The following is a 53,312-nucleotide window of genomic DNA, read 5'->3' as shown; positions in this document are numbered from 1 at the left end:
TTCTGCTCGGCATCACCAAGGCGAGTCTGCAGACCCGCTCGTTCTTCTCGGCGGCCTCGTTCCAGGAGACCACCCGCGTGCTCACCGAAGCTGCCGTCAACGGCAAGGTGGACCCGCTGGAAGGCCTCAAGGAGAACGTCATCGTCGGCCGGCTGATCCCGGCGGGCACCGGCGCCTCGATGGCCAAGATCCGCGAAGTCGCCGTCAAGCGCGACAAGCTGATCCTCGACGAACGCGAAAAGCAGGCCACGATCGTGCCGACGGCACCCGAGGCCGAGCCGCTGGCGCTGCCGCCCGCGGAATAAAGCTGCACGGATTCAGTGCATTAGGAAAAGGCCGGCTTCACGCCGGCCTTTTTTTGATTTTTTGACCCATCTCAAAGCCCGAACCCGGTTTGTTCATCTTTCCTTCAGGCTGAAAAGCGCTTTTGCTGGGATGACTTAAGGCTGGCCACCCGGGAACGAATGGGGTGGCGGAGGCGACGGAAACACATGCTGGATCTTGCAATCGTTGGCGGCGGCCCCGGCGGGCTGATGAGCGCCTGGTATCTGAAGAAGAAGCTCGGCGAACTCTGCCGCATCACGATCTACGAAGCTTCCGACCGCGTCGGCGGCAAGATCGTCACCCGCAAGTTCGATTCGGCGCCCGCGATGTATGAAGCCGGCGTCGCCGAGATCTACGATTATTCGATGACCGGACCCGATCCGCTGCGCGAGCTGATCCAGCATTTCGGTCTGCAGACCATTCCGATGGATGCCGAGCAGGTCCATCTCGACGGCGAGCTTCTGAACGACGTGCCGGGAATGCGCCGCAAATACGGCGCCAAGACTGCGGACGCGATCGAAGCGTTTCGCAAGCGCTGCACCGAGATGGTGTCGCCGGTCGAATATTACGAAGGCGTCGGCGCGCACGACAACGAGCACCCGTGGGCCTATCTTTCCTGCGAGGAGTTGCTCGACAAGGAAGTCGACGATCCCACGGCCAAGCGCTTCCTCAAGGTGATGGCGCGCTCCGATATCGCCACCGAGAGCCACAACACCAACGGGCTGAATGCGCTGAAGAACTTCGTGATGGATGTCGACGGCTACATCGGGCTGTATTCGATCCAGAACGGCAATGAGCAGCTGATCGAGTGTCTGCAGTCGGAAGTCAACGCGAAGATCCAGCTCAATCACCGGGTGCTCAAGGTCGGCAAGACCGAGGCGGGCCGCTACCGGCTCAACATGATGAACGGCAAGGGACCGGAGACCAAGGACTTCGATCTGGTGCTGATGTGCCTGCCGCACTCCTGGCTCGCCACCATGCGCTGGGACGGCGAGCAGCTGCGCAAGTCGATGGTCAAGCACGTCGCCTATTTCGACCGGCCCGCGCATTATCTGCGGATCTCGCTGCTGTTCGACGAGCCGTTCTGGGGCGAGAAGATCCCGGGCGCCTGGTTCATGTCGGAAGCATTCGGCGGCTGCTGCGTCTACAACGAAGGCGCGCGCCACGATGTCGGCAAGCACGGCGTGCTGAACTGGCTGATCGCCGGATCCGATGCGCTCGCGTTCGCCAATCTCGGCGATCAGGAACTGATTGATGCCGCGCTGAAGTCGCTGCCGGCTTCGCTCGGCGACGCGCGCGCGCATTTCCTGGAGGGCAAGACCCACCGCTGGCTGTCCTCGGTGAATGCGATTCCCGGCGGTCTGCCGGCGCGCGACGTCATGACAAATCACCGGCCCGAGCCGAAGCAGCATCCCGGCCTCGTCGTGGTCGGCGACTATCTGTTCGACTCGACACTGAACGGGCTGCTCGATTCCTCCGATGCTGCCACCGACATCATCGTCACCGAGATGATGCGGTTGCGCCGCGCCCGCGGCGAGGGCGGCAAGCCTTCGTCCGACAGGATCGACCGCGAATATTTCGAGAATTATCGCGGGCTCGGCCCCTATCACGAGGTCTGGAGCCAGTTCACTGATCCAGGCTACCTGACCGATCTCATCAAGATCGTGTGGGGCAGGGCCAAGGGCTACAAGCTCCTGGTCGCCGGCTCCGCCAGCGGAGAGCTGGTCGGAGCGCTGCGCGATCGCGGAATAGATGCATGGGGCATCGAGAACAACCGTACGATCCACGCCAGGACCCCGAAGGCGCTGAAGAAATTCAACAAGCTTGGATCGATCGTCGATATGCCGTTCAAGGACGGGGAATTCGACTTCGTGTTCGAAACCAGCCTGTGCCATGTCGGGGAAAAGCAGGTGCCCCGCGCGATTCGCGAATTGAACCGCGTGACGAAGACCGGCCTGGTGTTCGGTTCGGTGACGTCGGATATGGCGCCGGCGCTGATCGATCGCTACGACCTGCTGCGCGGGGTCAAGAAGCTCGGCACCTGGTGGGAGTGGTCGGAATTGTTCTTCTCCAACGGGTTCGACCTGTCGATGCACCGCCGCGACACTACGGACGCGCTCTGGGCGGCGACGCTGGCCGCCAACAAGGGACCCGGCCAGTGGTATGCGGATTCCGACAGCCTGCGCTACTCGTTCTTTGACAAGGTTGCCGCCGACGACGATTAGTTGACGGCGCGTATTCTGGTCGCAAGACCGGTGCTCACTTTTGCCAAAGGCGCGGTCGGCGCTCGCCGGTCCTCCAATTATTTTGCCGAACGCATTCCGATCGCATAGGATTGCGGGCGGTGGTTCTCCGGGGCCGCCGTCTTCGATTTTGCGGTCATGCCGGCCGTGCAGCATCGGTTGGTTTTATGGCGCCCAAGCCTCCTTCATCGGACGATCGGAACCCTGCTTCCGCTGACAACCCGGCCGCGCCGGAGCTCGACGAGAAGCTGGTGGCGGGCGCCGGGCTTGCGAATCGTCCCGTCGGCGACAAGGCGGCCAAGCCGCCGGAACCCGATGACGAGGATGACGAGATCGAGATCGACGATGACGACGATGAGGATCTCGTCGTCTTTACGGCGAAGGAAGCCGCCGGTGCGCTGGCGACGATCTATGCGTTCATCCAGCCGTTCCTGAAGAACTACAAGAAAATGCTGGCGATCGTCGGCTTCGGCGTCGTGGTCGAGACGCTGTTCAACGTCATCATGCCGCTGAGCCTGAAATTCCTGATCGACGACGCGCTCGGCGAGGAGGATTTCCATGCACTCTACATCATCCTCGGCGTGCTCGCGGCGGCCGGCATCGTCACCTCGATCGTCGCGGTATGGTATGAGCGCTGGGACGCCCGGCTCGCGTCCTCCGTCATATCGGACGTGCGCTCCCGCCTGTTCGAGCACGTGCAGGATTTGCCGGCGTCCTATTTCGCCCGCACCAGGCGCGGCGAGATTCTGTCGCGCTTTTCCATCGACCTTTCGGCCTTCGAGGGATCGATCAAGAGTTTTGCCAACAGCGCGGCGTTGCCGTTCCTGGAACTGATCGCCGGCATCATCCTGATGCTGTTTTTGAACTGGCAGCTCGCCGTGGTGTCGCTGCTGGTGTTTCCGATAACGCTGATCGGTCCGCGGATCCTGACGCCGAAAGCGGTGCAGGCGAATTACGAGCAGAAGCTTCACGAATCCTCGCTGCTCGGCATGGTGCAGGAAAACGTCGCCGCGCAGGCGGTGGTCAAGGCATTCAGTCTGCAGCGCCGGGCCTTCGGCTGGTTCACCATGCGGAACCACGACGTTCGCAACAAGACTGCGTCCGCGGTGTTCCTTTCGACCATGGTCGAGCGCTCGGTCACGATTGCGGTGCTGTTGCTGCACCTCGTGGTGCTCGCGATCGGCGCCTATCTCGCTACCAAGGGCCAGATCACCGTCGGAACCTTCGTCACCTTCGAGAGCGCGTTCTGGGAGGTGTCCTACAACATCGCCCATCTCATGCATTTCATTCCGGTGTCGATCCAGTCGGCGGCGGCGGTGCGTCACATTCAGGAACTGCTCGATGAGCCGATCCGCGGCGGTGCCGACCGCCCGGGCGCGCCCGAACTGCCGCGCATCACCAACGACATCACCTTCGACCGTGTGTCGTTCAAGTATGAAGGCACCGATACGCCGGTGCTCGACAATCTCAGTCTCAAGCTCAATGTCGGCAAGACCATCGCCATCGTCGGCCCGAGCGGCTCCGGCAAGAGCACGCTGCTGAACCTGATTCTTCGCCTCTACACTCCGGACGAAGGGCGCGTGACCATCGACGGCGTCGATATCCGAAGGGTGACCCGCGAGTCCCTGCGCAGGAGCATGGCGGTGGTGTTCCAGGAGAACATGCTGTTCAACATGTCGATCCGGGAAAACATCCGGCTCGGCAAGGAGGGCGCCACCGACGCGGAGGTCGAGGAGGCGGCGCGCAAGGCCGAAATCCACCGCTACATCATGAGCCTGCCGGACAAATACGATACCCAGGTCGGCGAGCGCGGCGATACCCTGTCGGGCGGCCAGCGCCAGCGCATCGCGATCGCCCGCGCCATCGTGCGCGATCCTTCGGTGCTGCTGCTCGACGAGGCGACCTCGGCGCTCGACCAGACCACGGAAGCCGCGATCAACAAGACGCTGTTGAAGCTCGCCAAGGGCCGCACCATGATCTTCTCGACCCATCGGCTCACCTCGGTGGTCGAGATGGACGAGATCATCGTGATATCCGGCGGCAAGGCGATCGAACGCGGCTCGCACGAAAAGCTGCTCGCCGCCAACGGCGTCTATCGAAGGCTGTGGGACGATCAGAGCCACAAGCCGCATCACGCGGCCGATCGGCCCGATGACGATGATGACGACGACGATGAAGATTGAACCGGCGAAAGCCGACAGATCGAACCGGCGCCTCGGCTAAAATCGATTGACGTCAGGCCGTCTTACGCGAGACTTCCGTGTTCCGGAGGCGCCGCCGGTTTGGCGGCCAGGCTTCGCGGCGTCGATCCGGCCGCAAACCGCTTGCGGATCGATCGCCACCTGCCCAGCGACAACCGTGCGATGAAGCGTGCCCAGCGCTTGGCCCGCCAGGACAGGCCGTTGTCGATCGACAGCGAACGCAGGTGGTAGGCCTTCGCCAGGCACCGCGCCTCGCACGCCGTCTTTTCCGGATCGCTGTAGAACTCCGCGATCTTGCCGGCGGCCATGCCGTCGGTCGCCAGCCATTGCGGGATGTAGACGTTGCACAGACGCCCAACGTCGGTGAAGACCTTGGTGGTGCCGGTGCCCGCCGCTGGGCAGGAGGTCGAGAATGCGTCGCCAACCAGCACGATTCCCGGCTGAAGGTAGCCATCGGTGACGAACAGATCGGCGGGCCGGATCTTGACCGGGCCGCTCACCTTGAAATCGCCCATCATGCGCTGCAGGCGCGGCATAAGTGCGCGCATGGTTTCTTCCGGCGCCTGCTTGAACCGCTGCAGCCACGGGTCGGTCATCTCGCGGTACACCATGAAATTGGCGCGCATCTTGCCGCCGATCGGAAACAGCGAGAGGTAGGCCATGCGCGCGCTCGAGCGCTTCGGCCAATAGGTCAATGCCGGGAAGCTGAACGCCGCGCGGCCGACCGGCTCGACATCGAAGCCGAGCGTGATCGAATGGCATTCGCTGATGACGCGGCGCCTGATGCCGAGGGTATGACGAAGGCCGACGTTGAGGCCGTTCGCGAGCACCACCAGCCGCGCCGAGATTTCCTCACCGTTGGACAACACGAGTTTCTGCCGCTCCGGGCCGTTGGCAATGCTGGAAGCCTTGGCGTGAATCGTCGCGACGCCTTGCGGAATCTGCCCGCGCACGGTGTTGACGAGGGTGTCGTACATGATGCCGTGCTGGTCGCTGGCCTTGCTGGCGACGACGTAGCCGAAGCGCGCTTCCCACACTTCGCCATCGAGCGTGGTGGCCCGCAAGGTCGCATCCGCAAGACCGGTCTTGCGCAGCAGGTCGAGCTGCTCGCCGCCGAGTTTTTCGCAGCGCAGTTCCGGCGGATAGACGGTGTGAGGGTCGATCAGGACCGCCGGGATACCCGCGCGTCCGAGCATCGCCGCGGCCGTGGAACCGGCGAGGCCGCCACCGACGATTGCAACATCCGTGTACCGCATGCATCTGCCCCGGATCCGAAGGCCTATCCATGCGCCGCAAAAGGCAAACAAAGCCTGAAAGAAAAGGCCCGAATAGGCGCGGTGCCGGTTCCCGACTTAACTCAAAAGCAATCAGGGGCGGACAAGATCGCGCCGCGCGCGGCCCCTCGAAGCATTGGTCCGATGATTTCGGTAACGATTGATTCACCTAACCCTGGCATCGGCCCGCAATGGGACGATCTCGTCCGGCGTGCGAACTCGAACGTCTTCATGAACCCCGCCGCGTTGACAGCGGCCGCCGAGCTGAACTTCGCCAGGATCCAGGTGTTGCTGGCCTGGGAGGAGGGCGGGGGCGCGCGCAAGCTGGTTGGCGTCTGGGCGCTGCAATTGCGCCGGCCCGTGCCATTCTGGCCCATGCTGCTCGAAGCGCTGCCCTACAACTACGCCTTCCTTTCCAGCCCCGTCGTCGATCCCGCCTGCGTCGACGAGGTGATCGCGGCGTTCTTCGCGGCGATCGAGAAAAGCCCGTCGCTGCCGAAGGTGCTCAGCCTGCCGTCGCTGGACGCGGAGTGTCCGAGCTATCCCGCGATATCGAGGGAACTGGCCAGGCGCGCCATCGAGCCCCTGATGCTTTCGGAAGATGCCCGGCCGTTCGTGACCCGGGAGTTCGGCGTCAAGCGATCCGGCTCCACGCGCAAGAAGCTGCGGCAGGAGTGGAAGAGATTGTCGGCGCTCGGCACCGTCGACGTCGTGAACGATCGAACGCTCGATGGCGCGCGGCAAGCCTTCGAAAGCTTTCTGGTGCTGGAAAAGGCCAGCTGGAAAGGCGACCGGGGCACCGCGCTGCTGTCCGATTCCAACGACGCCGCCTTCGTCCGGCGGATGTTTCAGGACCTGGCGGCGCAGGGCAACGCTTCGGTCGCGCTGCTGCGGGTCGATGGCGAGCCTATTTCCGCCCAGGTGCTGATGTATTGCGGCGCCACGGCCTATACATGGAAAACCGCGTTCGACGCGCATTACGGCAAGTATTCGCCGGGCGCGTTGCTGATCGACAAGATTACCGACGAGCTCTTTGCCGGGCCGGATATCACGGCGATCAATTCCTGCGCCATTGAAGCAAGCTTCATGGGACAATTGTGGGCCGGGCGGCGTGTGATGGTCGATATGCTCCTGGACATCGGGCCGGGCAAATCGCTCGGCTACCGAATGGAGGCCGGCCGGCAACTCGGATATCAGCATCTGCGGAGCCTGCGGGACCGGTTGCGGCACTGGCTTTCGCCGGGAACTCCGAAGAAACCGGCCATGGCCGCGCCCCATTGAGGGCGGGAACGCCTATATTACCCGGATAATATCTAGATTCGGCGGATTTCTCGCCGATTGCGGTCGGGCCGGGGAGCAGGGTGACCCGAAGACTGCGATAGATTCGCTGTGCCAGGGACCCCTGAAGAGCGATTCAGGCACGCGTTGAAATGCGCGCGCATGTCGATTATGCAGATGGCAGAGGGGTTTCTTTCGCTGTCGTTTCGCCTTGACTTGGCTATCCACCGCCGATAAAACCCGCGCACTTAACGACAGGCGGTGAGCGACGCCAGAGTCGGAACGGATCACCCACTCAATCCTTCGGGAACGGGACGGGCACCAACCTCGACGAATGCCGCTCAAACGCTGTCGATTATAGCTAGGCACTGCCAGGACGATCTTGGTTCTCTAGAGCAAGTCCTCTTGAGATTAATTTCGGATGCATGACCTCGGTAGCCGACTGAACAGCGCGAGCTGATCGGTTACGACCGCGGTCCTCTGTGGCGTCGAAGCGCTTTCCGCTCAGCAATGAGCAGTTGGCGCGATTTCGCTTTGCGCGGTTGTTTCCGCGTCGTGCGGCCGGACGGGACCGGATGTCCCGAATGAATTTGCGGAGCCAACCATGGTTCCGCGCGAACTAAAGGGTGAAGGCTGACATGCCGACGATCAACCAGCTGATCGCAAGTCCGCGGACGGTACAGAAGTCGCGCAAGAAGGTGCCCGCGCTGCAGCAGTCGCCGCAGAAGCGCGGCGTTTGCACGCGCGTCTACACCACGACCCCGAAGAAGCCGAACTCGGCGCTTCGTAAGGTCGCCAAGGTGCGCCTGACCAACGGCTTCGAGGTCATCGGCTACATCCCGGGTGAAGGCCATAACCTTCAGGAGCACTCGGTGGTCATGATCCGCGGCGGCCGCGTCAAGGATTTGCCCGGCGTGCGCTACCACATTCTCCGCGGCGTCCTCGATACCCAGGGCGTCAAGAACCGTAAGCAGCGTCGTTCGAAGTACGGCGCGAAGCGTCCGAAATAATCGGGAACAGACCAGATGTCTCGTCGCCATTCTGCTGAAAAGCGTGAAGTGAACCCGGATCCGAAGTTCGGGAACATCATCATCACGAAGTTCATGAATTCGATCATGTATGACGGCAAGAAGTCTGCCGCCGAGAGCATCGTCTATGGCGCGCTCGAAATGATCGAGACCAAGACCAAGCAGGGACCGCTGCCGGTTTTCGAGCAGGCTCTGGAAAACGTGATGCCGACCATCGAAGTGCGGTCGCGCCGCGTCGGCGGCGCCACCTATCAGGTGCCGGTGGAAGTGCGTTCGGTGCGCCGTCAGGCGCTCGGAATTCGCTGGATCATCACGGCGGCGCGCGAGCGCAACGAAAAGACGATGACGGAGCGGCTCTCGGCCGAGCTGCTCGACGCGTCGAATGGCAGGGGGAACGCCGTCAAGAAGCGTGAAGACGTGCACCGGATGGCGGAAGCCAACCGTGCCTTCTCGCACTATCGCTGGTAACGGCGAAACAACGGATTTTAAGGAACACCCCATGCCCCGCGTTCATGCCATAGAGAACTACCGCAACTTCGGTATCATGGCGCATATCGATGCCGGCAAGACCACGACCACCGAGCGCATTCTCTATTATACCGGCAAGAGCCACAAAATCGGCGAAGTGCACGAAGGTGCCGCGACGATGGACTGGATGGAGCAGGAGCAGGAGCGCGGCATCACCATTACGTCGGCCGCCACCACCGCGTTCTGGAACGGCAAGCGCCTCAACATCATCGACACCCCCGGCCATGTCGACTTCACCATTGAAGTCGAGCGCTCGCTGCGCGTGCTCGACGGCGCGGTATGCGTGCTCGATTCGAACCAGGGCGTTGAGCCGCAGACCGAGACCGTCTGGCGCCAGGGCGACAAGTACAAGGTTCCGCGCATCGTCTTCGCCAACAAGATGGATAAGACCGGCGCCGACTTCTACAAATGCCTCGACGATATCGTCGACCGTCTCGGCGCCAAGCCGATTGCGATCCAGCTGCCGATCGGCGCGGAGAACAACTTCAAGGGCCTGGTCGATCTGGTCCGCATGAAGGGCGTGATCTGGGAAGACGAGGCGCTCGGCGCCAACTTCAAGGACATCGATATTCCCGCCGACCTCGCCGACAAGGCGAAGGAATACCGCGAGAAGATGCTGGAAGCCGCCGTCGAGCTCGATGACGACGCGCTGGCCGCCTATCTCGACGGCAAGGAGCCCGACGAGGCGACGCTGAAGCGGCTGATCCGCAAGGCGGTGCTGACCGGCGCGTTCTTCCCGGTGCTGTGCGGCTCGGCCTTCAAGAACAAGGGCGTCCAGCCGCTGCTCGACGCGGTCGTGGATTATCTGCCGTCGCCGGTCGACGTGCCCGCCATCAAGGGCGTCGATGAAGACGGCAACGAAGTCGTTCGCCTGCCGAACGACGCGGAGCCGCTGGCGCTGCTCGCGTTCAAGATCATGGACGACCCCTTCGTCGGCACCATCACCTTCTGCCGCATCTATTCCGGCACGCTGCTTTCGGGCACCGGCGTCGTCAACTCGACGCGCGACCGCAAGGAGCGTATCGGCCGCATGCTCTTGATGCATGCCAACAACCGCGAAGACATCAAGGAGGCCTACGCCGGCGACATCGTCGCGCTGGCTGGCCTGAAGGAAGCCCGCACCGGCGACACGCTGTGCGATTCGAACAAGCCGGTGATTCTGGAAAAGATGGAATTCCCCGAGCCGGTCATCGAGATCGCGATCGAGCCGAAGTCGAAGGCCGACCAGGAAAAACTCGGCGTCGCGCTGGCGAAGCTCGCCGCCGAAGATCCGTCATTCCGGGTTTCGACCGACCTGGAATCCGGCCAGACCATCCTCAAGGGCATGGGCGAACTCCATCTCGACATCAAGGTCGACATCCTGCGCCGTACCTACAAGGTCGACGCCAACATCGGCGCGCCGCAGGTGGCGTTCCGTGAGCGCGTCACCAAGCGTGCGGAAGTGGATTACACCCACAAGAAGCAGACCGGCGGTACCGGCCAGTTCGCGCGGGTCAAGTTCATCGTCGAGCCCAACGAGCCGGGCAAGGGATTCGAATTCGAATCCAAGATCGTCGGCGGCGCGGTGCCGAAGGAATACATCCCCGGCGTCGAAAAGGGCCTCAACAGCGTGCTGACCTCGGGCGTGGTCGCCGGCTTCCCGGTGGTCGACGTCAAGGTCCAGCTGGTGGACGGCGCCTACCACGACGTCGACTCCTCGGCGCTGGCCTTCGAAATCGCGTCGCGCGCGGCGTTCCGCGACGCGCTGCAAAAGGGCAAGTCGGTCCTGCTCGAGCCGATCATGAAGGTCGAAGTCGTGACCCCGGAAGACTACACCGGCTCGGTTATCGGCGACCTCAACTCGCGGCGCGGCCAGATCCAGGGTCAAGACATGCGCGGCAACGCCAACGTCATCAATGCGATGGTGCCGCTCATGAACATGTTCGGTTACGTGAATAACCTGCGCTCGATGAGCCAGGGCCGCGCGACCTTTACGATGCAGTTCGATCACTACGCGGAAGCGCCGGCGAACGTGTCGGCGGAAGTCCAAAAGAAGTTTGCCTGATTGTCGTTGACGGCAGTTAACGACTGAACGGAGAGTCAAATGGCCAAAGCAAAGTTTGAACGTACTAAACCGCACTGCAACATCGGCACCATCGGTCACGTCGACCACGGCAAGACGTCGCTGACGGCGGCGATCACCAAGGTGCTGGCGGAAACCGGCGGTGCGACGTTCACCGCGTACGACCAGATCGACAAGGCGCCGGAAGAGAAGGCGCGCGGCATCACAATCTCGACCGCACACGTCGAATACGAGACCAAGAACCGGCATTACGCCCACGTCGACTGTCCGGGCCACGCCGACTACGTCAAGAACATGATCACCGGTGCGGCGCAGATGGACGGCGCGATCCTGGTGGTGTCCGCGGCCGACGGCCCGATGCCGCAGACCCGCGAGCACATCCTGCTGGCCAAGCAGGTCGGCGTTCCCGCGATGGTCGTGTTCCTCAACAAGTGCGACATGGTCGACGATCCGGAACTGCTCGAACTGGTTGAGCTGGAAGTCCGCGAACTGCTGTCGAAGTACGATTTTCCCGGCGACAAGATCCCGATCATCAAGGGATCGGCGCTGGCGGCGCTGGAAGACAAGGACAAGAAGCTCGGTCACGACGCCGTGCTGGAACTGATGGCGGCGGTCGACAGCTATATTCCGCAGCCGGAGCGTCCGGTCGACCAGCCATTCCTGATGCCGGTGGAAGACGTGTTCTCGATCTCGGGCCGCGGCACGGTGGTGACCGGTCGCGTCGAGCGCGGCATCATCAAGGTCGGCGAAGAAATCGAGATCGTCGGTCTGCGCGATACCCAGAAGACCATCGTCACCGGCGTGGAAATGTTCCGCAAGCTGCTCGACCAGGGCCAGGCCGGCGACAACATCGGCGCGCTGCTGCGCGGCACCAAGCGCGAGGAAGTCGAGCGCGGTCAGGTGCTGTGCAAGCCGGGTTCGGTGAAGCCGCACACCAAGTTCAAGGCTTCGGCCTACATCCTCACCAAGGAGGAGGGCGGCCGTCACACTCCGTTCTTCACCAACTACCGGCCTCAGTTCTACTTCCGCACCACCGACGTGACCGGTGTCGTGCATCTGCCGGAAGGCACCGAGATGGTGATGCCGGGCGACAACATTTCGATGGAAGTGCACCTGATCGTGCCGATCGCGATGGAACAGAACCTGCGCTTCGCGATCCGCGAAGGCGGCCGCACCGTCGGTGCCGGCGTCGTCGCAAGCATCATCGAGTAAGCGAATAAGGAATGGCGAATAGCGAATGGTTTAAGTCCACTCGCTATTCGCTACTCACCACTCGCTACGACAAAGAAAGACATCGGCAATGAACGGCCAGAATATCCGCATCCGTCTCAAGGCGTTCGACCATCGAATTCTCGATTCGTCGACGCGTGAGATCGTGAACACGGCGAAACGGACCGGTGCTCAGGTTCGCGGACCCATTCCGCTGCCCACCCGCATCGAGAAGTTCACCGTCAACCGTTCGCCGCACGTCGATAAGAAGAGCCGCGAGCAATTCGAGATGCGCACGCACAAGCGTCTTCTCGACATTGTCGATCCGACTCCGCAGACCGTCGATGCTTTGATGAAGCTCGATCTGGCCGCCGGCGTCGACGTCGAAATCAAGCTCTAAGGTTTTTGGATCCCGTCCGAAGTTAGCGGACAGAAAGAACAGGAAGCACGCCGATGCGCTCCGGAGTGATCGCACAAAAGGTCGGGATGACGCGGGTCTTTACGGAGACCGGCGAGCATATCCCTGTGACCGTGCTGAAGCTGGGCAATTGCCAGGTGTTGGGCCACCGCACGACCGATAAGAACGGTTATGTCGCGCTGCAGCTCGGCTCGGGCACCCGCAAGACGGTCTATCTGCCGAAGGCGGAGCGCGGCCAGTTCGCGGTCTCCAAGGTCGAGCCCAAGCGGAAGGTCGCCGAGTTCCGCGTGTCGCAGGACGCGCTGATCCCGGTCGGCGCCGAGATTCAGGCAGACCATTTCGTGGTCGGCCAGTTCGTCGACGTCACCGGCACTTCGGTCGGTAAGGGTTTTGCCGGCGGCATGAAGCGCTGGAATTTCGGCGGCTTGCGCGCCACCCACGGTGTCTCGGTTTCGCATCGTTCGATCGGTTCGACCGGCGGACGCCAGGATCCCGGCAAGACCTTCAAGAACAAGAAGATGCCCGGTCACATGGGTGTCGATCGTATCACTACGCTCAATCTGCGCGTCGTGCAGACCGACGTCGAGCGCGGCCTGATCCTCGTCGAGGGCGCCGTTCCCGGCTCCAAGGGCGGATGGATCGCGGTGCGCGATGCAGTGAAGAAGCCGCTGCCGAAGGATGCTCCGAAGCCCGGCAAGTTCAAGGTCGTGGGCGGCGAGCAGGCTGCGGAAGCGCCGGCCGAGCAGGAGGGCGTGTGAGATGGAATTGAAAGTCACGACGCTTGAAGGCAAGGCGGCCGGTTCGGTTCAGCTGTCGGACGAGATCTTCGGTCTCGAACCGCGCAAGGACATCATCCAGCGCTGTGTGCAGTGGCAGCTCAACAAGCGGCAGGCCGGCACCCACAAGGCCCAGGGCCGCGCCGATGTCTGGCGCACCGGCAAGAAGATGTACAAGCAGAAGGGCACCGGCGGTGCCCGTCACGGCTCGGCCCGCGTGCCGCAGTTCCGCGGCGGCGGCCGTGCCTTCGGTCCGGTGGTTCGTTCCCACGCCACCGACCTGCCGAAGAAGGTTCGCGCGCTCGCGCTCAAGCATGCGCTGTCGGCCAAGGCCAAAGACGGCGGCCTGATCGTGATCGAATCGGCGACGCTGGAGGCCGCCAAGACCAAGGCGCTGATCGGGCATTTCTCGGGTCTCGGCCTGACCAATGCGCTGATCATCGACGGCGCCCAGGTTCATGACGGCTTCGCCATCGCCGCCCGCAACATTCCGAACATCGACGTGCTGCCGGTCCAGGGCATCAACGTCTATGACATTCTGCGTCGTCAGAAGCTGGTGCTGACCAAAGCGGCGCTCGATGCGTTGGAGGCGCGCTTCAAATGAAGAATATCGATCCGCGCCACTACGACATCATCGTCTCGCCGGTCGTGACCGAAAAGGCGACCATGGCGTCCGAGCACAACAAGGTGGTGTTCAAGGTCGCGGCCAAGGCGACCAAGCCGCAAATCAAGGAAGCCGTCGAGAAGCTGTTCGACGTCAAGGTCAAGAGCGTGAACACGCTGGTGCGCAAGGGCAAGACCAAGGTCTTCCGCGGCACCTTCGGTTCGCAGTCGGACGTGAAGCGTGCGATCGTGACCCTCGAAGAGGGCCACCGCATCGACGTCACCACCGGGCTATAAGGCGATACGACGATGGCATTGAAAAAATTCAACCCCACGACGCCGGGCCAGCGCCAGCTGGTGATGGTCGATCGTTCGGCGCTCTACAAGGGCAAGCCGGTCAAGTCGCTGACCGAGGGCAAGCAGTCCTCGGGCGGCCGCAACAACACCGGCCGCATGGTCGTGCGTTTCCGCGGCGGCGGCCACAAGCAGTCCTATCGCATCGTCGACTTCAAGCGCACCAAGGTCGACATGCCGGCGACGGTCGAGCGGCTGGAATACGATCCGAACCGCACCGCCTTCATCGCGCTCTTGAAGTACACCGACGGCACCCAGTCCTACATCCTGGCCCCGCAGCGCCTGGCAGTCGGCGACACCGTGATCGCCGGCAGTTATGTCGACGTGAAGCCGGGCAACGTCATGCCGCTCGGCAACATGCCGATCGGCACCATCGTGCACAATGTCGAACTGAAGATCGGTAAGGGCGGCCAGATCGCGCGTTCGGCCGGCACCTATGCGCAGCTCGTCGGCCGCGACCATGATTACGTGATCGTCCGCCTCAATTCGGGCGAACAGCGCCTGGTTCACGGCCGCTGCACCGGCACCATCGGCGCAGTGTCGAATCCGGACCACATGAACATCTCGATCGGCAAGGCCGGTCGCAACCGCTGGCTCGGACGCAAGCCGCATAACCGCGGCGTCTCCATGAACCCGGTCGACCATCCGCACGGCGGCGGCGAAGGCCGCACCTCGGGCGGCCGTCACCCGGTGACCCCGTGGGGCAAGCCGACCAAGGGCAAGAAGACCCGCAGCAACAAGTCGACCAACAGATTCATTCTCATCAGCCGCCACAAGCGGAAGAAGTAAGGAACGCCGGACATGGTTCGTTCAGTCTGGAAAGGCCCGTTCGTCGAAGGCTCTCTGCTCAAGAAAGCAGATGCCGCTCGCGCGTCCGGCCGTCATGACGTGATCAAGATCTGGAGCCGCCGCTCGACCATCCTGCCGCAGTTCGTCGGCCTGGTGTTCGGCGTCTACAACGGCCAGAAGCATGTGCCGGTATCGGTCAACGAGGAAATGGTGGGCCACAAGTTCGGCGAGTTCTCGCCGACCCGGACCTTCCACGGCCATTCTGGCGACAAGAAAGCCAAGAAGGCTTGAGGATTGAGCGATGAGCAAACCTAAGCGCGAACGGAGCCTCCCGGACAACGAGGCCAAGGCGATCGCCCGAATGCTGCGGGTGAGCCCGCAGAAGCTTAACCTGGTCGCGCAGCTGATCCGCGGCCGGAAGGCTTCGGCTGCGCTCGCGGACCTGCAGTTCTCGCGCAAGCGGATCGCGGTCGACGTCAAGAAGTGCCTGGAATCGGCGATCGCCAACGCCGAGAACAACCACGATCTCGAAGTTGACGATCTGATCGTCGCCGAGGCGCATGTCGGCAACGGCATCGTGATGAAGCGTTTCGCACCGCGCGGCCGTGGCCGCTCGGGCCGTGTATTCAAACCGTTCTCGCAGCTGACGATCGTCGTTCGTCAGGTCGAGGCCGAGGCTAGCGCTTAAAGAGCGCAGGAGAGAACGATGGGTCAAAAAATCAATCCAATCGGACTTCGTCTCGGCATCAACCGGACGTGGGATTCCCGTTGGTTCGCCGGCAAGAACGAATACGGCAAGCTGCTGCACGAGGATGTCAAAATCCGCGAGATCCTGCACAAGGAGCTCAAGCAGGCGGCGGTCGCCAGGATCGTGATCGAGCGTCCGCACAAGAAGTGCCGCGTGACGATCCACTCGGCGCGTCCCGGCGTCGTGATCGGCAAGAAGGGCGCCGACATCGACAAGCTGCGCAAGCGGGTTGCCGACATCACCGCCTCCGACGTCGTCATCAACATCGTCGAAATCCGCAAGCCGGAGCTCGACGCTACGCTGGTCGCCGAATCGATCGCGCAGCAGCTCGAACGCCGCGTCGCGTTCCGCCGCGCCATGAAGCGCGCGGTGCAGTCGGCGATGCGTCTCGGCGCCGAAGGCATTCGTATCAACTGCTCGGGCCGTCTCGGCGGCGCCGAAATCGCGCGCATGGAATGGTATCGCGAAGGCCGCGTGCCGCTGCACACGCTGCGCGCCGACATCGATTACGGCGTGGCGACCGCGTTCACCACGTTCGGAACCTGCGGCGTCAAGGTCTGGATCTTCAAGGGTGAAATCCTCGAACACGACCCGATGGCCCAGGACAAGAAGATGGCCGAAGGCGACACTTCGCGGCCGCGTCGCGACGCTGCCTGAGCGAAACAGAGAAGGTTTGAGGGCGTAAGCCATGATGCAACCAAAGAAGACGAAGTTCCGGAAGGCGCATAAGGGCCGTATCCACGGCGTTGCGACTTCGGGCGCGACGTTGTCGTTCGGTCAGTTCGGCCTGAAGGCGATGGCGCCAGAGCGCCTCACCGCCCGCCAGATCGAAGCCGCGCGCCGCGCGCTCACCCGTCACATGAAGCGCGCCGGCCGCGTCTGGATCCGGATCTTCCCGGACCTGCCGGTGTCGAAGAAGCCTGCCGAAGTCCGCATGGGCTCCGGCAAGGGTACTCCGGAATTGTGGGTGGCGCGGGTCAAGCCCGGCCGCGTGATTTTCGAGATCGACGGCGTGAACGTGCAGACCGCCAAGGAAGCGCTGTCGCTCGCCGCCGCCAAGTTGCCGATCAAGACGCGCTTCGTCGCGCGCATTGCGGAGTAGGGACGCTGGCCATGGCCGAGATGAAGACTGCCGATATCCGCGCAATGAGCCCCGATCAGATGGACGACGCCGTCCTCAATCTGAAGAAGGAGCGCTTCAATCTGCGTTTCCAGCGCGCCACCGGGCAGCTGGAGAACACCTCGCGGCTGCGTGAAGCCCGCCGCGACATCGCCCGTATCAAGACCATCGCCGCGCAGAAGCGCGACGCGAAGAAGTAAGGGGCCGACATGCCGAAACGTACACTTCAGGGCGTGGTCGTCAGCGACAAGCAAGCCAAGACGGTTGTGGTGCGCGTCGATCGCCGCTTCACCCACCCGATCTACAAGAAGACGATCCGCCGCTCGAAAAACTATCACGCGCACGACGAGAACAACGAGTTCAAGCCGGGCGACATGGTGTGGATCGAGGAGAGCAAGCCGATCTCGAAGTTGAAGCGCTGGACTGTGGTCCGGGGCGAACAGAAGAAAACGGCCTGAGGTCAACGGCTTAGCCGCAAGACTTCAGGAAAATTTTAAGCGCTGATAAGCGCATCAGAAAGAGGACGAGGTGCATCAATGATTCAGATGCAGACCAACCTCGACGTGGCCGATAATTCAGGCGCACGCCGTGTCATGTGCATCAAGGTGCTTGGGGGCTCCAAGCGCCGCTATGCCACCGTGGGCGACGTTATTGTCGTGTCGATCAAGGAAGCGATTCCGCGCGGCAAGGTGAAGAAGGGCGACGTCATGAAGGCCGTCGTGGTGCGGGTCCGCAAGGACATCCGCCGCGCCGACGGCTCCGTCATCCGCTTCGACCGCAACGCCGCCGTGCTGATCAACAATCAGTCGGAGCCGGTCGGCACCCGTATCTTCGGGCCCGTGCCGCGCGAACTGCGCGCCAAGAACCACATGAAGATCATTTCGCTTGCGCCGGAGGTGCTGTGATGGCTGCCAAGATCCGGAAGGGTGACAAGGTCATCGTGCTGACCGGCCGCGACAAGGGTCGCACCGGCGAGGTGTTCGAGGTGCGTCCTGACGACAACAAGGCGCTGGTCCGCGGGATCAACCTCGTGAAGCGTCACCAGAAGCAGACCCAGGCGCAGGAGGGCGGCATCATCTCGAAGGAGGCGCCGATCCACCTGTCCAACATCGCGATCGTCGGCAAGGACGGCAAGCCGACCCGCGTGGGTTTCAAGATTCAGGCCGATGGCAAGAAGGTACGCGTTGCCAAGAGCTCGGGAGCAGAGATCGATGGCTGAGACCGCATACACCCCGCGCCTGCGCGCGGAATACGACAAGAGCATCCGCGGCAAGCTGACCGAGCAGTTCGGCTATGCCAACGTCATGCAGGTGCCGCGCCTGGACAAGGTCGTGCTCAACATGGGCGTCGGCGAGGCGGTCAACGACCGCAAGAAGGCCGAGCTCGCTGCGGCCGACCTCGCGCTGATCGCTGGCCAGAAGCCGGTCGTGACCTATTCGCGGGTCGCGATCGCGACCTTCAAGCTGCGCGAGAACCAGCCGATCGGCGCCAAGGTGACGCTGCGCAAGGCCAAGATGTACGAATTCATCGACCGCCTGATCAACGTGGCGCTGCCGCGCGTGCGCGACTTCCGCGGCCTCAACCCGAAGAGCTTCGACGGCCGCGGCAACTATTCGCTCGGCATCAAGGAACACATCATTTTCCCCGAAATCGACTTCGACAAGATGGGGGAAACATGGGGCATGGACGTCACGGTGTGCACCACCGCGCGCACCGACGACGAAGCGCGTGCCTTGTTGACCGCATTCAATTTCCCGTTCCGGCAGTGAGACGCTGACAAGCCTCTCAAACGCGGAAACCCAGGAGCCAAGCATGGCAAAGAAGAGTTCGATCGAGAAGAACAACCGCCGCAAGCGGATGACCAAGAACGCAGCGCCCCGGCGCGCGAAGCTCAAGGCCATCATCGCCGACAAGACCAAGCCGATGGAAGAGCGGTTCGCGGCGACGCTGAAACTCGCCGAGATGCCGCGCAACTCGTCGGCGACTCGCATCCGCAACCGCTGCGAAATCACCGGGCGCCCGCGCTCGAACTATCGTAAGAACAAGCTTTCCCGCATCGCGCTGCGTGAACTCGGCTCCAAGGGCCTGGTTCCCGGGCTCGTGAAGTCGAGCTGGTAAGGAGGATCGGACATGTCAACGCACGATCCCATCAGCGATCTCATCACCCGCATCCGCAACGCCCAGATGCGTGCCAAGCCCAAGGTCTCGACCCCGGGCTCGAAGATGCGCGCCAACGTGCTCGAGGTGCTGAAGACCGAGGGTTACATCCGCGGCTACGCCAGCGTCGAGCATGCCAGCGGCCGCAGCGAGCTCGAGATCGAGCTGAAGTATTTCGACGGCGAGCCGGTTATTCGCGAGATCGAGCGGGTATCGAAGCCGGGGCGGCGCGTTTACGCCTCGGTCAAGAACCTGCCGCGAGTGAACAACGGTCTCGGCATTTCCGTGTTATCGACACCGAAGGGAATCATGGCTGACCACGACGCGCGCGACGCGAATGTGGGCGGCGAAGTTCTCTTCACGGTGTTCTGAGGAAGGATCAGCCATGTCACGTGTTGGCAAGCGGCCTGTAACGATCCCGTCCGGTGTGACGGCGAACGTCGAAGGGCAGACCGTCAAGATGAAGGGGCCGAAAGGCCAGCTTCAGTTCGTCGTACACGACGACGTCGAAGTGAAGTTCGAGAACGGCGCGGTCAAGGTCGCGCCGAGGTTCAAGACCAACCGCGCGCAGGCCCTGTACGGCACCGCGCGCGCCCAGGTCGCGAACCTGGTCGAGGGCGTCACCAAGGGCTTCGAGAAGAAGCTCGAGATCACCGGCGTCGGTTATCGCGCCGCGCTGCAGGGCAAGAACCTGCAGCTGGCGCTCGGCTACAGCCACGACGTGGTCTATGCGATCCCGGAAGGCATCGCGATCACGGTGCCGAAGCCGACCGAGATCATCGTCGCCGGCAACGACTCCCAGCGCGTCGGCCAGGTCGCCGCCGAGATTCGCAGCTATCGCCCGCCGGAGCCCTACAAGGGCAAGGGCGTGAAATATTCCGACGAATTTATCTTCCGCAAGGAAGGCAAGAAGAAGTAACGGAGCCGGCCATGTCGAGACTCAAGATCACGAACGACCGGCGCAAGAAGCGCGTTCGGCTGTCGTTGCGCCGGACCGCCAACGGCCGCCCGCGGCTGTCGGTGTTCCGTTCATCGAAGCACATCTACGCCCAGGTCATCGACGACCTGAAGGGCGAGACGCTGGCCTCGGCGTCTTCGCTGGAGAAGGCGATGCGCGAAACCGGCAACACCGGCGCCAACATCGACGCGGCGAAGGCCGTCGGCAAGCTGCTGGCGGAACGCGCGGTGAAGAACGGCGTCACCGAAGTGGTGTTCGACCGCGGCGGTTACCTCTATCACGGCCGCGTCAAGGCGCTTGCGGATGCGGCACGCGAAAGCGGTTTGAGCTTCTAAGGTTTGGAATTGAACGGACGAACGGACAGGGGCGGGAGCCTCTCAAGGCAAGTCTTTTAAGGATCGGAAAAACACCATGGCAGGTGAACGCGAACGCGGTGGCGGCCACAGGGGCGGCCGGGAAGAACGCGACAGCGAGTTCGTCGACAAGCTCGTCCACATCAATCGTGTGGCGAAGGTCGTCAAGGGCGGCAAGCGCTTCGGCTTTGCGGCGCTGGTCGTGATCGGCGACCAGAAGGGCCGGGTCGGATTCGGCCACGGCAAGGCGCGCGAGGTTCCCGAGGCGATCCGCAAGGCGACGGAGTCGGCCAAGCGCAACCTGACGCGCGTCGCATTGCGCGAGGGCCGCACGCTGCATCACGACATCGCCGGCCGTCACGGTGCGGGCCGGGTCTACCTGCGCGCGGCGCCGGCCGGTACCGGCATCATCGCGGGCGGTCCGATGCGCGCGGTGTTCGAAACCCTCGGCATCCAGGACGTGGTGGCGAAGTCGATCGGCTCGTCGAATCCCTACAACATGGTTCGCGCCACCTTCGACGCGCTGAAGCATCAGGATTCGCCGCGTTCGGTTGCGGCCCGCCGCAACATCAAGGTGTCCACGCTGCAGTCCCGCCGTGTCGGTGGCGACGCTGAAGCGGTCGCCGAATAACAACACGCGCGCATCACGCGCCTTTCGGAGTTAAGACGATGGCCAAGGCCGCAAAGACGATCAAGGTCGAGCAGACCGGCAGCGCGATCCGCCGCCATCACTCGCAGCGTTCGACGCTGATCGGCCTCAAGCTCAACAAGATCGGCCGGGTTGCCGAGCTGCAGGATACCCCTGAAGTTCGCGGCATGATCACCAAGGTTCAACATCTCGTCCGCATCGTCGGCGAGAAGTAAGACAGGCAAGGAGACAGGGCGATGAAGCTCAGCGATATCGCCGACAACGCCGGCTCGCGCAAGAAGCGCATGCGCGTCGGCCGTGGCATCGGTTCAGGCAAGGGCAAGACCTCGGGCCGCGGCGGCAAGGGTCAGACCGCGCGTTCGGGCGTGCGCATCAAGGGCTTCGAAGGCGGCCAGATGCCGCTGCACCGGCGCCTGCCGAAGCGCGGCTTCAACAACATCTTCCGGCTCGATTTCGCCGAGATCAACCTCGACCGACTCCAGGAGGCGATCGACGCCAAGCTGATCGACGCCAAGGACACCATCAACGTCGAATCGCTGGTCAAGGCCAAGGTCGTGCGGCGCCCCAAGGACGGCGTGCGGCTGCTCGGCCGCGGTGAACTCAAGGCCAAGCTGAATATCGAGGTTCATGGCGCTTCGAAATCCGCCATCGCGGCGGTCGAGAAAGCGGGCGGCACGGTGAAAATCCTGGCGCCGGCAAAGAAGGACGAAGGCGAGGCGGCGTAACATCTGCGTCATCGCCCGCGGAAGCGGGCGGTCCGGCATGCCGAGACGGTAGATTTTTCGAGGGCCGAGCACCAAATTAATGTCCGGCGCCTGCGCAATGTTCCGCCTTCGGAGGGACCACGGCGCAAGGGGCGCGGGAGAAAGCCAAACATGGTCTCAGCAGCGGAACAACTTGCGGCAAACCTGAACTTCTCGGCGCTCGGCAAGGCCGAAGAACTGAAGAAGCGCATCTGGTTCACACTGGGTGCGCTGCTTGTTTATCGGCTCGGCACCTACCTTCCGCTGCCCGGCATCGATCCCAACATCTGGGACCAGGTGTTCAAGTCGCAGGCCGGCGGCATTCTCGGCATGTTCAACATGTTCGCCGGCGGCGGCATCAACCGCATGGCGATCTTCGCGCTGAACATCATGCCGTATATTTCGGCCTCGATCATCATTCAGCTGCTGACCACGGTATCGCCGCAGCTCGAGGCGCTGAAGAAGGAAGGCGAGGCCGGCCGCAAGACGCTGAACCAGTACACCCGCTATCTCACGGTGATTCTCGCCGCGTTCCAATCCTACGGCATCGCCATCGGGCTTCAGGGCGCCGGCAATGTCGTCGCCGAACCCGGCCTGTTCTTTCTGATCTCGACCTCGGTCACCCTGACCGGCGGCACCATGTTCCTGATGTGGCTCGGCGAGCAGATCACCTCGCGCGGCATCGGCAACGGGATCTCGCTGATCATTCTCGCCGGCATCGTCGCCGAGTTGCCCTCGGCGCTCGCCAGCATGCTGGAATTGGGACGTCAGGGCGCGCTGTCCACCGGCCTGATCCTGGTGGTCATCGTGATGGCGGTCGCCGTGATCGCCTTCATCGTGTTCATGGAGCGTGCGCAACGCCGGCTTCTGATCCAGTATCCGAAGCGCCAGGTCGGCAACAAGATGTTCGAGGGCCAGTCCTCGCATCTGCCGCTCAAGCTCAATACCTCGGGCGTGATTCCGCCGATCTTCGCTTCCTCGCTGTTGCTGCTGCCGACCACGGTTGCCAACTTCAATGCCGGCAAGGGGCCGGAATGGTTTCAGTGGCTGAACACGCAGTTGAGCCATGGTCGTCCGCTGTTCCTGTTCCTCTACCTGGCGATGATCGTGTTCTTCGCGTTCTTCTACACCGCGATCGTATTCAACCCGACCGAGACCGCCGACAATCTCAAGAAGCATGGCGGCTTCATTCCGGGCATCCGGCCCGGCGAGCGCACCGCCGAATACATCGACTATGTGCTGTCGCGCATCACGGTGCTCGGTGCCGCCTATCTCGCGATCGTCTGCTTGATTCCCGAAATTCTGATTTCCTACGCCTCGGTGCCGTTCTATTTCGGCGGCACGTCGCTGTTGATCGTGGTCAGCGTGACCATGGATACGGTGGCGCAGGTTCAGGGCTATCTGCTCGCCCACCAGTATGAGGGGCTGATCAGGAAGTCGAAGTTGCGGGGGCGCCGCCGCTGACACCCGGATTGATGCGCCGCAATGCCTAGCCGGCGCTCATTGGGGTAGCGATGGTCTTGATTTGTAGTGAGGTGCGCGGTCAACCGCTCACCATGCCGGGGGGCGAATAAGGATGAGACTGATTCTTCTCGGGCCGCCGGGATCTGGCAAGGGAACGCAGGCCCAGCGGCTGGTTGCCCGCTACGGCATCGTGCAACTTTCCACCGGCGAAATGCTGCGCGCCGCGGTGGCGGCGCAGACGCCGGTCGGCGTCAAGGCTCAGCACATCATGGCCGCCGGCGGCCTGGTGCCGGACGAGATCGTGGTCGGAATCATTTCCGACCGGCTGGATCAGCCGGATGCGGCGAAGGGCTTCATTCTCGACGGCTTTCCGCGCACGGTGCCGCAGGCCGAAGCGCTCGACGAACTCCTGAAGAAGAAGCGCATCAAGCTCGACGCCGTGATCGAGCTGCGCGTCAACGAAAGCGCGCTGCTGCAGCGGGTCGAAACCCGGGTCGCGGAGATGCGCGCGCGCGGCGAGGACGTCCGGGCCGACGATACCCCGGAAGTGCTGACCAATCGGCTGGCGAGCTACCGTTCGCAGACGGAACCGCTGATTCACTATTACTCTGAGCGGCGCAAGCTGCTGACGGTTGACGGCATGATGACCATCGAGGCCGTCACCGGCGAGATCGACCGAATCCTGTCCGCGATCGGGGCGGTAGAGGAGGCCAAGGCCGCGAAGGCAGCCAAGAAGGCGGGCGCCAAGCGGACCGCGAAGGTGGCCAAGAAGGCCGGCCCTCCCAAGGCGGCCGGGAAAGCGGCCAAGAAAGCCGCCAAGCCGGCCGCCAAAAAGGCCACCAGGGGGACCAAGACGGCCAAAAAGGCCGCCAAGGGCTCCCGCAAGGCCTCCAAGGGGGCCAAAAAGTCGGCCCGGAAGGCGCTTGCGGGTTCCCGAACCCGTGCCGCCGGCAAGACCAGGAAAACTGCTAAAAAGGTCACGAAAAAGCGAGCTAAAGCATAGAGACGGTTGACGAAACGAAGTTGAATCCTTTAATAAGCCCGTATCCAGTCGGATAGTTTTCAGACGATGCCGGGCCCCGAGATACCCGAGGGGAAGGGCGTCGTGTTCGCGTTTGCGGACACCTGCCCGAGATAGCGAAAAACACCAGCCGTATTCCCGCGAAGGGATCGGCGACAGGAGAGAAGTCCGTGGCCCGTATTGCCGGCGTGAATATCCCGACCAACAAGCGCGTCTTGATCGCGCTCCAGTACATCCATGGCATCGGCCAGAAGAATGCCGCCGACATCATGGAGAAGGTGAAGATCCCGAATGATCGCCGCGTCAATCAGCTGAGCGATCAGGAAGTGCTGCAGATCCGTGAAGTGATCGACCGCGACTATATGGTCGAGGGCGACCTGCGTCGCGAGACCGGCATGAACATCAAGCGGCTGATGGATCTCGGCTGCTATCGCGGCCTGCGCCATCGCCGCGGATTGCCGGTGCGCGGCCAGCGCACCCACACCAATGCGCGCACGCGCAAGGGTCCGGCCAAGTCGATCGCCGGCAAGAAGAAGTAAGCGAGCGAATAGGGAGTGGCGAATAGTTTCTATTCGCTACTCGCATTTTTTCTGGTGTAGCCGCTGGCATTACGGCGGCGTTGAGATCGTAGGAAAGGTTCTGGAATGGGCAAGGATGCCACCCGCGTACGTCGCCGTGAGCGCAAGAACATTGCATCTGGCGTTGCGCACGTGAACTCGTCGTTCAACAACACGACCATCACCATCACCGACGCGCAGGGCAACACCATTGCCTGGTCGTCGGCCGGCACGATGGGCTTCAAGGGTTCGCGCAAGTCGACCCCTTACGCCGCACAGGTCGCGGCGGAAGACGTCTCCAAGAAGGCGCAGGAACACGGTATGCGCACGCTGGAGGTCGAGGTTGCCGGTCCGGGTTCGGGCCGCGAATCGGCGCTTCGCGCGCTGCAGGCCGCGGGCTTCACCGTCACCTCGATCCGCGACGTGACCACGATCCCGCACAACGGCTGCCGTCCGCGCAAGCGCCGGCGCGTTTGATTTTTACGACCGCGGGCGGCACGGCCGCCTGCGATGAACTTGCGATGTACATGACGCGGACAGATCCGCGATCTCCAACGCCAGTACTTCAGATGGCATGGGTGACACAGTGACGATCCAGAAAAATTGGCAAGAACTTATCCGGCCGAACAAGCTCCATGTGACCCCGGGCACCGACTCGAACCGTTTCGCGACGCTGGTCGCCGAGCCGCTCGAGCGCGGCTTCGGTCAGACCCTCGGTAACGCGCTGCGCCGCATCCTGTTGTCCTCGTTGCAGGGCGCCGCCGTGCAGTCGGTGCACATCGACGGCGTGCTGCACGAATTCTCCTCGATAGCGGGCGTTCGCGAGGACGTCACCGACATCGTGCTCAACATCAAGGACATCTCGATCAAGATGCAGGGCGAAGGCCCCAAGCGCATGGTCGTGAAGAAGCAGGGTCCGGGCGTCGTCACCGCCGGCGACATCCAGACCGTCGGCGACGTCGTGGTGCTCAATCCCGACCTGCAGATCTGCACCTTGGACGAGGGTGCTGAAATCCGCATGGAATTCACCGTCGCCGCCGGCAAGGGCTACGTCGCCGCCGAGCGCAACCGTCCCGAGGACGCGCCGATCGGCCTGATCCCGGTCGACAGCCTGTTCTCTCCGGTGCGCAAGGTCTCCTACAAGGTCGAGAACACCCGCGAGGGACAGATCCTCGACTACGACAAGCTGACCATGACCATCGAGACCAACGGCGCGATCACGCCCGATGACGCGGTGGCCTATGCCGCGCGCATCCTGCAGGATCAGCTCAACGTGTTCGTGAACTTCGAAGAGCCGCGCAAGGAAGTGGCGCAGGAGATCATTCCCGATCTCGCCTTCAACCCGGCGTTCCTCAAGAAGGTCGACGAGCTCGAGCTGTCGGTTCGTTCGGCGAACTGCCTGAAGAACGACAACATCGTCTACATCGGCGACCTCGTGCAGAAGTCGGAGGCGGAGATGCTCCGCACCCCGAACTTCGGCCGCAAGTCGCTGAACGAGATCAAGGAAGTGCTGGCCCAGATGGGTCTGCATCTCGGCATGGAAGTGCCGGGCTGGCCGCCGGAAAATATCGACGAGCTGGCCAAGCGCTTCGAGGATCACTACTGATTGAACGGTAATCGTGGTGGCCGGGCGAAAGCGCGGCCATTGCGTTTTTGGGCGAACGCAGGCGGCCCACCTGAGCAAATTGTCCGACGAGCCGTCGCGACAGAGCAAGTATCGAGGAATTCAACATGCGTCACGGCAAGGTTCACCGGAAGCTCAACCGCACCGCCGAGCATCGGCGTGCGATGTTCGCCAACATGTGCGCGGCGCTGATCAAGCACGAGCAGATCGTCACCACGCTGCCGAAGGCGAAGGAACTGCGTCCGATCGTCGAGAAGCTGGTCACGCTCGGCAAGAAGGGCGGCCTCGCCATGCGCCGCCAGGCGATCTCGGAGATGCGCGACCAGGATCAGGTCAAGAAGTTGTTCGACGTGCTGGCCAGCCGCTACAAGGACCGCCAGGGCGGCTACACCCGCATTATCAAGGCCGGCTTCCGCTACGGCGACAACGCGCCGATGGCCGTGATCGAATTCGTCGACCGCGACGTCGATGCCAAGGGCCTCGATTCCGGCCCGGTGCAGGAGAAGTCCGCCGAAGCGGCGTAAGTTCTCCTGAAGCGAAATTGAGAAAGCGATGCCATCCGGCATCGCTTTTTTGTTGCCTCAGTCGAAATCCTTAAAGCCCGGCTTGCCGGGCGGCCGGCGCTGCAGCCAGGCGATGTCGGGAACGGGGCGGGCGGTTTCGGGATTGGCGGCGAGCAGCGCCTCGATCTCGCGCGCGACTGCAAGCGTGGCGAGATCGCCGCCGCGGGGGCCGATGACCTGGATGCCGAACGGCAGTCCGGCGCCGTCGCGCCCCGCGGGGATTGCGACCACGGGATGCCCCACGTTGGTGACGGCATAGGCCAGCGCTAGCCAGTGGAAATAGCTTTTCGTCTTCACGCCGTCGATCTCGGCCGGATAAAGCTCCGACCACGGCCGCGGGCTGATCGTGACCGCCGGTGCCAGCACGAAATCGTGCGCGCCGAAGAAGGCTTGCCAGCGGCGATACATGTCGGTCTGCATCGACAGCGCGCGCGCCACGTCGGCTGCGGAGTAGCCGAGCCCCTCGGCGACGTTGTCGCGGATATTGGGGCCGATTTTGTCCGGGAATTTTTCCGCGAGCTCCCGGTGCCGTCCGAGGAAGGCGACGGCGCGCAGGATGCGGAATACTTCATCGGCGTTGCTGCAATCCGGGTGCGTCCATTCGACCGCGCGGAACGCCGAACCGAAGCTCGCAAGCTTCCTCCTGAACGTCTCGGCAATCGCACGCTCGGTCGGCGCGAACCCAAAATCAGTGGTCGCAGCGATGCGCAAGGCGGCCAGATCGATCCGCGGCGGATCGCGATAGGTCGCAGCGTCGGGCGAGCCGCCGGCATGCAGGATCGCCGACAAGGGATCGCGCCCGTCACGGTCCAGCATGCAGGACAGCATCAGACACGCATCGGACACGGTTCGCGCCATCGGCCCAAGCTGCGAGATCTGCAGCCAGGCCATGTTGCGGCTGTTGCTCGCGATCAGGCCGGGGGAGGGCCGAAAACCGACCACGCCGCAGAACGCGGCCGGGTTTCGCACCGATCCGCCGGTGTCCGAACCGGTCGCAAGTGGCACCATGCCGGTCGCGAGCGCCACCGCCGATCCGCCGGAGGAGCCGGCGGCAGAGCGGTCGGGGTCGAACGGATTGCCGGTCGCGCCATGCAGCGCGTTGCGGGTGTTGCCGCCAGCGCCCCATTCGGGGACGTTGGTCTTGCCGAGCACGATCGCGCCGGCGCGCTTCAGCATCGCCACGATCGCCTCGTCCTCCTTGGCGATGGTGTCGGCGAACAGCACGCTGCCGAAGCTCGTCGGCAGTTCCCTCGCGTCGATCAGGTCCTTCACGGCGAGCGGCAATCCGTGCAGGGCGCCGAGCTCGTCGCCGCGCATGACTGTGGCCTCGCTCTGCTGCGCTGTCTCGCGCGCGGTCTCGAACGAGCGCGCGATGATGGCGTTGACGGCGTGATCGATCGCCTCGATACGGGCGATGCAACTGTCCATCAGTTCGACCGGCGAAAGCTTGCGCTCGCCGATCAAGACCCGCGCGGTCGTTGCGGGCAGATCGCACGGCTCGGTCATGGCCGGCTATTCTTCCTTGATGCCGGCGGCCTGGGCCAGTGCCTTCATTTCGGCGATCTCCTTGGCGATGAAGCCCGGCCAGTCCGTATAGCGTTTGAAAGCCGGCTCGAACCCGACCTTCTTGAAGCGCTCGGCGACCGCCGGGTCGGCGATGGCCTCTTCGAGCGCAGCGGCCAGTCTGTCGCGGAAGGCGGCGGGCGTTCCCTTCGGCACGACGACGGTGCCCCAGGAGACGAGGTCGACCTTGGGATAACCGAGCTCGGCCAGCGTCGGAACGTCGGGCAGGAATGCCGAGCGTTTGGCGGAGAACACGGCGAGCGGGCGAACCGCGCCGGCTTCGGCCTGAGGCTTGACCGCGATCACCGTATCCACATGATACTCGATATGCTTGCCGATCAGGTCGTTCATCGCCGGCGCGCTGCCCTTGTAGGGTAGATGCACCATCTTGATGCCGGCGCTCGACTTGAAGAGCTCGCCGGCAAAATGCGAGATGGTCGCCACCCCGAAGGAGGCCAGCGACAGCTTGTCGGGATTGGCCTTGGCGGCGGCCACCAGCCCCGGCACATCCTTGATCGGGGTGTCGCGATGGGTCACCAGCACCATGGCGAGCGTGCCGACCTGGGCGATCGGCTCGAAGTCCTTGGCGCTGTCGAACGGCACGGTTTCCTTCGCCGCATTCTGCAGGGTGAAGGTGGAATTCGAGCTGAAGAACAGCGTGTAGCCGTCCGGCGCCGCATTGGCGGCTTCGCGCGCGCCGATGGTGGTGCCGCCGCCGGGGCGGTTCATCACGATCACGGGCTTGCCGAGCCGCGCCTCCAGTTCGCCGGCAATGATGCGGCCGATGACGTCGGCGGCCCCGCCGGGCGGGTAGGGCACGATCAGCTGCAACTGCTTTTCGGGGTAGCTGCCTTGCGCCACGGCGATCGAGGCGCTGGCAGTCATGCAGGCCGACACAATGGTGGCCGCCACAAACATCCGCATCATGTCGAGAACTATCCCCGTCTTCCGTGTTTATCGGCGATGCGCGCCCGGCTGCGGCGACAGTCGCACCGACATGTCATCAATCGCAGGATCACTTGAACCGACTTCCCGATCAAGAGGTTGCCCTTCCCGCGCCACGACGGCAAAGCTATGGTGGCGCGAGTCAGAATTTGTGGGAGTGAACAATGTTCAAGCTACGGCACGCGATCTCTGCTGCTTTTTTGATCCTTTTCATGCACTGGCCGCATTCGGCTGTGCTGGCCGATCAGCCCTTTCAGCGCTTCCTGCCACTTCTGGTTGATCTAGCAGGCTGGCAGGGCAAAAAGCCGGAGGGCATGTCGATGCAAATGTCGGATGCCAGCATGACCACCGCGACCCGCGACTACGAGCGCGGCACGGCGCAGGTTCATGCCTCTGTCGTAGTCGGGCAGGCGGCTGAAGGCGCGCTGGCGCCGATCCAAACAGGGGTGAACGTGCAGACCACCGAAGGTCACATGATCACGGCCACCATACGCGGCATGCCTGTCTTGAAGACCTTCAACACCAAGGACAAGTCGGGCGCACTGATGGTGGCGCTCAGCAAAGACGCCGTGTTCAGCATTGCCTATGAGGGCGTCACCGAAGACGAAGCATTGCAGCTCGCCGAGAAATTCAACTGGAATGCGCTGCAAACGGCGGCTCAGATCAAGAAATAGGGTTCGGCGCAAGGGCTGACGGGTCCACCATTTGAGGCACGCCGGTGGATGGTGGGCACGGCGCATACGCGCCTTTGCCCACCTTTTGTGGTCGAACGCCTACCACCCCTCCAGCACGATCTTGCCGCGCGACTTGCCCGATTCCAGCAGCGCATGGGCACGCTTCAGGTTGGCGGCGTTGATGGTGCCGAAAGTCTGGTCGAGCGTGGTGCGCAGCACGCCCTTGTCGATGAGGTCGGCGACGTCGTTCAGCAGGTTGTGCTGGGCGATCATGTCCGGGGTCTGGAACGAGGAGCGGGTGAACATCGATTCCCAGTGGATCGAGATCGCCTTGCCCTTGAAGGCGCTGACGGTGAATTCCGGGGGATCGTCGATCAGGCCGAACCTGCCCTGCGGCGCCATGAAATCTGCGATCGCCTTGTAGTGCTGCTCGGTGAAGGTGAGGCTGGCGACGAGGCCGACCGGCGGCACTTTGAGTTTTTCGATCTGCTCCTTCATCGGCCTGGCGTGATCGATCACGGCATGGGCGCCGAGGTCGAGGCACCATTGTTGCGATTCGGGCCGGGTCGCGGTGGCCACGACGGTCAGGCCGGTGAGACGGCGGGCGAGCTGGATCAGGATCGAGCCGACACCGCCGGCGCCGCCGGTGATCAAGAGCGTGCGCGGATCGAGGCTCTTGCCGGGCACGGCGCCGAGGCGGTCGAACAGCAATTCCCACGCCGTGATCGAGGTCAGGGGGAGGGCGGCGGCTTGCGCGAACGACAGCGTCTTCGGCTTGTTGCCGACGATGCGCTCGTCGACCAGGTGAAATTCCGAATTGGTGCCCTGGCGCTGGATCGATCCGGCGTAGAACACTTCGTCACCAGGCTTGAACAGCTTGACGTCGGATCCTATGGCGTCAACGATCCCGGCGGCATCATAGCCCAAGATCTTGGTTTCGCCCGCCGGAGGCGTTGCGCGCTTGCGCACCTTGTAATCCACCGGATTGGCCGAAATCGCCTTCACGGCGACCCGGATGTCGCGGCCCTTTGGCTCGGGCTTGGCGGTCTCGAAATCGATCAATGAACTGGGGTCTTCGACGGGCAGCGACTTCTGGTATCCGACGGCTTTCATGCCTGTTCTCTCCGGTCTGAGGATGTAAGGCCTAATTGTCGGTCTGGCGCAAATTTGGCAAGTACTGTAAATACGGGCATATAGTCCCTGTTTGGATACTATTGGAAAAATCCGATGAAACGGCGGAATTTTGCTCACCGGCCGGGCTGCGCGGTTGAAGCGACGCTCGATCTGATCGACGGCAAATGGAAAGGCGTCATCCTCTATCACCTGCAGGACGGCACCCAGCGCTTCGGCGAGTTGCGGCGGCGGATGCCCGGCATTACCCAGCGCATGCTGACCAAGCAGCTGCGGGCGCTCGAGGACGACCGTCTGGTGATCCGCACGGTGTATGCCGAGGTGCCGCCGCGGGTGGAGTACCGGCTCTCGGAGATCGGCGAGAGCCTGCGTCCGGTCATCGATACCTTGAAGGCGTGGGGCGAAGGCCATCAGGAAAGTCTGTCCTGCGCGCCGGCTCCAGACGCCGCCGGAGTCCCCAATCGCGCCGCATAAGGCGGCCATTTGTCGGTCCGTTCCCTTCTCTCGCGCTTGCCCGGCGGCTATATCTGGGGCGGCGAATTTCAGGATCTTCCCGCATGATGTTTCTACGCTCCCTGGCCGTGATCTGCTTTTCCGCGATGCTGGCCACGCCGTCGCTGGCACAGGACCGCCGCGTACCGACTTCCCCCACGGAGTTGAAGCTCTCCTACGCGCCGATCGTGCAACGCGTGCAGCCCGCGGTAGTCAACGTCTATGCCGCCAAGGTGGTGCAGAACCGCAATCCGCTGCTGGATGATCCGATTTTCCGCCGCTTCTTCGGCGTGCCCGGCCAGCAGCCGGAGCAGATGCAGCGCTCGCTGGGATCCGGCGTGATGGTGGATCCGTCCGGCCTGGTGGTGACCAACAACCACGTCATCGAAGGCGCCGATCAGGTCAAGATTTCGCTTTCCGACAAGCGCGAATTCGAGGCCGAGATCGTGCTCAAGGACAGCCGCACCGATCTGGCGGTGCTGCGGATCAAGGACGGCAAGGAAAAATTCCCGACGCTCGATTTTGCCAACTCGGATGAATTGCTGGTCGGCGACGTCGTGCTGGCGATCGGCAATCCGTTCGGCGTCGGGCAGACCGTCACCCACGGCATCATTTCGGCGCTGGCGCGCACGCAGGTCGGCATCACCGACTACCAGTTCTTCATTCAGACCGATGCCGCGATCAACCCCGGCAATTCCGGCGGCGCGCTGGTCGACATGACCGGCCGGCTCGCCGGCGTCAACACCGCGATCTTCTCGCGCTCCGGCGGATCGCAGGGCATCGGTTTTGCGATCCCCGCCAACATGGTGCGCGTCGTGGTCGCCTCCGCCAAGAGCGGCGGCAAGGCGGTCAAGCGGCCATGGCTCGGCGCGCGATTGCAGGCGGTGACGCCTGAAATCGCGGAGACGCTCGGGCTTCGGGTTCCCTCGGGCGCGCTGGTCGCCAATGTCACCGCCAACAGCCCGGCGGCGCGGGCCGGATTGAAACTGTCCGACCTGATCGTCGCAATCGACGGCCAGACCGTCGACGATCCCAACGGCTTCGACTATCGTTTCGCCACCCGGCCGCTCGGCGGCACCTCACAGATCGACGTGCAGCGCGCCGGCAAGACCATCAAGCTGACCGTTCTGCTGGAAACCGCTCCCGACACCGGGCGCGACGAGATCGTTTTGACATCGCGCTCGCCGTTCCAGGGCGCCAAGGTTGCGAACATATCGCCGGCGGTGGCCGACGAGTTGCGCATCGACGCGGACACCCGGGGCGTCGTGGTGACGGAACTGGCGGAAGGCAGCACCGCCGCCAGCGTCGGTTTCCAGAAGGGCGACATCATCCTCGGGGTCAACAACCAGAAGATCGCCAAGACAGGCGATCTCGAAAAGGCGACGCGCGAGACCGCGCGGATCTGGCGCATCACCGTGGTCCGGGGCGGCCAGCAGATCAACGTCACGCTCGGCGGATGAGCCCGAAGCGACCACACGAAGCTGCCAACCTGTTCGCCGCCGCAGGAATGGAGCAGGATGCGCCGCGTCCGCTTCCGGACCGGCTGCGCCCCCGCGCGCTGTCGGAGGTGGTCGGACAGGATCACATCCTCGGCCCCGACGGCGCACTGACGCGGATGCTGGCGACGCGCACATTGGGCTCGCTGATCTTCTGGGGACCGCCGGGCACCGGCAAGACTACGGTGGCGCGGCTCCTGGCTGATGCCACCGAGCTGCACTTCGAGCAGATTTCCGCTGTCTTTTCCGGCGTCGCCGATCTCAAGAAGGTATTCGACGCGGCGCGAGCCCGGCGCGAGATCGGCAAGGGCACGCTGCTGTTCGTTGACGAGGTGCACAGGTTCAACCGCGCGCAGCAGGATTCTTTTTTGCCCGTGATGGAAGACGGCACCGTGGTGCTGGTCGGCGCCACCACCGAAAATCCCTCGTTCGAGCTCAACGCCGCTCTGTTGTCGCGGGCGCGGGTGCTGGTGTTCCATTCGCTCGATGCTGCCGCAATCGAAAAACTGTTCGCCCACGCCGAGAAGATCGAGGGCAGGAAACTGCCGCTCGACGCGGAAGCGCGCGCGGTGCTGGCGCGGATGGCCGACGGCGATGGCCGCGCCGCGCTGACATTAGCCGAAGAGGTCTGGCGCTCCGCGCGCGAAGGCGAGATATTCAATGCGGCAGCGCTGCAGGACATCCTGCAGCGCCGTGCGCCGATCTACGACAAGTCCGCCGACGGCCATTACAACCTGATCTCGGCGCTGCATAAATCGGTGCGCGGCTCCGATCCGGACGCCGCCCTCTATTATCTCGCGCGCATGCTGGACGCCGGCGAGGACCCGCTGTTCCTGGCCCGCCGCGTGGTCCGCATGGCGGTCGAGGATATCGGTCTTGCCGATCCGCACGCGCTGGCGATCTGCAACGCCGCCAAGGATGCCTATGATTTCCTCGGCTCTCCCGAAGGCGAGCTCGCGATCGCGCAGGCCGTGATCTATCTCGCCACCGCGCCGAAATCCAACGCCGCCTACAAGGCCTTTGGCGCGGCGATGCAGGTGGCGAAAGAGGGGGGCTCATTGCTGCCGCCGAAGCATATCCTGAACTCGCCGACCAAGCTGATGAAGTCGGAAGGCTATGGCGGCGGCTACCAATACGACCACGACGCCCCCGATGCCTTTTCCGGTCAGGACTATTTCCCGGAAGCGCTGGGCCGCCGGACCTTCTACGATCCGCCCGATCGCGGCTTCGAGCGCGAGATCAGGAAGCGGCTGGATTACTGGGCGAAGCTGCGCCGGGAGCGCGGTTGAACTCTCTCTAAGGTTGTATTAGGCTATCCGCCAAGCGATGGGAGTGCGCCGATGACCGGGGAGCTTCTGATCAGACTCGGACCGCTTATCGGTGGCCTCATATTGATGGCCATCTGCGCGGTGGCCATCCTGCGAAACCCCGCCGTCTCAAACGTGTTTGCCGGACTGCTCGCATTCGGCGGGCTGTTGTTCGTGATCCCTGCGCTCGCCTTCTTCAATTTCAAGGGGCTGGGAATTGAATTGTCGGGGCAGGCCGCAACCTCCGGTCAGGTCAACGAACAAGCTGCGGGGATCAATGCGCGACTCGAAGACATCAAGACGGAGCTCGCCGATCTTCGCAGAAAGGTCGCGCCGGCCGCACCGGCGCCAGCGCCGCCGTCGGCGGAATTCGGAGCCAACCGGAGTTCGACGGTTATCGTCGTGTACCCTTCGGACCCCAAGATGAAGGCCCTTGCCAAGCAAATGGAAAACGATCTCTTGAGAAAGGGATACCTGGCGACGTCCGTATTCTCCGACTATTCCGAACTCAGCGATGCGAAGAAAGGAGCGCCCGGATCGGTTCGATATGTATTCGCCGATCCGGCGAAAGCGGCCTCGGTCAAGCAGTTGCTGAAGCCGGAAACCTCCGGCCTGACGGCGCTGCCGGACGATCAGCGTCAGCAGATGTCTGCGGATGTGCAGGTCCTCTTGTTCTGAGCTGGCCGCTGCCCGGCTATTTCCCCGTCCTGACGAAATCGAGAATCTGTTCGGTCAGCCGCGTATCCGAGGTGTTGATCGAATACACCTCCGACATGTGGCTGTGCTGCGGAAGCAGCAAAGCACGGGCGCATCCGCTCGCGCGCCTGCACGTCGCTTGCTTTGCCAGATCGAATTGCAGCACAAAGCCAGCCGGGTCCAGTTCGGCGACAGCCAGCATCAGCGGGATGTTGGTTGTCGCTAGACCCGACAGCGAGGATCGTTCGGCGTAGCGCGCGGGATCGTCGCCGAAGTAAGCGCGCTGGGAATCCGCAAGCGGCGTCGCGGTCAGGTCGTAATTGCCCGAAATCATGATCGCCCCGGCGAGGCCGCCGCCTTTCACCTTGTGAAATTCGGGATGCGATACATAGCTCGCGACGTGAACCGCGCCGGCGGAGTGTCCCATCAGATAGATCCGCCCGGGATTGCCGCCGCGCTCGCCGATCTTGTCCGAGATCCATTGAACCGCGGTGGCGAGATCCTCGGCGCCCGCCGGCCAGGGGTTCGGCGGCGCGAGGCGATAGGTGACGTTGACGCCGACAAAGCCGTTCTTGGCCGCCCACAGCATGATGTTGTCGTAGAACGGGCTGGTCGGTGTCGTCCGCTTGTTGCCGCCCACGTAGGTGCCGCCATGGACGAAGATCAGTACCGGCCGGGCCGATGCCGCCGTCTCCGGCACGAAGATATCGAGCAGGTTACGATCGGCCGGACCGTATTTGACGTCACGCTCGACCTTGACGCCGTGATATGGCTCCTTTTCCTGCAGCGGCGCATAGAGCGCGACGGTCTTCGGCGGGTCAATGACGCGGCCGAGTTCCCGCAGCTTCGAGGCCAGATCCTCCGGCATCGGGCTTTGCTGCGCCCAGGCCACGCCCGCGAACATGGTCGCAACGACGGTCAAGGCCGCTCTTGATACTGCCATCCGGCTACCCCACGTTTCCCGGTCGCTTGCCCTAACATGACCGATCCTGCGGCGGATTTGTACCGATTCACCGTGACGATTCGCTGCTTTTGCGCTACCCAACGGCTTCATCCGGAGCCGCAGCAATATGAGCCGTCGCGTCAAGAAACCTCTTCGTCCGGCGGGCGATCGCCCGAAGGGCGCGCGTCCCTACCGGGGCTCGCAGGCCGAGCGGCCGGCGCATCGTCCGGGCGGCAAGCCGCCGGCGCGTTTTCCAGCCCCGCGCGCGGCCAAGCCGGCGCCGTTCATTCCCGAGCCTGCGAAAGTTGTCCCTGAGCCGCCGCCGTTGCCCACCAAGGTGCAGACCGTGGTGGTGACGGCCGATGAGAACAACATGCGCGTCGACCGCTTTCTGGAAGCGCGCTTTCCCGGCCTGTCATTCTCTCACATTCAGCGCATCGTCCGTAAGGGCGAGCTACGCGTCAACGGCAAGCGCGCCGACAGCAAGGACCGGCTGGAGGAAGGGCAGAGCGTCCGCATTCCGCCGCTCAAGCTCGATGCGCCGAAGGTCGCGGGAAATCTCTCGGAAGCCGGCGCGAAGACCCTTCAGGCGCTCAAGGACATGATCCTCTACGAGGACGCCGACGTCATGGTGCTGAACAAGCCCGCTGGGCTCGCGGTGCAGGGCGGCTCCGGCACCACCAAGCATATCGACCAGATGCTGGAAGTGATGCGCGATGCCAAGGGGCAGAAGCCGCGGCTGGTGCACCGGCTCGACAAGGAAACCGCGGGCTGCCTGCTGATCGCAAAGACGCGTTTTGCCGCTACCGCGCTGACCGGATCGTTCCGTCATCGCTCCGCGCGCAAGATCTACTGGGCGCTGGTGGCGGGCGTGCCGAAGCCGAAGCAGGGCCGTATCTCGACGTATCTCGCCAAGGACGAGGGCGAGGACGATACCATCATGCGCATCGCCGCGCATGGCGATGAGGGCGCCAGCCATGCGGTGACCTATTACGCCGTGGTGGAGACCTCGGCGCAGAAGCTCGCCTGGGTTTCGCTGAAACCGGTCACCGGGCGAACCCACCAGTTGCGCGCGCACATGGCCCATATCGGCCACGCCATCGTCGGCGATCCCAAATATTTCAACAAGGAAAACTGGGAGTTGCCGGGCGGACTGCAGAAGCGCCTGCATTTGCTGGCGCGGCGGATCGTGATTCCGCATCCGCGCGGCGGGGTGATCGATGCGACCGCGCCGCTGCCGCCGCACATGCTGCAATCATGGAACCTGCTCGGCCTGGAAGCTGACCGCTTCGATCCGATCGAGAACGCGCCTGAAGAATAGTTCAGGTACGATTTCCTTGCGGTTGCGGGAGGGGATCACGACATACTCTCGCATGAAGCGATCGTCGATCCTCGTTGTTGGCGCGGTTATGCTGGCGCTGCTCGCCGCCAGCGCCGCTTCCGCGCAGCAGCAATTCATTCCGCCGGGCGGCTCGCAATACAACCCGCCGCTGCCGCCGCCGCCGGCTGTCCCGAAGATCGAGGTGCCCGCGATTCCGAAAATGGACGCGCCGCCTACGCCGCCGCGGGTCCAGGGCTTGCAGCGCGGCTCGTTCAGCGACCGCATCGGCAAATGCCTCGACGATGCCGCCGCCGCAGGCCTTGGCCCCAACGAGCGCGCGGCCTATTCGCGTTCCTGTGCCAATCAGTAGGCCTGCGAACCAGCGCGTGCTGATGCCGGAGATTGCCTGGCCGCCACACTCGACGTGACCAGCGCCCGTTGACGCATCTCATCAGGTCCTTGCCTTCCATTGAAGGACTCGCGGGGCAGACACCAAACTGCTAGGTCTGCGATGCCGGCGCACCAGGGGGACCCGGCATCGGGGGCGCGCCATGAAGATCACGCTGGACATTTCCAAGCTCGTGGAAGAAGGCAAGCTGACGCGCGAGGAAGCCGACAGGCTCACGGCGCTCGCTGCGCATGATACGGGCTCGTTCGGAGTCAATGTCCTGATCGGATTCGGCGTGGTCGCTATCGCGGCGGGCGCAGTGGCGCTGGTGCCGACGCCGCTGACGGCGGTAGGCTTGGGGCTCGCACTTTTCGCCGCAGGCAGCGCGATCACGATCAACCGCGTGCAGCAATGGGTACTGCTCGGGCAAATCTGCCTCGTTATAGGTGCACTGATGTTCGGCGGCGGCGTGATCGCCTATGGGGCCGGCTCGCTTGCGTCCATGCTGATCGTCATGGGCGCCTTCGGGATCGCAGCCATCGCCGCCCGCTCGAGCCTCTTGATGGCGTTGGCGGTGCTGGCGGCCTCCGCCTGCCTCGGCGCGCGCACCGGTTACAGCCACGCGGTCTATTCATTGGCGATCTTCGAGCCGACGCTCACCGTCATGCTGTTTTCCGCGCTGGCGCTAATCGCCTACCAGGCCTCGCATCGCCTGTCGGACGACTACGAGCGGCTCGCGATCACCGCCGCGCGTACCTCGCTGCTGCTGGTCAATTTCGGCTTCTGGATCGGCTCGCTATGGGGCGATCCGCTGATGCTGATACGCTCGATGAATGCCAAGGATGCATCTTTGGCGTTTATGACCAAGACTGCAATCCCGGCCTCGGTGTTCAGCATCCTCTGGGCAGTGGTCTTGCTGGGCGCCGGGATCTGGGCCTTACAGGTCAACCGTCGCTGGTTGGTCAATCTCGTTGCCGTCTTCGCCGGCATTCATTTTTACACCCAATGGTTCGAGCGCCTCGGCGCCACGCCGTTGTCGGTGCTGCTTGGCGGGCTTGTGATGTTGGCAAGCGCTGTCGGGCTCTGGATTTTCAACGGGCGCGCCCGGCCGCCTGGGCTGCGGGCGAAGCCATCGCGCTTCTAGTTCCTGTGCTGCGCAAGGAACATGCGCAGTGAATCGTGCGGGCTCTCGATGTCCGAAATCACCCAGACGTCGGGGCCGTTGACCAGAACCCGGCCTCGAGGCTTGCGCAGCCGAGACCGCTGATTAACGCCAGAATGGCCGCCGATAGCCGCGCCAACGTCGGCCGGCTCGCTTTATTTGCACCCATCGATGTCGTACTCTCTTTGCGAAAACTATCACCGGCGCGAGAGGCCGAAAACTGCATGCGCGAACTATTCGATGAAGTGGCCGGGCAATCTCCGCTCGATCCGGAGGAGGCGGTGCGCCGCACGACGCGCACGCCGCGCCGCAAGCGGTTCTACGCCAAGGCCGGCGTTGCCGTGGGCACGGACGGTTTTGCGATCACGCTGGATGACAAGCCGATCCGCACGCCGTCGGGGCGGCCGCTGGTCGCTCCTGTCAGGGAAATCGCCGAGGCCATCGCGGCGGAGTGGGAGGCGCAGCAGGAATTAATCGACCCCCTGACCATGCCGCTGACGCGCTTTGCCAACAGCGTCGTCGATGGCGTGGTCGAGCGGGTAGAGGCGGTCGCCGACGATGTCGCGAAATATCTCGGCACCGATCTGTTGTTTTATCGCGCCGGCCATCCGGAAGCGCTGGTGGCGCGGGAGGCGAAGCACTGGGACCCGGTGGTGTTCTGGGCCGCAGAGACCCTCGGTGCGCATTTCATGCTGGCCGAAGGCATCGTGCATGTCCGCCAACCCGAGCCGGCGATTGCGGCGGCGCGCGAGGCTTTCCCTGGCGATCCCTGGTCGATCGCGGCGCTGCACGTGGTCACGACGCTGACCGGCTCGGCGCTGCTCGCCTTGGCGCTGCTGCATGGCGTGCTCGACCAGGAGCAGGTCTGGGCCGCCGCCCATGTCGATGAGGACTGGAACGTCGAGAAATGGGGCGTCGACGAGGAGGTCGCGGCGCGCCGCGCCGCGCGGCTGGTCGATTTCAAGGCCGCCGCCACGATCCTCAAGACCCTCAATCCGTCCATCGGTTAACGGGAGGTTTACGACGCTGGGCTAGCCTTCGCCGTCCAGCGAGACCGCCCGATGCCCTTGACTGTCAATCCGATCCTTTCCGTCGTTGCCGCGCAAGGGCCGGCGCGCGATCTCGTGCTGCAGCCGGGGACGGTGGTCGACGCCAAGGTGATGCAACTGCTCGCCGACAATCTGGTGCGGATCGCGATCGCCAACCTGTCGATCGATGTCGTCTCGGAAGTGCCGCTGCAGGCCGGCCAGGCTTTGCAGCTGGCGGTATCGCAGACCGAAAGCGGTATCCGACTCGCGGTGATCGGGCAGGGCGCCGGCGCGGCCGCCGACGCCGTGACGCTGACGCCGGGAGCGCGGGTCGACGCGCCGGCCAGTCCGGCGGTGATCGGTGCGCCCGCCAAGAACATTCTGACGCCGATCGAGAAGCTCGCGGTGTCCATGGCGGCGCAGGCCGCCGCCACGCAGCAAGGCAGTCTGGCGCCGCTGTTCGCGGACGCCAGTTCCGCCGCGTCGTCGCACGCGCTGCCGGCGAACCTGCAAGCCGCGGTGACGCAATTGCTGGCGCAGCGTACCAGCCTCGATCAAAACCTGACCGGCAGCGAGATCAAGAATGCCTTTCAGAAATCCGGGTTGTTTCTCGAAGCTTCGCTGGCGTCGGGATCGATTGCGCCTGGAGTCGCCGGCGTTCCCGATCTCAAGGCGGCGCTGATCGTGCTTCGCCAGACGCTGCTGTCGTCGCTCGCCGCAGCGCGGGGCCCGGCCACGAGTGCCGAGTCGCCGCTGCATGCGGCTGCATCGCCGGCGCTTGCCCCGTCGCTGTCGCCGGATGTCGAGGTGCAGGAAATTCTGTTGCCGCAGACGCGGCTTGCGGTCGCCGTGGATTCCCTGGCATTGAGCGGCGGATCGCGCGCCGCGGCCGGCGCCGCACTGACCTTGTTGCAGGAAGGACTGCAGGAGCTCGGCAAGGCCTCGCCGTCGCCGGGCGCCGTGCGAGACCTGCGCAGCGAAGACGTCACCTTCCACACCAACATGCCGCCGCCGCCGTTCCGCGGCGCGCAGCCGACGGCGCAGCCCGTCGCCCTGCCGTCGCTTTCACCGGATGCACCGCTCGCCACCACAGCCCATCATCTGCTCGGCGATACCGACGCCGCGATTGCGCGCCAGACCCTGCTGCAGGTGGCTTCACTGCCCGACCGTGTCGATGCGTCGCCGGTGCGGATCGATCCGGCGGCGCCGCGCTGGCATTTCGAAATTCCGTTTGCCACCCCGCAGGGGACCGCACTGGCGCAGTTCGAAATTTCCCGCGACGGCGGCGGCAGCGAGGTCAAAGCCGCAAAGCGCGTATGGCGGGCGCGGTTTTCGCTCGACGTCGAACCGGCCGGTCCCGTGCATGCGCTGGTGTCGCTGGTCGATGAGAAGACCTCGGTGCGGATGTGGGCGGAACGGCCCGCGACCGCGGCGCAATTGCGTGCCGGTGCCGCGCAGCTCAGCCAGGCGCTGAGCAGGGCCGAGCTCGTGCCCGGCGATATCGTGATCCGCGACGGCACCCCGCCGCAATCGGCGCCCGCGCCCGCCGGGCATTTCCTGGACCGCGCGCTATGACCGTGGAAGCCAAGAGGCAGCTTGCGGTGGCGCTGCATTACGACAAGACCGGTGCGCCCCGCGTCGTCGCCAAGGGCAAGGGCTCGATCGGCGCCAAGATCATCGAAGTCGCCAAAGCCCACGACATTCCGATCGAGGAGAACGAGGTGCTTGCCGGCGCGCTCTCCAACGTCGAGATCGGCGACGAGATTCCGGCCGAGCTCTACAAGGCAGTGGCGGAAGTGCTGGTGTTCGTGCTGCGGCTGTCCGGGCGAATTCGCTAATTTCCGATCGTCATTATTTTACCACGATGCCGGATGCATCGTCGGCCGCCTTCAACGCCATCGGATGCTCCCTTGATCAATCGTCGTCATGCACTCGGCCTCCTTGCCGCCGCCAGCCTTTTGCCTTCCCGAAGCGATGCCAATGTCGCGTATCAGCGCAGCGAGATCCGTGCTGATCTCGCCAAGCGGTTTGCCGACGAGGGAACGGCTGGTACCTTCGTCGGCTACAAGACCGATGACTATCTGATCATCGCCAGCGACAAGGATCGTTCCGGCGAAGCGAAGCTGCCGGCCTCGACCTTCAAGATTCCGAATTCGATCATCGCGTTGGATACCGGCGTGGTCGAAGACCCGGACAAGGACGTCTTCAAGTGGGACGGCGTTACCAGAAGCATCGAAGCGTGGAACAAGGACCACACCTTGCGCACCGCGATCGCCGCCTCCGTGGTGCCCGCCTATCAGGAGATCGCCCGGCGGATCGGGCCGGAGCGGATGCAGAAATATCTCGACCTGTTCGAATATGGCAACCGCAACATCGGCGGCGGCATCGACCAGTTCTGGCTGACCGGCGATCTGCGCATCGATCCCGTTCAGCAGATTGACTTCGTCGACCGGCTGCGGCGCGGCGTGTTGCCGGTGTCGAAACGCAGCCAGGATCTGGCGCGCGATATCCTACCGGTGATAAAAGCCGGCGACGCCGTGATCCGCGCCAAGACCGGGTTGTTGGGCGCCGAGCGCGGCGAGCCCTCGCTCGGCTGGCTGGTGGGCTGGGCCGAGAAGGGCAGCGCCATTACCGTGTTCGCGTTCAACATGGATTGCCGCGAGCCGCGCCATGTCGCCAGCCGCATCAAGGTGGCGCAGCAATGCCTTGCCGATATCGGCGCGATCTGATCCGCTGCGGCGAACCAGGGAAGTCGAGATGACCGACGTGCCGCATAATCCCGCCCCGCGAGCTCTCCGCGAGATCGCAAGCTTCCACGCCCATGTCTATTACGATCCCAACGCGACGCGGCCGGAAGCCGAACGGCTGCGGGCATGGATCGGCAAGCGGTTTTCGGTGACGCTGGGCCGCTGGCACGACGTCAAGGTGGGCCCGCACGACCAGGCGATGTTTCAGGTCGCCTTCGCGACGGAAGTTTTTCCGGAGCTGGTGCCGTGGCTGATGCTCAACCATGGAAGCCTGAGCATCCTGGTGCATCCGAACACCGCCAACCCGCGCCGGGATCATCTCGGCGATCCGCTCTGGATCGGGCCGGCGCTCGACCTGCATGGCGAGAAGCTACCGGAAGAAGGGCCGATGGAGCAGGCGCCGGCGCCGAACACCCATCCGGTTCTGCGTCCGTAACCGGGATACTCGCTGCCACGCGGCGAGAACCCAGCCGCCGCGGCATCAGGTCGCCTTCGCCGCATCCTTGCCGATCCGGCCGAGATGGGTGAAGCCGAAACCGGTGGAGTATTTCAGGCCGTAGCCGAGCGCGCGGTCGATGCCGATATGGGCCAGCCAGATCATCGCGAGCGAGAGCGTAAGCGGCGAGGGAAGCGCCAGGCCCGTCGTCATCAGCGCCATCGGCGCCAGATAGCTGTGGGCTGCGTTATAGACGGCTGCCCCGATCCGGGGGCCTGCAAGGTATCCTGCGAAGCTCAGATCGGGCGCCAGGAACAGGAGAGCGTAGACCCACCACGATCCCTCCCATATCGCGTAAAGCAGGGTCATGCCCGCAAACAGCGCCAGTCCCTCGAGCCGTAGCAGGGTCCGCGCCCCACCTATGGCGGTGCCTGTCGCGCCCCCGCTTGCGATATCAGTCATCTCGTCGCCTCCGTTGGGCCACCGGATATAGGCGGCCCTGGTAAGGAGTGCCAGAGGGCCGGGAAGGGCGTTTCCCGCCCGCGAAATGCCGTGTTAGAAGCCTTGCCAAATCCTGCGGCAAATACGGGCGGAAGCAGATGAAGGACATCCTGGACACCCTCGAAGAACGGCGCGCCGGCGCCAAGCTCGGCGGCGGCGAAAAGCGCATCGAGGCGCAGCACGCCCGCGGCAAGCTGACCGCGCGGGAGCGCATCGAGCTGCTGCTCGACAAGGGTTCGTTCGAGGAATTCGACATGTTCGTCGAACACCGCTCGACCGAATTCGGCATGGAAAAGACCAAGGTGCCGGGCGATGGCGTCGTCACCGGCTGGGGCACCGTCAACGGCCGCAAGACCTTCGTCTTCGCCAAGGACTTTACCGTGTTCGGCGGCTCGCTGTCGGAAACCCACGCGCAGAAAATCGTAAAAATCCAGGACATGGCGATGAAGGCGAGGGCGCCGATTATCGGGCTCTATGACGCCGGCGGCGCGCGCATCCAGGAAGGCGTCGCGGCGCTCGCGGGCTATTCCTACGTGTTCCGCCGCAACGTGGTTGCGTCGGGCGTGATCCCGCAGATATCCGTCATCATGGGCCCCTGCGCCGGCGGCGACGTCTATTCGCCCGCCATGACCGACTTCATCTTCATGGTGAAGAACACCAGCTACATGTTCGTCACCGGCCCCGACGTGGTGAAGACCGTGACCAACGAGGTGGTCACGGCCGAAGAACTCGGCGGCGCCTCCGTGCACGCCACCCGTTCCTCGATTGCGGATGGCGCGTTCGAGAACGACGTCGAGACGCTGTTGCAGATGCGCCGGCTGATCGACTTCCTGCCCGCCAACAACACGTCAGGCGTGCCGGAATGGCCGAGCTTCGACGACATCGAGCGGGTCGACATGTCCCTGGACACGCTGATCCCGGACAATCCGAACAAGCCTTACGACATGAAGGAACTGATCCTGAAGGTCGTCGACGAGGGCGACTTCTTCGAAATCTCCGAAATGTTCGCCAAGAACATCGTCACCGGTTTCGGCCGCATTGCCGGCCGCACCGTCGGCTTCGTCGCCAACCAGCCGATGGTGCTGGCGGGCGTGCTCGACAGCGACGCCTCGCGCAAAGCGGCGCGCTTCGTCCGGTTCTGCGACGCCTTCAACATCCCGATCGTCACCTTCGTCGACGTCCCGGGCTTCCTGCCGGGCACTGCGCAGGAATATGGCGGGCTGATCAAGCACGGCGCCAAGCTGTTGTTCGCCTACAGCCAGTGCACCGTGCCGCTGGTCACCGTGATCACGCGCAAGGCCTATGGCGGCGCGTTCGACGTGATGGCCTCGAAGGAAATCGGCGCCGACATCAACTACGCCTGGCCGACCGCGCAGATCGCGGTGATGGGCGCCAAGGGCGCGGTGGAAATCATCTTCCGCGCCGACATCGGCGACGCCGAGAAGATCGCCGCCCGCACCAGGGAATACGAGGACCGCTTCCTGTCCCCCTTCATCGCCGCCGAGCGCGGCTACATCGACGACGTCATCATGCCGCATTCCACTAGGCGCCGCATCGCCCGCGCGCTGGCGATGTTGAAGGACAAGCATGTCGAGATACCGATGAAAAAGCACGACAATCTGCCGCTGTGAGCATGACAATGATTATAGCGTGCCATCGTGGCGCTCAAGCTTCATGCCAAATACGCGAAGAGCAGAGGATAGTGCTTCAACGTAATCAGGATCGGGTTTTATTTCGATCAAACTAAATATCTCTGCGCCGAGGGGGCTTATTCCGAGGCCCGAACCGATATAATCAACACAGGTGGTTGGAGTCGGATAGCGTATGACGTATGGTGTATTTGCGATCAATAGGAATGCATTTCCCTCCGATACATCAATATGAACGTCTAAGGCCCAACTTGAACCAGAGTCGGTGTAGAACCCTGCAGGTCCAAATGTTGTGCGATACGTTTGACCAATGATTTCGCGGATCTTCTTTCCCTGTTCTTCAGCCTTAAGATCACTGTTCAGTCTGAATGGATTTGAAAGAAAGAAATGATACGGCGCATTTTGCCTCTTGGCACAAAGCACAAATTTACTAAGATTTTCGAGCCTCAGGGCTTCTTCTTTGCTAAGCAGGCTCAAAGCTTCCAAGCACCTAGCGCTATATTTTGTCGGGCTTTGTGCTTTGCGAGCCAAGATGCGCCCCCAAACGGCCTGCATATCGGTGTCGGTTACGTCTTCGGCTAAGCGCCAAAAGCGATCCAGCCATTCCTCTTGAATTTTTGAGTCTCTAACAGCCGGATCTGATAGGTCTTCGAGCGAATGAACGTACTCGTTGACGGCTTCAACGGCGATGGATTCTCTGTTCTGCTGCTTTCTGGCAACTTCGGCCGTTAGTCTTATTGTCGCCCTGTCTCCAAGCGTGAGTTCCGCACTCTTTGGGGCAAGGCCAGTCCTCGTCAGGGCTTCGTTCCAGTCATCGAAAGCGGCAACATCCGCCTTCGTCTCTCGTCGTTTTTGAATGGGGCGCATGAAGCTTCCGATCCCCCGCTCGATGGCCGATACAAGTTGTTCGAGGGGTTTAGCGGCGCCAAAGAGGTCGCTAATTCTGACTAGAGATTTTTCTTCGTCATTCGCCATGCGGCAATCACCTTATGATAATTGCTCAAGATACCACGTAGGGTGGATCGGCGCAGTGGAATCCACCGATATTTTCTTGGGCAACACCGTTTCCGATCGGGTACAGGTCTGTTTGACCAGCCCTACAATTGCCGTGTCATTATTCAAGTCCTTCGCCCACATGCCGCTGAAACGGACCCCGCCCCATGCCCACGCTGTTCGCCTTCCTCCATCACCTCTGCGCCTTCACGCTGGTGTCGGCGGTCGCGATCGAGTTCACGCTGGTCCGCGGCGAGCTGACGCTGGCGTCGGCGCGAAAACTGTTGGCGACCGACGCGGTGCTCGGCATTTCGGCCGCCGCGCTGCTGGTGATCGGGCTGCTGCGGGTGTTCTTCTTCGAGAAAGGCGCGGACTATTATTTCCACAGCCACGCCTTCCTGGCCAAACTCGCGATCTTCATCGCGGTCGCGCTGATGTCGATCGTGCCGACCCGGGAGTTCCTGTCGTGGCGCGGCGCGTTGCGGGCCGGGCAGGCGCCGGAGATCAGTGCGAACAGGCTGGCATTGGTCCGCAGGGTCCTGCACGGCGAACTGCTCGCCATCATGTTGATCCTGCTGTGCGCCGCGATCATGGCGCGTGTCGGCTGGGTTTAGCCTATCGTCCACGCCGTCGGAGCCCGCCCATGCCCAAGACCTGTTTTGTCGTCCGCGCCACTGTCGCCGATCCCGCCAAGCGCAAGGCGTTCGACGAATGGTACAGCCGCGAGCATCTGCCGGATGCGATCAAGGCGTTCGGGGTAAAGAAGGCGCGGCGGTTCTGGAGCGCCGGCGATCCCGCGCTGCACCTGGCGATGTACGAATTTTCGGACCAGGCCGCGCTCGAGCGCGCCACCGGCGGCGATGCGCTGAAGGCGCTGGTCGCCGAATTCGACCGCTGCTGGCCCGAGGTGACGCGCACGCGCGAGGTGCTGGTGCTGGCGGAGGAGGTCGGCTAGGCGAGGCGTCTTCCGCTCGTCGTCCCCCCGCGAGCGGCAGAAGCGGAATCAGCCTTTCTCTCGCCCCACTTCATCGCCATGCAGCATGAGAAGGGCAATCCGGCCACCGCCGGGCCGCTCGCATGCAGGACTAAAAGCCGAGGGAACCGGCTTGCCAAGCCTGCGGCGTGGTGGCCTAATTGGCTTCAATATCAGGCAAAAACCACCGCAGACGGGAAAACGCATCATGGACTTTCAATCACGGCGCGCGAGCGCGGCCGCCCTCTATCGAACACTGGCTTTGGCGGCGCTTGCGGCCTTCGCATTCGCCAGCGGACCGGCCGCAGCGCAGGGCTGGCCGGAACGGCCGGTGACCTTGATCGTGCCGTTTCCGGCCGGCGGCGGCACCGATGCTTTCGCGCGTCCGCTGTCGGCGCAGCTCGACAAGCAGCTCGGCGTACGCGTTCTGATCGACAACCGCGGCGGCGCCGGCGGCACCATCGGCGCGTCCGCGGCGGCCAAGGCCGAGCCCAATGGCTACACCTTCTTCGTCGGTGCGGCGCACCATGCGATCGCGCCATCGATCTTTCTCAAACTGGATTACGACATCGAGAAGGATTTTATCCCGGTTGCCCTGATCGCCGCCCCGCCGCAGGTGATCGTCGTCAATCCCTCCAAAGTCGAGGCCAAGACGCTGGCCGAATTCATCGCCTACCTGAAGGCCAATCCGGGCAAGGTGGATTTCGCTTCGGCCGGACGTGGCACCACCCATCAGCTGGCGGGCGAATTGTTCAATATCCTCGCCGGCACCAAGATGAATCATGTGCCGTATCGCGGCGCGGGTCCTGCGATGCAGGATCTGGTCTCCGGGCATGTCCATGTGATGTTCGACGGGCTTGGTTCGTCGGCGAACCAGATCCAGGGCGGCACGCTGCGCGCCCTGGCGGTCGCAGCGCCGCAGCGCTCGGCCGCGGTCCCTAACGTGCCGACCGCTGCCGAAGCGGGCCTCAAGGGCTACGAGGTGTCGACCTGGTATGCTCTGTTCGCCCCGAAGGGCACGCCGCCGGAGGTCATCAAGCGGATGTCGGCCGAGGTGCGCAAGGCGCTGGACTCGGAGCCCATCAAGGAAATGTGGGCGAAGAACGGCTCCGCCATCCCGACGTTGATGGGCCCGGAGTTCGGAAAGTTCGTCGCAGCCGAAGTCGTGCGATGGCGCGACGTGGTGCAGAAGGCCGGCATCAAGCCGGAGTGAACCGGGGCTCGATGCCCTTGCAGCTTCATCGACCGGCAGAAGCGGAAGCAGCTTCCGCTTCGTCTCACTTCATCCCCATGCAGCTCGCGTAGAACGTCGTGGTCGCCGGCCAGTCCGAGAACATGGCGCGCACGCCGACCTGTTGCGCCAGCACATCGAGCACCGTGAGCGTGTCGCCGTCGCGGTCGATGGCGCGCTTGACTGAGCGGTGATAGAAGCCGCCGCCCTTGTCGAGCGGCCCGTCGCGCTCCAGCGACCAGCCGATCAAATCGAGGCCGGCGGCCTTGGCGGCCCTCGCATATTCCGACGGCACGATCTCGCCCTTGTCGTTTAGCGCCAGCATCAGCGCGATGGGCGGCCCCAGGATTTTCACGCCCGAGGCCTTCAATTCCACCATCGAAGGTTTCCAGGTTTCGGGCTTTCCGGCATCAAGGCCCCGCTTTTCGTAGCGGTCTTCGAGATAAACCGCCTGCGCCGCGAACTCCGGCGCGGTTTTCACCCAGAACAGAATGTCGGCGAGGCCAAAGCTCTGGGCGAACACATCACTCGCGGGAATGCCGGCGGTCTTGTAGGCGTCCAGCATCTGCGCGGCGTATTTCTCCTGGGTGTAGTCGCCGTCGAACGGCATCGGCACTTCAGGCGCTTTCAGTTCCGGCGTGAATTTGGCGCCCAAGCTCCTGATCAGCGCAATGCTCTCGTCGTGGGTCATCAGGGTTCCGGAATTGGCGTAGAGGTCGGTGCGCCAGCGCGGCGTGCCGTTCTGGAATTCGGCCGCGGTGGTGGCGTTCGGGTTCGAGCCGTCCATCTTGGCCGTGAGCTGTTTGAATTCGGCGAGCGTGATGTCGCTGGTGCAGCATTTCGCCGCCGCCTTGCGGCCGGTCGCTGGATCGGCCGGGACGAACGGCTGCGAACATTTTGCGGCGAGTTCCGGCACCGACAGGATGTTGGTAGTGGTTGCGAGGTCGCACTGCGAATGTCGGCACACCAGTTGCCGGTCTTTTGTAAATGTCACGTCGCATTCGATCACGCCGGCGCCCATGCGGGCCGCCGCAGTATAGGATTCCCGGCTGTGCTCGGGGAATTGCAGCGCGGCACCGCGATGGCCGATCGAAAAGTCGCTCTTCCGGAACGGGCCGGTGCACTGGCTCAGCTTCTGCTTCAGCGCTCCGTCCTTCATCTTGTCGACGAGGTAGAACGGCCGCGGGCCGATCTGCGCTTCGGGCAGCGCTACCTGCGCCGCGGCGGGGGAAAGGAGGGCCACGCTCAACAGCACGGACAACAGCGTGGAACGATGGCGGGTCGGCATGGGCGATTCCCTCGAGATGATGCGCAGGCGGATATCACCATAGCATTGTGACAGTGGATGTGGGGTTGCGTAACACCGTCCGGGAACGATGAACGCGCGGTTCAGCGGCTATTCATCTCGCCGCGATCAAACTCGCGTCGCATCACTCACCCCCCTTGCGAAGAGGGAGCTGTCATGGAACGCCGCCATTTTCTGAAACTCGCCGTTGGATTTGCCGCCGGCGCGGCTGCGCTGGCCGCGGGCGCGCAAGCAGCACCCCTGATGCCGCAACCTCCAGCCGCCGACGGACGGATTCCGCTCGACAACGCGCATCCCGCGGTCGTTACCGGAGACGAGGTGGATCGTCTCACGCCCGAAGAAGTGCGCTGGGGCCGCGGACGCGGTCATCACCACGGCTGGGGCAGGCGGCATTGGGGCTGGCGCCGGCGTCACTGGGGTTGGCGCCGCCGTCATTGGGGTTGGCACCGCCGCCGCTGGCACCGCCGCCGCTACTGGCGCCGCCGTTACTGGTAATCTCGTTTGAAATAATTCGCGGGGGGCGGCAATTCCGTCCTCCCGTTTCCGCGTTGACGACAGGCCGCTGGCTGCTGCCTTTCAAACAAACAAAAACCCCGCGCGAGCGGGGCTTTGCCGTAAGCTGTAGCGCCGTCAGTAGCGGCAGCGTCCATAACGCCAGACCATGCCGTAGGGGCAGACGCGGGCGCGGGGCACCACCACGACCGGCGCCGTCCGGTATACGACCGGCGGCCGCACCACGACCACGGCGGCATTGGGCCGGCATCCGCCATAGGGGCCGCGATGGAAGCCGCGGCCGCATCCGCCGGCGGCATCGGCCGTGGCGCCAAAGCCAACGACCGTGGTTGCAAGCAGGGCCGCTGCGATAAGATACTTCATGGTTTCTCCCTCATTTCGGGCCGCGCCGCGCGGCGCCGCAATCCCGGCGATTCGATATGTCGACGAACTACAACAGATCGAAACATTTCTGCGAGCTTAGTGAGGCGACCTGAACGCGGAATGAATGCGGGCGCGCTAGAGCATTTTTCAGATCGGTGGCTTCATCCTTCGAGATGCGCGCAAGTGCGCGCTCCTCAGGATGAGGTCTGAGACCCTCTTGGTGAGGAGCGCGGCAACGCCGCGCGTCTCGAACCACGAGGCCATGGGATAGATGTCACGATTCCATGCAAGTGGAATTAGCTCCAGCCTGGCCATGACGGACAACGCAACAGTCAGCCGCCGGTCTCGCCGAACAGCTCGGCGAAACGTTTCTCGCCGGTGCGGGTGAAATTGACGACGCGGCTGCCGGGGGTGGCGTCGCGCGCGGCCCACTTCAATTCGGTGAACCGCGCCATGATGGCCGCGCCCAGGGTTCCCGCAAGATGATGGCGGCGCTCGCTCCAGTCCAGGCAGGCCTTGCACAGCGGCCTGCGCGGATGCGCCAGCGCACGCGCCTCGATCTGCAGCGCCTTCGCCATGAAGCGCGAGCCCTCGGCGGTGAGTTCGATCGCCTGCTTGCTCTGCCGCAGCAGCCGTTGCTGCTTCATGCTGTCGAGCATCTGCACGCCGAGATCGCCGGCGAGATGGTCGTAGCAGATCCGCGCCCGGCGCAGCGCCGGATCCTTCGGCCCGGTGCGCACCCGCATGTGGCCGGCGCGCGCGGCAAGGCCGGCGAGGCCCTCGAGCACGCCAGCGACGTCGGGATCGCTGAGGCGGTAATAGCGGTGGCGGCCCTGTTTCTCCTGCTCGATCAGGCCACCGGCCTCGAGCTTCGACAAATGCGAGCTCGCGGTCTGCGGCGTGATGCCGGCCTGATGCGCCAGCTCGCTCGCGGTCAGCGCGCGGCCGGTCATCAGCGCCGTCAGCATGTTGGAACGCGCGGGATCGCCGACCAGTGCGGCGATCATGGCGATGTCGGGACCTGCTTTCATAGTTCGATGTTAGACGAAGCATCGACGTCGATCAAGGGGATATGGTGGACTCAGTGCCCCAGCTCGTCATTGCGAGGAGCGGAGCGACGAAGCAATCCACGCTTTCTTCGTGGTTGGATGGATTGCTTCGGTTTCGCTCGCAATGACGGCTGCCAATATTGGAGTTCAAAATGGCCGTCACCGTCTTCATCCGTTACCAGCTCGATCCGTTCAAGCGGGCGACGTTCGAGCAATATTCGAAGAACTGGCTCACCATCATTCCAAAGTGCGGCGGCGACCTCCTGGGCTACTGGATGCCGCATGAAGGCACCAACAACATCGCGTTCGCGCTGATTTCATTTGAGAGCCTTGCCGCTTATGAGAGCTATCGCGCTCGGCTGCGCGCTGACGCGGAGGGCGCGGCCAATTTCGACTTCGCCGAGCAGAACCGGTTCATCCTCGCGGAGGAGCGGACATTCCTGCGCAAGGTCGTCGCCTGAGGCGACTGGCGCGGGCGGCCGGGCGTCGCTATGTTCGGCCGACAGAAAATCGAAGGGGAGAGATCATGCCGGTGACGACCGCCGACAAGCGCGCGACATTCCGCAAACTGCACGAGAGCGGATGCTTCATCATTCCCAATCCGTTCGACGTCGGCAGCGCCAAGGCGCTGCAGCATCTCGGCTTCAAGGCGCTGGCTTCAACCAGTGCGGGCTTTGCCTGGACCATCGGCAAGGCCGACAACCGGGTCACCCTCGACGATGTCTGCACGCATCTTGCCGCGATGTGCGCGGCCGTCGATCTGCCGGTCAACGCCGATTTCGAGGGCGGCTTCGCGCATGAGCCGGCGCAGGTCGGCGCCAATGTCGCGCGCGGGGTGAAGACCGGCGTGGCCGGGCTCTCGATCGAGGATTCCACCGGCGATGCCGCCAAGCCGCTTTACGAGCGTGCGGTCGCGATCGAGCGCATCAGGGCGGCGCGGGCCGCGATCGATGCCGACAACAGCGGCGTGCTGCTGACCGGCCGCTGCGAGGCGTTCCTGTGGGGGCAGCCGGACCTCGACCTCGTGATCGACCGCTTGAAAGCCTATTCGGAAGCGGGCGCCGATTGCCTCTATGCGCCCGGCATCAAGACCAGGGAGCAGATTTCGGCCGTGGTGAAGGCGGTGCATCCGAAACCGGTCAATCTCCTGATCGGCGCCTCCGGCCTCAGCCTCAGCGAAGCCGCCGATCTCGGCGTCCGCCGCATCAGCGTCGGCGGTTCGCTGGCGCGGGCGGCGTGGGGCGGCTTCATGCGCGCAGCGAGCGAGATGGCCGGGAAGGGCACCTTCACCGAACTCGCCAATGGTTATTCCGGCGGCGAATTGAACAAGATGTTCCGCTGACACGAAAAATGCGGCGGGC

General features: G+C 63.6%; 65 protein-coding genes (1 of these 65 only partly in view). 55 read left to right on the top strand and 10 right to left on the bottom strand.

Annotated elements, in window-relative coordinates; translation table 11 throughout:
- The 3 genes from rpoC to KMZ68_RS16715 all read left to right on the top strand — a co-directional run.
- Positions 1-305, top strand: the end of a protein-coding gene (rpoC, locus tag KMZ68_RS16725) for a DNA-directed RNA polymerase subunit beta' (protein WP_215612326.1). It extends 3,895 nt beyond the left edge of the window; 305 of the gene's 4,200 nt are visible here — the last part of the coding sequence; its start codon lies off the left edge, out of view; the stop codon is at positions 303-305.
- Positions 306-491: 186 nt separating this feature from the next.
- Positions 492-2,549, top strand: a complete 2,058-nt coding sequence (locus KMZ68_RS16720) for an FAD-dependent oxidoreductase (RefSeq protein WP_215612325.1) — start codon at positions 492-494, stop codon at positions 2,547-2,549.
- A gap of 185 nt (positions 2,550-2,734) precedes the next feature.
- A complete protein-coding gene (locus tag KMZ68_RS16715; protein WP_215612324.1) occupies positions 2,735-4,750 on the top strand; it encodes an ABC transporter ATP-binding protein in 2,016 nt (671 codons plus the stop codon).
- A gap of 62 nt (positions 4,751-4,812) precedes the next feature.
- On the opposite strand, the gene KMZ68_RS16710 is transcribed toward KMZ68_RS16715, so the two are convergent.
- On the bottom strand, positions 4,813-6,024 hold the full coding sequence (locus KMZ68_RS16710; RefSeq protein ID WP_215612323.1) for an FAD-dependent oxidoreductase: 1,212 nt from the start codon (positions 6,022-6,024) through the stop codon (positions 4,813-4,815).
- A gap of 249 nt (positions 6,025-6,273) precedes the next feature.
- On the opposite strand from KMZ68_RS16710, the gene KMZ68_RS16705 reads away from it, so the two are divergent.
- From KMZ68_RS16705 to rplQ, 32 genes are all read left to right on the top strand, one after another.
- Positions 6,274-7,323: a GNAT family N-acetyltransferase gene (locus KMZ68_RS16705; protein WP_371741346.1), complete on the top strand. Its 1,050-nt coding sequence runs from the start codon at positions 6,274-6,276 to the stop codon at positions 7,321-7,323.
- Between the two features lie 635 nt (positions 7,324-7,958).
- Positions 7,959-8,330, top strand: coding sequence for a 30S ribosomal protein S12 (gene rpsL, locus KMZ68_RS16700; RefSeq protein ID WP_029584567.1), 372 nt, complete (start codon positions 7,959-7,961; stop codon positions 8,328-8,330).
- 15 nt (positions 8,331-8,345) lie between these two features.
- The gene (rpsG, locus tag KMZ68_RS16695) at positions 8,346-8,816 is read left to right on the top strand and encodes a 30S ribosomal protein S7 (protein WP_215606206.1); all 471 of its coding nucleotides are present in this window, start codon (positions 8,346-8,348) and stop codon (positions 8,814-8,816) included.
- 31 nt (positions 8,817-8,847) lie between these two features.
- Positions 8,848-10,920 carry an elongation factor G gene (gene fusA, locus KMZ68_RS16690; RefSeq protein ID WP_215612321.1) on the top strand — a complete coding sequence of 691 codons (2,073 nt, stop codon included), beginning with the start codon at positions 8,848-8,850 and terminating at the stop codon, positions 10,918-10,920.
- A 39-nt stretch (positions 10,921-10,959) separates the two neighbouring features.
- On the top strand, positions 10,960-12,150 hold the full coding sequence (tuf, locus tag KMZ68_RS16685) for an elongation factor Tu (protein WP_215612320.1): 1,191 nt from the start codon (positions 10,960-10,962) through the stop codon (positions 12,148-12,150).
- A gap of 88 nt (positions 12,151-12,238) precedes the next feature.
- Positions 12,239-12,547, top strand: coding sequence for a 30S ribosomal protein S10 (rpsJ, locus tag KMZ68_RS16680; protein WP_011473876.1), 309 nt, complete (start codon positions 12,239-12,241; stop codon positions 12,545-12,547).
- Between the two features lie 53 nt (positions 12,548-12,600).
- Entirely contained in the window at positions 12,601-13,323 is a 723-nt protein-coding gene (gene rplC, locus KMZ68_RS16675) for a 50S ribosomal protein L3 (RefSeq protein ID WP_215612319.1), read from the top strand.
- A 1-nt stretch (position 13,324) separates the two neighbouring features.
- Positions 13,325-13,945 carry a 50S ribosomal protein L4 gene (gene rplD / locus KMZ68_RS16670; protein WP_215612318.1) on the top strand — a complete coding sequence of 207 codons (621 nt, stop codon included), beginning with the start codon at positions 13,325-13,327 and terminating at the stop codon, positions 13,943-13,945.
- Entirely contained in the window at positions 13,942-14,241 is a 300-nt protein-coding gene (locus KMZ68_RS16665) for a 50S ribosomal protein L23 (RefSeq protein WP_215612317.1), read from the top strand. The genes rplD and KMZ68_RS16665 overlap by 4 nt, the downstream gene beginning before the upstream one ends.
- Positions 14,242-14,253: 12 nt before the next feature.
- Positions 14,254-15,087, top strand: a complete 834-nt coding sequence (rplB, locus tag KMZ68_RS16660) for a 50S ribosomal protein L2 (protein ID WP_215612316.1) — start codon at positions 14,254-14,256, stop codon at positions 15,085-15,087.
- A 12-nt stretch (positions 15,088-15,099) separates the two neighbouring features.
- Positions 15,100-15,378 carry a 30S ribosomal protein S19 gene (gene rpsS / locus KMZ68_RS16655; RefSeq protein WP_027536815.1) on the top strand — a complete coding sequence of 93 codons (279 nt, stop codon included), beginning with the start codon at positions 15,100-15,102 and terminating at the stop codon, positions 15,376-15,378.
- Positions 15,379-15,388: 10 nt separating this feature from the next.
- Positions 15,389-15,775 carry a 50S ribosomal protein L22 gene (gene rplV, locus KMZ68_RS16650; RefSeq protein ID WP_215612315.1) on the top strand — a complete coding sequence of 129 codons (387 nt, stop codon included), beginning with the start codon at positions 15,389-15,391 and terminating at the stop codon, positions 15,773-15,775.
- A gap of 18 nt (positions 15,776-15,793) precedes the next feature.
- Complete coding sequence (gene rpsC, locus KMZ68_RS16645; protein WP_215606214.1) at positions 15,794-16,492, top strand: 30S ribosomal protein S3; 699 nt, start codon at positions 15,794-15,796, stop codon at positions 16,490-16,492.
- 31 nt (positions 16,493-16,523) lie between these two features.
- Positions 16,524-16,937 carry a 50S ribosomal protein L16 gene (gene rplP, locus KMZ68_RS16640; protein ID WP_074276043.1) on the top strand — a complete coding sequence of 138 codons (414 nt, stop codon included), beginning with the start codon at positions 16,524-16,526 and terminating at the stop codon, positions 16,935-16,937.
- Between the two features lie 11 nt (positions 16,938-16,948).
- A complete protein-coding gene (gene rpmC, locus KMZ68_RS16635; RefSeq protein ID WP_079571014.1) occupies positions 16,949-17,155 on the top strand; it encodes a 50S ribosomal protein L29 in 207 nt (68 codons plus the stop codon).
- 9 nt (positions 17,156-17,164) lie between these two features.
- Positions 17,165-17,413: a 30S ribosomal protein S17 gene (gene rpsQ, locus KMZ68_RS16630; RefSeq protein ID WP_009797129.1), complete on the top strand. Its 249-nt coding sequence runs from the start codon at positions 17,165-17,167 to the stop codon at positions 17,411-17,413.
- A 78-nt stretch (positions 17,414-17,491) separates the two neighbouring features.
- Positions 17,492-17,860, top strand: coding sequence for a 50S ribosomal protein L14 (gene rplN / locus KMZ68_RS16625; protein WP_011473865.1), 369 nt, complete (start codon positions 17,492-17,494; stop codon positions 17,858-17,860).
- Positions 17,860-18,174 (top strand): 50S ribosomal protein L24, encoded by a 315-nt coding sequence (rplX, locus tag KMZ68_RS16620; RefSeq protein ID WP_215612314.1) that lies wholly within the window; start codon positions 17,860-17,862, stop codon positions 18,172-18,174. The genes rplN and rplX overlap by 1 nt, the downstream gene beginning before the upstream one ends.
- Positions 18,167-18,724 carry a 50S ribosomal protein L5 gene (rplE, locus tag KMZ68_RS16615; RefSeq protein WP_215612313.1) on the top strand — a complete coding sequence of 186 codons (558 nt, stop codon included), beginning with the start codon at positions 18,167-18,169 and terminating at the stop codon, positions 18,722-18,724. The genes rplX and rplE overlap by 8 nt, the downstream gene beginning before the upstream one ends.
- A gap of 43 nt (positions 18,725-18,767) precedes the next feature.
- On the top strand, positions 18,768-19,073 hold the full coding sequence (gene rpsN / locus KMZ68_RS16610) for a 30S ribosomal protein S14 (RefSeq protein ID WP_215612312.1): 306 nt from the start codon (positions 18,768-18,770) through the stop codon (positions 19,071-19,073).
- Positions 19,074-19,085: 12 nt separating this feature from the next.
- Positions 19,086-19,484: a 30S ribosomal protein S8 gene (gene rpsH / locus KMZ68_RS16605; protein ID WP_215606219.1), complete on the top strand. Its 399-nt coding sequence runs from the start codon at positions 19,086-19,088 to the stop codon at positions 19,482-19,484.
- Positions 19,485-19,497: 13 nt separating this feature from the next.
- Positions 19,498-20,031, top strand: a complete 534-nt coding sequence (gene rplF, locus KMZ68_RS16600) for a 50S ribosomal protein L6 (RefSeq protein WP_215606220.1) — start codon at positions 19,498-19,500, stop codon at positions 20,029-20,031.
- 11 nt (positions 20,032-20,042) lie between these two features.
- Positions 20,043-20,405: a 50S ribosomal protein L18 gene (gene rplR, locus KMZ68_RS16595; protein WP_215606221.1), complete on the top strand. Its 363-nt coding sequence runs from the start codon at positions 20,043-20,045 to the stop codon at positions 20,403-20,405.
- A gap of 76 nt (positions 20,406-20,481) precedes the next feature.
- Positions 20,482-21,054 (top strand): 30S ribosomal protein S5, encoded by a 573-nt coding sequence (rpsE, locus tag KMZ68_RS16590; RefSeq protein WP_029584548.1) that lies wholly within the window; start codon positions 20,482-20,484, stop codon positions 21,052-21,054.
- 38 nt (positions 21,055-21,092) lie between these two features.
- Entirely contained in the window at positions 21,093-21,287 is a 195-nt protein-coding gene (rpmD, locus tag KMZ68_RS16585) for a 50S ribosomal protein L30 (RefSeq protein ID WP_215612311.1), read from the top strand.
- Positions 21,288-21,308: 21 nt separating this feature from the next.
- Positions 21,309-21,797 carry a 50S ribosomal protein L15 gene (gene rplO / locus KMZ68_RS16580; RefSeq protein ID WP_215606223.1) on the top strand — a complete coding sequence of 163 codons (489 nt, stop codon included), beginning with the start codon at positions 21,309-21,311 and terminating at the stop codon, positions 21,795-21,797.
- 150 nt (positions 21,798-21,947) lie between these two features.
- Entirely contained in the window at positions 21,948-23,279 is a 1,332-nt protein-coding gene (gene secY / locus KMZ68_RS16575; protein ID WP_215606224.1) for a preprotein translocase subunit SecY, read from the top strand.
- 112 nt (positions 23,280-23,391) lie between these two features.
- Positions 23,392-24,282: an adenylate kinase gene (locus tag KMZ68_RS16570; RefSeq protein ID WP_215612310.1), complete on the top strand. Its 891-nt coding sequence runs from the start codon at positions 23,392-23,394 to the stop codon at positions 24,280-24,282.
- A 188-nt stretch (positions 24,283-24,470) separates the two neighbouring features.
- Entirely contained in the window at positions 24,471-24,839 is a 369-nt protein-coding gene (rpsM, locus tag KMZ68_RS16565; RefSeq protein WP_215606226.1) for a 30S ribosomal protein S13, read from the top strand.
- Positions 24,840-24,944: 105 nt separating this feature from the next.
- Positions 24,945-25,334 (top strand): 30S ribosomal protein S11, encoded by a 390-nt coding sequence (rpsK, locus tag KMZ68_RS16560; RefSeq protein ID WP_072823637.1) that lies wholly within the window; start codon positions 24,945-24,947, stop codon positions 25,332-25,334.
- A gap of 97 nt (positions 25,335-25,431) precedes the next feature.
- The gene (locus tag KMZ68_RS16555) at positions 25,432-26,463 is read left to right on the top strand and encodes a DNA-directed RNA polymerase subunit alpha (RefSeq protein WP_215612309.1); all 1,032 of its coding nucleotides are present in this window, start codon (positions 25,432-25,434) and stop codon (positions 26,461-26,463) included.
- A gap of 125 nt (positions 26,464-26,588) precedes the next feature.
- Positions 26,589-27,005, top strand: a complete 417-nt coding sequence (gene rplQ, locus KMZ68_RS16550; RefSeq protein WP_215612308.1) for a 50S ribosomal protein L17 — start codon at positions 26,589-26,591, stop codon at positions 27,003-27,005.
- 57 nt (positions 27,006-27,062) lie between these two features.
- Here rplQ and KMZ68_RS16545 read toward each other — a convergent pair whose 3' ends face one another.
- On the bottom strand, positions 27,063-28,550 hold the full coding sequence (locus tag KMZ68_RS16545) for an amidase (RefSeq protein WP_215612307.1): 1,488 nt from the start codon (positions 28,548-28,550) through the stop codon (positions 27,063-27,065).
- 6 nt (positions 28,551-28,556) lie between these two features.
- Positions 28,557-29,534, bottom strand: coding sequence for a Bug family tripartite tricarboxylate transporter substrate binding protein (locus tag KMZ68_RS16540; protein ID WP_249779377.1), 978 nt, complete (start codon positions 29,532-29,534; stop codon positions 28,557-28,559).
- Between the two features lie 182 nt (positions 29,535-29,716).
- On the opposite strand from KMZ68_RS16540, the gene KMZ68_RS16535 reads away from it, so the two are divergent.
- Entirely contained in the window at positions 29,717-30,226 is a 510-nt protein-coding gene (locus KMZ68_RS16535; RefSeq protein WP_249779376.1) for a hypothetical protein, read from the top strand.
- Between the two features lie 99 nt (positions 30,227-30,325).
- Here the strand turns inward: KMZ68_RS16535 and KMZ68_RS16530 are convergent, their stop codons facing one another.
- Positions 30,326-31,339 (bottom strand): zinc-binding alcohol dehydrogenase family protein, encoded by a 1,014-nt coding sequence (locus tag KMZ68_RS16530; RefSeq protein ID WP_215612306.1) that lies wholly within the window; start codon positions 31,337-31,339, stop codon positions 30,326-30,328.
- Positions 31,340-31,453: 114 nt separating this feature from the next.
- Here KMZ68_RS16530 and KMZ68_RS16525 point away from each other — a divergent pair, with 114 nt between their 5' ends.
- The 4 genes from KMZ68_RS16525 (at position 31,454) to KMZ68_RS16510 (ending at position 35,330) form a co-directional block, all read left to right on the top strand.
- Complete coding sequence (locus KMZ68_RS16525) at positions 31,454-31,831, top strand: winged helix-turn-helix transcriptional regulator (RefSeq protein WP_215612305.1); 378 nt, start codon at positions 31,454-31,456, stop codon at positions 31,829-31,831.
- Positions 31,832-31,917: 86 nt separating this feature from the next.
- The gene (locus tag KMZ68_RS16520) at positions 31,918-33,309 is read left to right on the top strand and encodes a DegQ family serine endoprotease (protein WP_371741344.1); all 1,392 of its coding nucleotides are present in this window, start codon (positions 31,918-31,920) and stop codon (positions 33,307-33,309) included.
- Positions 33,306-34,634, top strand: a complete 1,329-nt coding sequence (locus tag KMZ68_RS16515; protein WP_215612303.1) for a replication-associated recombination protein A — start codon at positions 33,306-33,308, stop codon at positions 34,632-34,634. The genes KMZ68_RS16520 and KMZ68_RS16515 overlap by 4 nt, the downstream gene beginning before the upstream one ends.
- A 51-nt stretch (positions 34,635-34,685) precedes the next feature.
- Entirely contained in the window at positions 34,686-35,330 is a 645-nt protein-coding gene (locus KMZ68_RS16510; RefSeq protein WP_215612302.1) for a hypothetical protein, read from the top strand.
- Positions 35,331-35,346: 16 nt separating this feature from the next.
- Here KMZ68_RS16510 and KMZ68_RS16505 read toward each other — a convergent pair whose 3' ends face one another.
- Complete coding sequence (locus KMZ68_RS16505) at positions 35,347-36,291, bottom strand: alpha/beta hydrolase (protein WP_215612301.1); 945 nt, start codon at positions 36,289-36,291, stop codon at positions 35,347-35,349.
- Positions 36,292-36,418: 127 nt separating this feature from the next.
- On the opposite strand from KMZ68_RS16505, the gene KMZ68_RS16500 reads away from it, so the two are divergent.
- From KMZ68_RS16500 to KMZ68_RS16465, 8 genes are all read left to right on the top strand, one after another.
- A complete protein-coding gene (locus KMZ68_RS16500; RefSeq protein ID WP_215612300.1) occupies positions 36,419-37,612 on the top strand; it encodes an RluA family pseudouridine synthase in 1,194 nt (397 codons plus the stop codon).
- A gap of 52 nt (positions 37,613-37,664) precedes the next feature.
- Positions 37,665-37,982, top strand: coding sequence for a hypothetical protein (locus KMZ68_RS16495; protein ID WP_215612299.1), 318 nt, complete (start codon positions 37,665-37,667; stop codon positions 37,980-37,982).
- 181 nt (positions 37,983-38,163) lie between these two features.
- Positions 38,164-39,144 (top strand): hypothetical protein, encoded by a 981-nt coding sequence (locus KMZ68_RS16490; RefSeq protein ID WP_215612298.1) that lies wholly within the window; start codon positions 38,164-38,166, stop codon positions 39,142-39,144.
- A 242-nt stretch (positions 39,145-39,386) separates the two neighbouring features.
- Entirely contained in the window at positions 39,387-40,172 is a 786-nt protein-coding gene (locus KMZ68_RS16485) for an ATP12 family chaperone protein (RefSeq protein ID WP_215612297.1), read from the top strand.
- Between the two features lie 51 nt (positions 40,173-40,223).
- Positions 40,224-41,765: a flagellar hook-length control protein FliK gene (fliK, locus tag KMZ68_RS16480; RefSeq protein WP_215612296.1), complete on the top strand. Its 1,542-nt coding sequence runs from the start codon at positions 40,224-40,226 to the stop codon at positions 41,763-41,765.
- Positions 41,762-42,028, top strand: coding sequence for an EscU/YscU/HrcU family type III secretion system export apparatus switch protein (locus KMZ68_RS16475; protein WP_215606242.1), 267 nt, complete (start codon positions 41,762-41,764; stop codon positions 42,026-42,028). The genes fliK and KMZ68_RS16475 overlap by 4 nt, the downstream gene beginning before the upstream one ends.
- Before the next feature lie 33 nt (positions 42,029-42,061).
- On the top strand, positions 42,062-42,919 hold the full coding sequence (locus KMZ68_RS16470; protein ID WP_371741343.1) for a penicillin-binding transpeptidase domain-containing protein: 858 nt from the start codon (positions 42,062-42,064) through the stop codon (positions 42,917-42,919).
- Between the two features lie 28 nt (positions 42,920-42,947).
- Positions 42,948-43,373, top strand: a complete 426-nt coding sequence (locus tag KMZ68_RS16465; RefSeq protein ID WP_215612294.1) for a DOPA 4,5-dioxygenase family protein — start codon at positions 42,948-42,950, stop codon at positions 43,371-43,373.
- Positions 43,374-43,418: 45 nt separating this feature from the next.
- Here the strand turns inward: KMZ68_RS16465 and KMZ68_RS16460 are convergent, their stop codons facing one another.
- Positions 43,419-43,835 carry a DUF4260 domain-containing protein gene (locus tag KMZ68_RS16460; RefSeq protein WP_215612293.1) on the bottom strand — a complete coding sequence of 139 codons (417 nt, stop codon included), beginning with the start codon at positions 43,833-43,835 and terminating at the stop codon, positions 43,419-43,421.
- 137 nt (positions 43,836-43,972) lie between these two features.
- Between KMZ68_RS16460 and KMZ68_RS16455 the strand changes: the two genes are divergently transcribed.
- Positions 43,973-45,505, top strand: a complete 1,533-nt coding sequence (locus tag KMZ68_RS16455) for an acyl-CoA carboxylase subunit beta (RefSeq protein WP_215612292.1) — start codon at positions 43,973-43,975, stop codon at positions 45,503-45,505.
- Positions 45,506-45,517: 12 nt separating this feature from the next.
- Here KMZ68_RS16455 and KMZ68_RS16450 read toward each other — a convergent pair whose 3' ends face one another.
- Positions 45,518-46,498, bottom strand: coding sequence for a DUF2806 domain-containing protein (locus KMZ68_RS16450; RefSeq protein ID WP_215612291.1), 981 nt, complete (start codon positions 46,496-46,498; stop codon positions 45,518-45,520).
- Positions 46,499-46,683: 185 nt separating this feature from the next.
- On the opposite strand from KMZ68_RS16450, the gene KMZ68_RS16445 reads away from it, so the two are divergent.
- The 3 genes from KMZ68_RS16445 (at position 46,684) to KMZ68_RS16435 (ending at position 48,702) form a co-directional block, all read left to right on the top strand.
- Positions 46,684-47,130: a DUF2214 family protein gene (locus KMZ68_RS16445; protein ID WP_215612290.1), complete on the top strand. Its 447-nt coding sequence runs from the start codon at positions 46,684-46,686 to the stop codon at positions 47,128-47,130.
- Positions 47,131-47,159: 29 nt separating this feature from the next.
- Positions 47,160-47,471, top strand: coding sequence for a hypothetical protein (locus KMZ68_RS16440; RefSeq protein ID WP_215612289.1), 312 nt, complete (start codon positions 47,160-47,162; stop codon positions 47,469-47,471).
- Positions 47,472-47,697: 226 nt separating this feature from the next.
- A complete protein-coding gene (locus tag KMZ68_RS16435) occupies positions 47,698-48,702 on the top strand; it encodes a Bug family tripartite tricarboxylate transporter substrate binding protein (RefSeq protein ID WP_215612288.1) in 1,005 nt (334 codons plus the stop codon).
- Between the two features lie 64 nt (positions 48,703-48,766).
- On the opposite strand, the gene KMZ68_RS16430 is transcribed toward KMZ68_RS16435, so the two are convergent.
- Complete coding sequence (locus tag KMZ68_RS16430) at positions 48,767-50,008, bottom strand: glycerophosphodiester phosphodiesterase family protein (RefSeq protein WP_215612287.1); 1,242 nt, start codon at positions 50,006-50,008, stop codon at positions 48,767-48,769.
- Between the two features lie 174 nt (positions 50,009-50,182).
- Here KMZ68_RS16430 and KMZ68_RS16425 point away from each other — a divergent pair, with 174 nt between their 5' ends.
- A complete protein-coding gene (locus tag KMZ68_RS16425; protein ID WP_215612286.1) occupies positions 50,183-50,521 on the top strand; it encodes a twin-arginine translocation signal domain-containing protein in 339 nt (112 codons plus the stop codon).
- Between the two features lie 135 nt (positions 50,522-50,656).
- Here the strand turns inward: KMZ68_RS16425 and KMZ68_RS16420 are convergent, their stop codons facing one another.
- Together KMZ68_RS16420 and KMZ68_RS16415 are read right to left on the bottom strand one after the other, a co-directional pair.
- On the bottom strand, positions 50,657-50,902 hold the full coding sequence (locus KMZ68_RS16420; RefSeq protein WP_215612285.1) for a GCG_CRPN prefix-to-repeats domain-containing protein: 246 nt from the start codon (positions 50,900-50,902) through the stop codon (positions 50,657-50,659).
- A 332-nt stretch (positions 50,903-51,234) separates the two neighbouring features.
- Entirely contained in the window at positions 51,235-51,933 is a 699-nt protein-coding gene (locus KMZ68_RS16415) for an ArsR/SmtB family transcription factor (protein WP_215612284.1), read from the bottom strand.
- 170 nt (positions 51,934-52,103) lie between these two features.
- Between KMZ68_RS16415 and KMZ68_RS16410 the strand changes: the two genes are divergently transcribed.
- Together KMZ68_RS16410 and KMZ68_RS16405 are read left to right on the top strand one after the other, a co-directional pair.
- Positions 52,104-52,412 (top strand): NIPSNAP family protein, encoded by a 309-nt coding sequence (locus KMZ68_RS16410; RefSeq protein WP_215612283.1) that lies wholly within the window; start codon positions 52,104-52,106, stop codon positions 52,410-52,412.
- 65 nt (positions 52,413-52,477) lie between these two features.
- Entirely contained in the window at positions 52,478-53,293 is an 816-nt protein-coding gene (locus KMZ68_RS16405) for an isocitrate lyase/PEP mutase family protein (RefSeq protein ID WP_215612282.1), read from the top strand.
- The last annotated feature ends 19 nt before the right edge of the window (positions 53,294-53,312 follow it).

Origin of the sequence: Bradyrhizobium sediminis (genome assembly GCF_018736105.1) — a bacterium.
Classification (GTDB): domain Bacteria; phylum Pseudomonadota; class Alphaproteobacteria; order Rhizobiales; family Xanthobacteraceae; genus Bradyrhizobium.
Note: the sequence above shows the minus strand (reverse complement) of the source record. Positions and strands in the feature narration are given on the sequence as shown.

Bases quoted from the DNA above. Each gene is read 5' to 3' on its own strand.
- KMZ68_RS16445 (WP_215612290.1), top strand. From the start codon at position 46,684: ATGCCCACGCTGTTCGCCTTCCTCCATCACCTCTGCGCCTTCACGCTG.
- KMZ68_RS16525 (WP_215612305.1), top strand. From the start codon at position 31,454: ATGAAACGGCGGAATTTTGCTCACCGGCCGGGCTGCGCGGTTGAAGCG.
- KMZ68_RS16465 (WP_215612294.1), top strand. From the start codon at position 42,948: ATGACCGACGTGCCGCATAATCCCGCCCCGCGAGCTCTCCGCGAGATC.
- KMZ68_RS16720 (WP_215612325.1), top strand. From the start codon at position 492: ATGCTGGATCTTGCAATCGTTGGCGGCGGCCCCGGCGGGCTGATGAGC.
- rpsN (WP_215612312.1), top strand. From the start codon at position 18,768: ATGGCAAAGAAGAGTTCGATCGAGAAGAACAACCGCCGCAAGCGGATG.
- rplB (WP_215612316.1), top strand. From the start codon at position 14,254: ATGGCATTGAAAAAATTCAACCCCACGACGCCGGGCCAGCGCCAGCTG.
- fliK (WP_215612296.1), top strand. From the start codon at position 40,224: ATGCCCTTGACTGTCAATCCGATCCTTTCCGTCGTTGCCGCGCAAGGG.
- rpsQ (WP_009797129.1), top strand. From the start codon at position 17,165: ATGCCGAAACGTACACTTCAGGGCGTGGTCGTCAGCGACAAGCAAGCC.
- KMZ68_RS16470 (WP_371741343.1), top strand. From the start codon at position 42,062: ATGCATCGTCGGCCGCCTTCAACGCCATCGGATGCTCCCTTGATCAAT.
- KMZ68_RS16495 (WP_215612299.1), top strand. From the start codon at position 37,665: ATGAAGCGATCGTCGATCCTCGTTGTTGGCGCGGTTATGCTGGCGCTG.
- KMZ68_RS16705 (WP_371741346.1), top strand. From the start codon at position 6,274: ATGAACCCCGCCGCGTTGACAGCGGCCGCCGAGCTGAACTTCGCCAGG.
- rplC (WP_215612319.1), top strand. From the start codon at position 12,601: ATGCGCTCCGGAGTGATCGCACAAAAGGTCGGGATGACGCGGGTCTTT.
- KMZ68_RS16555 (WP_215612309.1), top strand. From the start codon at position 25,432: ATGGGTGACACAGTGACGATCCAGAAAAATTGGCAAGAACTTATCCGG.
- rpsH (WP_215606219.1), top strand. From the start codon at position 19,086: ATGTCAACGCACGATCCCATCAGCGATCTCATCACCCGCATCCGCAAC.
- rplO (WP_215606223.1), top strand. From the start codon at position 21,309: ATGAAGCTCAGCGATATCGCCGACAACGCCGGCTCGCGCAAGAAGCGC.
- KMZ68_RS16500 (WP_215612300.1), top strand. From the start codon at position 36,419: ATGAGCCGTCGCGTCAAGAAACCTCTTCGTCCGGCGGGCGATCGCCCG.
- KMZ68_RS16425 (WP_215612286.1), top strand. From the start codon at position 50,183: ATGGAACGCCGCCATTTTCTGAAACTCGCCGTTGGATTTGCCGCCGGC.
- KMZ68_RS16665 (WP_215612317.1), top strand. From the start codon at position 13,942: ATGAAGAATATCGATCCGCGCCACTACGACATCATCGTCTCGCCGGTC.
- KMZ68_RS16450 (WP_215612291.1), bottom strand. From the start codon at position 46,498: ATGGCGAATGACGAAGAAAAATCTCTAGTCAGAATTAGCGACCTCTTT.
- rpsJ (WP_011473876.1), top strand. From the start codon at position 12,239: ATGAACGGCCAGAATATCCGCATCCGTCTCAAGGCGTTCGACCATCGA.
- rpsC (WP_215606214.1), top strand. From the start codon at position 15,794: ATGGGTCAAAAAATCAATCCAATCGGACTTCGTCTCGGCATCAACCGG.
- rpsE (WP_029584548.1), top strand. From the start codon at position 20,482: ATGGCAGGTGAACGCGAACGCGGTGGCGGCCACAGGGGCGGCCGGGAA.
- KMZ68_RS16405 (WP_215612282.1), top strand. From the start codon at position 52,478: ATGCCGGTGACGACCGCCGACAAGCGCGCGACATTCCGCAAACTGCAC.
- KMZ68_RS16420 (WP_215612285.1), bottom strand. From the start codon at position 50,902: ATGAAGTATCTTATCGCAGCGGCCCTGCTTGCAACCACGGTCGTTGGC.
- KMZ68_RS16510 (WP_215612302.1), top strand. From the start codon at position 34,686: ATGACCGGGGAGCTTCTGATCAGACTCGGACCGCTTATCGGTGGCCTC.
- rplN (WP_011473865.1), top strand. From the start codon at position 17,492: ATGATTCAGATGCAGACCAACCTCGACGTGGCCGATAATTCAGGCGCA.
- KMZ68_RS16490 (WP_215612298.1), top strand. From the start codon at position 38,164: ATGAAGATCACGCTGGACATTTCCAAGCTCGTGGAAGAAGGCAAGCTG.
- KMZ68_RS16485 (WP_215612297.1), top strand. From the start codon at position 39,387: ATGCGCGAACTATTCGATGAAGTGGCCGGGCAATCTCCGCTCGATCCG.
- rplV (WP_215612315.1), top strand. From the start codon at position 15,389: ATGAGCAAACCTAAGCGCGAACGGAGCCTCCCGGACAACGAGGCCAAG.
- rpsK (WP_072823637.1), top strand. From the start codon at position 24,945: ATGGGCAAGGATGCCACCCGCGTACGTCGCCGTGAGCGCAAGAACATT.
- rpsS (WP_027536815.1), top strand. From the start codon at position 15,100: ATGGTTCGTTCAGTCTGGAAAGGCCCGTTCGTCGAAGGCTCTCTGCTC.
- rplE (WP_215612313.1), top strand. From the start codon at position 18,167: ATGGCTGAGACCGCATACACCCCGCGCCTGCGCGCGGAATACGACAAG.
- tuf (WP_215612320.1), top strand. From the start codon at position 10,960: ATGGCCAAAGCAAAGTTTGAACGTACTAAACCGCACTGCAACATCGGC.
- KMZ68_RS16570 (WP_215612310.1), top strand. From the start codon at position 23,392: ATGAGACTGATTCTTCTCGGGCCGCCGGGATCTGGCAAGGGAACGCAG.
- KMZ68_RS16715 (WP_215612324.1), top strand. From the start codon at position 2,735: ATGGCGCCCAAGCCTCCTTCATCGGACGATCGGAACCCTGCTTCCGCT.
- rplD (WP_215612318.1), top strand. From the start codon at position 13,325: ATGGAATTGAAAGTCACGACGCTTGAAGGCAAGGCGGCCGGTTCGGTT.
- KMZ68_RS16535 (WP_249779376.1), top strand. From the start codon at position 29,717: ATGTTCAAGCTACGGCACGCGATCTCTGCTGCTTTTTTGATCCTTTTC.
- rplX (WP_215612314.1), top strand. From the start codon at position 17,860: ATGGCTGCCAAGATCCGGAAGGGTGACAAGGTCATCGTGCTGACCGGC.
- rpmC (WP_079571014.1), top strand. From the start codon at position 16,949: ATGGCCGAGATGAAGACTGCCGATATCCGCGCAATGAGCCCCGATCAG.
- rplQ (WP_215612308.1), top strand. From the start codon at position 26,589: ATGCGTCACGGCAAGGTTCACCGGAAGCTCAACCGCACCGCCGAGCAT.
- KMZ68_RS16520 (WP_371741344.1), top strand. From the start codon at position 31,918: ATGTTTCTACGCTCCCTGGCCGTGATCTGCTTTTCCGCGATGCTGGCC.
- KMZ68_RS16475 (WP_215606242.1), top strand. From the start codon at position 41,762: ATGACCGTGGAAGCCAAGAGGCAGCTTGCGGTGGCGCTGCATTACGAC.
- KMZ68_RS16710 (WP_215612323.1), bottom strand. From the start codon at position 6,024: ATGCGGTACACGGATGTTGCAATCGTCGGTGGCGGCCTCGCCGGTTCC.
- KMZ68_RS16435 (WP_215612288.1), top strand. From the start codon at position 47,698: ATGGACTTTCAATCACGGCGCGCGAGCGCGGCCGCCCTCTATCGAACA.
- rplF (WP_215606220.1), top strand. From the start codon at position 19,498: ATGTCACGTGTTGGCAAGCGGCCTGTAACGATCCCGTCCGGTGTGACG.
- rpsG (WP_215606206.1), top strand. From the start codon at position 8,346: ATGTCTCGTCGCCATTCTGCTGAAAAGCGTGAAGTGAACCCGGATCCG.
- KMZ68_RS16410 (WP_215612283.1), top strand. From the start codon at position 52,104: ATGGCCGTCACCGTCTTCATCCGTTACCAGCTCGATCCGTTCAAGCGG.
- secY (WP_215606224.1), top strand. From the start codon at position 21,948: ATGGTCTCAGCAGCGGAACAACTTGCGGCAAACCTGAACTTCTCGGCG.
- rpsL (WP_029584567.1), top strand. From the start codon at position 7,959: ATGCCGACGATCAACCAGCTGATCGCAAGTCCGCGGACGGTACAGAAG.
- KMZ68_RS16455 (WP_215612292.1), top strand. From the start codon at position 43,973: ATGAAGGACATCCTGGACACCCTCGAAGAACGGCGCGCCGGCGCCAAG.
- rplR (WP_215606221.1), top strand. From the start codon at position 20,043: ATGTCGAGACTCAAGATCACGAACGACCGGCGCAAGAAGCGCGTTCGG.
- KMZ68_RS16515 (WP_215612303.1), top strand. From the start codon at position 33,306: ATGAGCCCGAAGCGACCACACGAAGCTGCCAACCTGTTCGCCGCCGCA.
- fusA (WP_215612321.1), top strand. From the start codon at position 8,848: ATGCCCCGCGTTCATGCCATAGAGAACTACCGCAACTTCGGTATCATG.
- KMZ68_RS16430 (WP_215612287.1), bottom strand. From the start codon at position 50,008: ATGCCGACCCGCCATCGTTCCACGCTGTTGTCCGTGCTGTTGAGCGTG.
- KMZ68_RS16540 (WP_249779377.1), bottom strand. From the start codon at position 29,534: ATGATGCGGATGTTTGTGGCGGCCACCATTGTGTCGGCCTGCATGACT.
- KMZ68_RS16440 (WP_215612289.1), top strand. From the start codon at position 47,160: ATGCCCAAGACCTGTTTTGTCGTCCGCGCCACTGTCGCCGATCCCGCC.
- rplP (WP_074276043.1), top strand. From the start codon at position 16,524: ATGATGCAACCAAAGAAGACGAAGTTCCGGAAGGCGCATAAGGGCCGT.
- KMZ68_RS16415 (WP_215612284.1), bottom strand. From the start codon at position 51,933: ATGAAAGCAGGTCCCGACATCGCCATGATCGCCGCACTGGTCGGCGAT.
- KMZ68_RS16530 (WP_215612306.1), bottom strand. From the start codon at position 31,339: ATGAAAGCCGTCGGATACCAGAAGTCGCTGCCCGTCGAAGACCCCAGT.
- KMZ68_RS16460 (WP_215612293.1), bottom strand. From the start codon at position 43,835: ATGACTGATATCGCAAGCGGGGGCGCGACAGGCACCGCCATAGGTGGG.
- KMZ68_RS16545 (WP_215612307.1), bottom strand. From the start codon at position 28,550: ATGACCGAGCCGTGCGATCTGCCCGCAACGACCGCGCGGGTCTTGATC.
- KMZ68_RS16505 (WP_215612301.1), bottom strand. From the start codon at position 36,291: ATGGCAGTATCAAGAGCGGCCTTGACCGTCGTTGCGACCATGTTCGCG.
- rpmD (WP_215612311.1), top strand. From the start codon at position 21,093: ATGGCCAAGGCCGCAAAGACGATCAAGGTCGAGCAGACCGGCAGCGCG.